Origin of the sequence: Burkholderia sp. JPY481, assembly GCF_038900515.1 — a bacterium.
GTDB lineage: Bacteria > Pseudomonadota > Gammaproteobacteria > Burkholderiales > Burkholderiaceae > Paraburkholderia > Paraburkholderia youngii.
The window spans coordinates 1-57,340 of the sequence record NZ_JAYMRT010000020.1; the positions used below are offsets into that span (position 1 = coordinate 1).

Here is a 57,340-nt window from a genome sequence, read left to right on the forward strand (position 1 = left end):
TGATGTTTACCGGACGGTCGAGGTTGTTCATGAAGATCCGCACGATTTCCCCGAAGCCGAGGGTCACGATCGCCAGGTAGTCGCCACGCAGACGCAGCGTCGGCGCGCCGAGCAGAATCCCGAACATCGCGGCCAGCGCCATCGCGATCGGCACGATGATCCAGATCGGCACGTTCAGACCGTGCGGCGCGAGCGCCGCGATCCACTCGAATTGCGTCGACAGGTGCGGCGAACTGAGCAGCGCGGCCGTGTAGGCACCGATCGCGTAGAACGCGATGTAGCCCAGGTCCAGCAGGCCGGCAAAACCCACCACCACGTTCAGGCCGAGCGCGAGCATCACGTACAGCATCGCGAAGTCGAGCACGCGGACCCAGTAGTTGCCGCCCGCCGCGCCGATGATCATCGGCGCCGCGATCACGAAGATCGTCGTCAGGATGCCGATGGTCAGCGTCTTCGTGCGGTTCTTTTCGGGAATGAGCGTCGTGGACGGCTCGATCGGTTGAATTGAGGTCATGATTGTTGACTCCTTGTGGCCCGGGATCAGGCGCGATCCGCGACACGTTCGCCGAGCAGACCCGACGGACGGAACACGAGCACGACGATCAGCACGATGAACGCGAACACGTCCTGGTAGTTACTACCGAACACGCCGCCCGTGAGGTTGCCGATATAGCCGGCGCCCAGCTGCTCGATCAGGCCAAGCAGCACGCCGCCGACCATCGCGCCGCCGAGATTGCCGATACCGCCGAGCACCGCCGCGGTAAAGGCCTTCAGGCCAGGGATGAAGCCCATGTAGAAGTGCGCGTTGCCGTATTCGGACGCGATCATCACGCCGGCGAGCGCAGCCAGCGCCGAGCCGATCATGAAGGTCGCCGAAATCACGAAGTTCGGGCTCACACCCATCAGGCTCGCGACGTTCGGATTCTCGGCGATCGCGCGCATCGCGCGGCCGAGCCTGGTCTTGTGCACGAGCAGCAGCAGGCCGCCCATCACGACGAACGCCACCACGATGATCACGATTTCGGTCATCGAGATCACGGCGCCGGGCGTCGTGTCGGTGGCCTTGATCACGTTGATCGGGTCGGTGGGCAACAGCTGCGGGAACGGCAGCGGATTGCGCGACCAGATCATCATCGCGAGCGTCTGCAGCAGAATCGACACACCGATCGCGGTGATCAGCGGCGCGAGACGCGGTGCGCGGCGCAACGGCCGGTAGGCCACGCGCTCGATCGTGTAGCCGACCACCGCGCAGACCGCCGCCGCGATGAGCAACGCGATGACCAGCGTCAGCACGTTGCCGAGGCCGGGAAAGTGGTTCTGCAGCACACCTATGGCGGAGAGCGCAACCATCGCGCCCACCATCAACACGTCGCCGTGAGCGAAGTTGATGATGCCCAGAATGCCGTAAACCATCGTATAGCCTAGTGCGATGATGGCGTAGACACTGCCAAGCACCAGTCCATTCAGGATCTGCTGGATGAAGATATCCATTTATTGCTCCTTAGCCCGTGCGACTGGATTCGCGTTTTTCATCTGCCGGTGGGCGGTGATGCACTACGAATCTCAACGGCACTGCGGGTACTGATGTAAAAGACCGGTAAGGGTTATCCGCTGCCGGCTTGCTCTGACGACCGTGATGCGGTCGCGAGCTCCCCTTGGGCGGATGCAAAAACGGCACCGTTGGATGGTGTCGGTGCCGTCAGGCCGAACTTCCCGTCATCACATCTTTACGACGTCGAGCACTGCTTTCTTGCCGTCCTTGAAGTCGTAAAGCGTAATGGCGCCCTCTTTCAAATCACCCTTGTCGTCGAACGCGATGTGGCCGATTACCCCGTTGTAATCGGTCGAAGGCATCGCAGCCAGCACCTTGGGCGCCTCGATCGAATTAGCGCGCTTCATTGCATCGACGATCACGTACACAGCGTCATACGTGAACGGCGCGTAAATCTGCACCGGCGTGTGGAAGCGGTCCTCGTACTTCTTTTCGAAGTCCGCTCCGTTGGTCATTTTCGAAAGCGCGAGTCCTGCTTCCGAACAGACCAGGTTTTGCACGGCGGTACCCGCCAGCTCACCTACCTTGTCGGTACACACACCGTCGCCGCCAAGGATTTTTGCCCTGATACCGAGCGCCGCCGCCTGCTTCGTAAACGGCCCGCCCGTCGCGTCCATGCCGCCGAACATAATCGCGTCCGGCTGAACACTCTTGATCTTCGTGAGAATGGCCCGGAAATCCGTGGCCCTGTCGTTCGTCGCCTCCCGCGCGACGATCTTCGCGCCGCTCGCCTCGGCGGTCTTCGCGAATTCGTCCGCGAGACCTTTGCCGTAGGCGGTCGCATCGTCCACGATCGCGATCCGTTTGGCGCCCAGCGCCTTCGTCGCGTAATTGGCGAGCGCGGGACCCTGTTGCGCGTCGGTCGCGACTACCCGATAAGTCGTCTTGAACCCCTGCTGCGTGTAGGCCGGATTCGTCGACGACGGCGAGATCTGCACGATGCTCGCGTCGCTGTAGATCTTCGACGCCGGAATCGAGACCCCGGAGTTCAGGTGCCCGATCACCGCGACCACGTGATCGTCGACCAGTTTCTGCGCGACGGCGGTACCCGTTTTCGGGTCCGCCGCATCGTCCTGCGCGTCGAGTTGCAGCTGGATCTTGCGACCGTCGATCGTCAGCCCCTGCGCATTGATTTCCTCGACCGCGAGGCGCGCCCCATTTTCGTTGTCCTTGCCCAGGTGCGCGATGCCGCCCGTCAACGGGGCCGCATGACCGATCTTTACGATAGTCGCTTCACTCGTGGCGGCGACCGCCGCGGACGAAGCCGCCGATGCGCCCGCACCCGCTTCGCCATCCTGTTTCTTGCCGCACGCGGTCAGCATCGCAACCGCGGCCGCGATGGACACGGCGTAAGCAATTTTGACTCGCATCAAGTAAGGTCTCCTGCGCCTTGCAAAATCCACTGTCCAGGACCTCAAGGCCTTGAGAACGCGCGCATTGTAACTCCAATTATGCGGGTGGCAATATTGTTGAACCGGTGGGGTTTTCCTGCATTGCAACCTGATGTTGAAAGCAAAATTCGCTAAAAAGAGCAACCCGGTTGCGATCCGTTTGCGTGCATCAGTTGCACCGCCGCCGAACCCGATGGCATCAAGTGTTGTGGCCAGTCGGCTTGAATGCCGGATGGGCCGGGGCTTGCGTCCGATACGTCCTTTTATCTCGCGTGCGTCAAGAGCACCAATTCAGTGCATGATTAATTCTTCTCAAGCTCCTTACTTATGTTAAAACGGGGACGCATCGCTCGAAAATCAATAAAAGACCCGATCACAATTCAAAATAGTTTGTGCGCGAGAGCACTGAAACGTCCGAATTCATTCGATCAGGCACCTATTTTCTCAGCGACCCCACAGAGTCGCGCCCAAAAAAAGCGCGCCCTCGGGCGCGCTTTCCTTTCAGCGATGCTAACGGATTGTCAGGCTGGCAGGCCGAGCCCGCGCGGCAGCGGAAACGCGATGTTTTCCTCGATGCCTTCGAGCGCGCGCACGTTGCGCACACCCAGCTCACGCAGACGCGCGATCACTGCCTGCGCCAGCACCTCCGGCGCCGACGCACCAGCGGTCACGCCGATGCGGCGCTTGCCCTCGACCCAGACAGGATCGATCTGATCGGGCGAATCGACCATATAGGCCGGCACACCGAGCTTCTCTGCAAGCTCGCGCAAGCGGTTCGAATTCGAGCTGTTTGGACTGCCGACGACGATCACGACGTCGCACTGCGGCGCCATGAACTTCACGGCGTCCTGGCGATTCTGCGTGGCGTAGCAGATGTCCTGCTTCTTGGGCTCACGGATGGACGGATACTTGGCCTTCAGCGCACCGATGATTTCGGCGGCGTCGTCGACCGACAGCGTGGTTTGGGTGACGAACGCGATCCGCTCGGGATCGGCGAGCTGCAACGCCTGCACATCCTCGATATCCTCGACCAGATGCATGCCCTCGGCCGCCTGACCCATCGTGCCTTCCACTTCCGGGTGGCCTTTGTGGCCGATCATCACGATGTCGAAACCGTCCTGGCGCATCTTCGCGACTTCGATATGCACCTTGGTCACGAGCGGACAGGTGGCGTCGTACACCCGCAGCCCGCGCGACTCCGCCTCCGAACGCACGGCCTTCGACACGCCGTGCGCGCTGAAGATCACCGTGTTGCCCGCCGGCACTTCCTCCAGGTTCTCGATGAAGATCGCTCCCTTCTTACGCAGGTCTTCGACCACATAGGCGTTATGGACGATTTCGTGACGCACGTAGATCGGTGAGCCATACAGCTTGATGGCCCGCTCGACGATCTCGATCGCCCGGTCGACGCCGGCGCAGAAACCGCGTGGCTGGGCCAGCAGGATCTCCGCTTCGGCAAGAGTCGTATCCGTGATGCTCATGTTTACAAAATCCCGATGATTTTCACTTCAAACGCCAGCGCCTGGCCGGCAAGCGGGTGATTGAAATCGAACAGGGCCGACGTTTCGCCGACTTCCTTCAGCACGCCGGCGTAGCGCCCGCCGCCCGGCGCGTTGAATTCGACCAGGTCACCCGGGGAAAAATCCTCGCCGATCATGCTGTTCTCCCGCAGCGTGGCGAGGGACACGCGCTGGATCAGATCCGGATTGCGCGGGCCGAACGCCTGACCCGGCGTTAGCTGAAAGGTCGAATGGTGGCCCACCTTCAAACCCAGCAAAATATCTTCCAGCGGCGGCGCCAATTGACCTGCACCGAGCAGCAACGTGGCCGGCTTGTCGTTGAACGTGTTGATCACTTCGGCGCCATCGGCAAGGGAAAGCCGGTAATGCAGCGTGACGTGTGAACCGGGTTTCACCTCGGAAATATCGATGATGCTCATGCAATGCTCGCTCAGTCGAAGCGCGCTGCACGCGTGCGCCGCGGGCGCAGTCGACGCGTGTGGCAGACCGTCGGGGTGCCGTGCGCAAAGCGTCTATTGTAAGCCACCTAGCGGGCGCCGGCTTGAGTCCGTCGCGCGCGTGGGCGGCACGGCCGTCCGGCGCGTTGCGCCGCTTGTGCGCCGTCAACCTTACGCGGAGGACTCTATATATATGGCTGATTTCGCCAGCACAATCGACGAAACACCTGCAGCAACGCTGCGACCGAAGGCGCGGGCACGCGCCACAGGCGGCGTGAAAGCCGCTTCCAACCGGTCGGCCAAGACTCCTTCGGAAGCCGCCGACTCGGCCGTCCGCAGCCGGCGGCAACTGTTCCGGGGCAAATGGCTCCGGCGCGACATGCCGCGCGAGCGACTGATCGACCAGGGCCCCGACGTGCTGTCGGACACCGAAATGATCGCGCTCGTGCTCGGCTCCGGCCTGCCCGGTCACGACGTGTTCAGCGTCGCGCGGGCGCTGCTCGATCGCTTCGGCTCACTGCGCGCGATGCTCGACGCGACTTATCAGGATTTCGACGGCATTCGCGGCATTGGCCCGGCAAAAAAGGCGCAATTGCTAGCGATCATGGAAATGGCGCGTCGCTCCCTCGTGGACAAGATGCGCAAGCGCCCGCTGATGAATTCGCCCGAAGCAGTCGAAAGTTATCTGCGCCTTCTGATCGGTGGACAGCCGCAGGAGGTGTTCGTGTCGCTGTTCCTCGACGCGCGGCATCGGCTGATCCGCTGCGAGGAAAGCGCGCGCGGCTCGCTCACGCGCATGGCCGTGTATCCACGCGAGATCGTGCGGCGGGCGCTCGCCGCGAACGCGGCCAGCCTGATCGTCGCGCACAATCATCCGTCCGGCGCCGTTGAGCCGAGTGCCAGCGACTGCCGCCTCACGCAGACACTGCGCGACGCGCTCGCGCTCGTCGATGTGCAGCTGATCGATCATCTGGTAATCGGCGCGGACAGCGTATACTCGTTCGCCCGCGCCGGCTGGCCGGGGCTCGCGCGTAAGCCCGCTGGAGCGCGGGAAGCGGAAGGGCCACCCCACAGTGCCGTGTCCCGCATCGCAAATAAGGTTTGATTTTGCGGCTTTTTTTCTGCTAGAATTCCGGTTTGCCTATTTCCAACCCCCTGTTCCGAAGCCATCAAGGCGTTCCGCAAAGGTCAGGCGGCTGTGGTAGCGAAGTGCCTCGATGCAAATTCGGCGCAAGTTCGTACACTCTCAGCGCGGCTCTTTTCGGGAAACTTTCACGGCGTTCGAACTCAGAATTAGCGTATTAGGAGTGCTCTCATGGCACGCGTATGCCAAGTAACTGGGAAAGCGCCGATGAGCGGCAACAACGTTTCCCACGCGAACAACAAGACCAAGCGCCGGTTCCTGCCGAACCTGCAAAGCCGCCGTATCTGGGTGGAAAGCGAAAACCGTTGGGTGCGTCTGCGTATTTCGAACGCTGGCCTGCGCCTGATCGACAAGAACGGTATCGACGCTGTGCTCGCAGACCTGCGCGCACGCGGTGAAGCCTAAGGAGTAAATCATGGCGAAAGGCGCACGCGACAAGATCAAGCTGGAATCGACCGCAGGCACGGGTCACTTCTACACGACCACGAAGAACAAACGCAACATGCCGGAAAAGATGCTGATCAAGAAATTTGATCCGGTCATCCGGAAGCACGTTGACTACAAGGAAACCAAGATCAAGTAATCTTGGCTCTCCAGCCTGACGAAGGCAAGAAACATGAAAAGCCTCGCATCCGTGCGAGGCTTTTTTGTTTTTGGGCGGTCTTCGCGATAGGGCAGCAATGCGCGCGCAAATCGCCCTATTCCGTTCAGCCAGCTTTCGCTAGTGCGTCGTGGCGCGTATCCTTTGTCGTTTTCGCGGCGTGCGGTTCGCGCGCAGTCATCGCAATATGAAAGACGGAGATGTGGGCAATGGAATTCGATGTGGCGATTGTCGGTAGCGGTCTGGCTGGATTGAGCGTCGCGCTCAATCTTGCGCAGACACGGCGCGTTGCTGTGATCGCCAAGCGATCGCTGACCGAAGGCGCGAGCGACTGGGCGCAAGGCGGCATCGCCGCGGTGCTGGATTCCGCGGATAGCGTCGAGAATCACGTGCGCGACACGCTGATTGCGGGTGGCGGTCTATGCGACGAGGCTGCGACGCGCTTCATTGTCGAACATGGGCGCGCCGCGATCGAATGGTTGATCGAGCAGGGCGTGCCATTCACGAAAGACGACGCCGCCGAGCTGGGCTTTCATCTGACGCGCGAAGGCGGCCATAGCCATCGCCGGATCATTCACGCGGCCGACGCGACCGGCCATGCGGTCGTCGCCACGCTCAGTGAGCAGGTGCGCCATCATCCGAACATCGTGCTGTTCGAAGATTATCACGCGATCGACCTGATCACGTCCGAACGTCTCGGCCTACCCGGCCGCCGCTGCCATGGTCTGTATGCGCTCGATCTGCAAAGCGGCCGCACCGTTACGATCGAAGCGCCGCATACGGTGCTCGCGACCGGCGGCGCGGGCAAGGTCTACCTCTACACGACCAACCCCGACACCGCGACCGGCGACGGCATCGCGATGGCATGGCGCGCCGGCTGTCGCGTGGCGAACATGGAATTCATCCAGTTCCACCCGACATGCCTGTTTCACCCGTACGCGAAGTCGTTCCTGATTTCGGAAGCAGTACGCGGTGAAGGCGGGATTCTGAAGCTGCCGGACGGCACTCGCTTCATGCCCAATCACGACGAGCGCGCGGAGCTTGCGCCGCGCGATATCGTCGCGCGGGCGATCGACTTCGAGATCAAGAAACGCGGCATCGACTGCGTGTACCTCGACATCAGTCACCAGCCGGCCGCGTTCCTGCACGAGCATTTCCCGACGATCCTGGCCCGTTGCCTCGAGTTCGGCATCGACATCACAAAACAGCCGATTCCGGTGGTACCGGCCGCGCATTACACGTGCGGCGGCGTCGTCACCGATCTGGCGGGGCGCACTGACCTCGCGGGTCTCTACGCGGTCGGCGAAACGTCCTGCACCGGCCTGCACGGCGCGAACCGGCTGGCCAGCAATTCGCTGCTCGAATGCCTCGTGGTTGGCCGCGCGGCCGCCGAGGCGATCGAAGCGGAAGGCTTCGCCGCCGCCGTGCACGCGCCGCTGCCGGCTTGGGACGAAAGCCGCGTGTCCGATCCGGACGAGGAAGTGGTGGTCGCGCACAACTGGGACGAACTGCGCCGGCTGATGTGGAACTACGTCGGCATCGTGCGCACCGACAAACGGCTCGAGCGCGCGAAGCACCGGCTCGCGCTGTTGCGTGACGAGATCCACGAGTACTACGCGAACTTCAAGGTGAGCCGCGATCTGCTGGAGCTGCGCAATCTGGTCGACGTGGCGTCGCTGATCGTGGACGGCGCGCGCTCGCGGCGCGAAAGCCGCGGCCTGCATTTCAGCCGCGACTGGCCTGCCACATTGCCCAAGGCGCTGCCGACGGTGCTCACGCCGAAATATGTCCGAAGGCCGAATGCCTGACGGCATCGCGCCGAAGCACACCCTGAAACGGCGCCGTAAATAACACGGCCATTGCCGGCAAACTCCGGCAATGCCTTGTTCGGTCGTCAGGAGCGTCGATCGATGCGCTAAAACGCGCGACGCTTAAACGATCCGCATCGAGTAGTCGGTCGCACGCACGTCCTTGGTCAGCGCGCCAATCGACACGCGATCCACGCCCGTCTCCGCGATCGTGCGCACGGTCTCGAAATTGACGCCGCCGGACACCTCGAGCACCGCGCGACCGGCCGTGATGCGAACCGCGTCGCGCATCATGTCGATTGAGAAGTTGTCGAGCAGGATCGACTGCGCGCGATGCGCGAGCGCGGTTTCCAGTTGTTCGAGCGTCTCGACTTCGATCTGGATGGGCACGCCCGCATTCAACGCGTGCGCCGCATCCATCGCCGCACCCACGCCGCCGGCCGCCGCAATGTGGTTTTCCTTGATCAGAATGCCGTCGTACAGCGCGAGCCGCTGATTGGCACCGCCGCCGACGCGCACCGCGTACTTCTGCGCGAGCCGCAATCCCGGCAGCGTCTTGCGCGTATCGAGAACGCGTGTGCTCGTATGGGCAATCGCGTCGACATAGCGGCGGGTCGCGCTTGCCACGCCCGACAGCAACTGCAGGAAATTCATCGCGTTACGCTCTGCGGTCAGCAGCGCGCGCACCGGCCCGCGCAGATCGCAGACCGTCGTATCGGCGCTCATGCGCTCGCCCTCGCGGTAACGCCATTGAACTTCGATGCGCGGATCGACCGCACGCATCACCGCGTCGAACCAAGGCACGCCGCACAGCACCGCCTCCTCGCGCACGATGATGCGCGCGTTGCGAACGTCATCGGCAGGCACGAGGCGGCCGGTCTGGTCGCCGCTACCGATATCTTCGGCGAGCGCATCGGCGACATTGCGCGCGAGCGCCGCGTCGAACGCCGCGCCGTACTGCGCGTGAATCTCCGCGAAAAGCGGCGATGTTGCGTCGGCCTCATCGCGCGCCACTGCCTGCTCAGGCGCCTTCTGCACCGCCGTCATTACGCTGCTCCCACGTTCGAATACAGTTGCGCGTCGCGCGCAAGATCGCCGCTCGCCTGCACGCGCTTCTTGTGACGGGCCGCGAAATCGAGCATACGGTCGATCGGCAGACGCGCCCGCTCGCCGATCGCGCGATCGACGAAGATCTCGTTATGGCCGCGCTCGAGCACATCGGCCAGATTCGCGAGGCCGTTCATCGCCATCCACGGGCAATGGGCGCAGCTCTTGCAGGTCGCGCTGTTGCCGGCCGTCGGCGCGGCGATCAGCGTCTTGCCGGGCGCGGCGAGTTGCATCTTGTGCAGGATGCCGAGGTCGGTCGCGACGATGAAGTGCGTCGCGTCGAGCTTCTGCGCAGCATCGATCAACTGCGTGGTCGAGCCAACCACGTCCGCCAGCGCGACCACGTTGGCCGGCGACTCCGGATGCACGAGCACCTTCGCGTGCGGATATTCGGCGCGCAGCAGATCGAGCTCGATGCCCTTGAATTCGTCGTGCACGAGGCACGAGCCCTGCCACATCAGCATGTCCGCGCCGGTCTTGCCCTGGATGTAGCTGCCCAGATGACGGTCCGGTGCCCAGATGATCTTCTCGCCTCGCGCATGCAGATCGGCGACGATTTCCAACCCGATCGACGACGTCACCATCCAGTCCGCGCGCGCCTTCACGGCCGCGCTAGTGTTCGCGTACACGACCACCGTGCGGTGCGGATGTGCGTCGCAGAACGCCGAGAACTCGTCGACCGGACAGCCGAGGTCGAGCGAACAGGTCGCGTCCAGATCCGGCATCAGAATGCGCTTATCTGGACTGAGAATTTTTGCGGTCTCACCCATGAAGCGCACGCCCGCGACCACCAGCGTCTGCGCTTCGTGATCGCGCCCGAAGCGCGCCATTTCCAGCGAATCGGCCACGCAACCGCCGGTTTCGTCTGCAAGCTCCTGCAATTCAGCGTCAACATAATAATGCGCGACCAGCACCGCTTTCTCGCGCTTGAGTAACTCGCGGATGCGCGCCTTCAGCGCCCGCTTCTCTTCCGCCGACGGCGTCTCGGGCACCTTCGCCCACGCCTGCCCGATCCCGCAGGTCGTGCCCTGCGCCTGAGGCCGATCGAATTCGACGGTCCTGATCGCCTGCTGCTCCATCATCTCCTCTGCCCTCACCTGGCCGCCGCGGCTTGCCACTCGCGCAACACGCGCAACGCATTTGCACGGCCCAAAAATGCAAAACCCCGCCAACGCGGGGTTTTGTGACGTCCTTAAATTTTAATAGATTTCAGGCATAGCGACGCAGTCGCATCGCGAAGTCTTGCAGCGCCTTGATCCCGCTCTGCTCGGCGCGATGGCACCAGTCCTGCAATTGCGCCAGCAATTGCTCGCGCGACGCGTTGGAGCGCTCCCACATCGCTGCCAGTTCGTTGCGCATGTCGATGTAGGTCTTCAGCTTCTGGCTGCTCGCAAAAATTTGCGGCAGCTGGAGCCTCTGCGGCTCATTGAGGCCCGCCTCTTCCTTGTGGAACCAGCTACGCGCACCGCGCATCACCTGATACTTCTCGCGTGCGCCGACTTCCTTCAGATGCGCGAGCTCCTGACGGTACGCGCGCTTGATCGCCTTCGCGTAACGCTCCATCACTTCGTAGCGGTTCGCGAGCACGGCCTGCAGCGTGTCCTGATCGAGCACGAGCTTGCCGGTGGTCAGCCGCGGCGTCGGCGCGATCTTCTTCACCTTGGCCAGACGAAATGCCTGCATGATGCGGATGTACATCCAGCCGATGTCGAACTCGTACCACTTGTTCGACAGCTTCGCCGACGTCGCGTACGTGTGGTGATTGTTATGCAGTTCCTCGCCACCGATGATGATGCCCCACGGGAAAATGTTGGTGCTCGCATCCGACGAATTGAAGTTGCGATAGCCCCAGAAGTGCGCGAGGCCGTTGACCACGCCTGCGGCCCAGAAAGGAATCCACACCATCTGCACGGCCCAGATGGTCAGACCGACGACGCCGAACAGCGCGACGTTGATCACCATCATCAGGCTCACGCCGAGAATCGGGTATTTCGTGTAGACGTTGCGCTCGATCCAGTCATTCGGCGTACCGTGACTGAACTTGCGCATCGTTTCTTCGTTTTTGGCTTCGGTGCGATAGAGTTCGGCGCCTTCGAGCAGCACCTTCCAGATGCCGCGCGTCTGCGGGCTGTGCGGATCCTCTTCGGTTTCGCACTTCGCGTGATGCTTACGGTGAATCGCGGCCCACTGGCCGGTCAGCATACCGGTGGTCATCCACAGCCAGAAACGGAAAAAATGGCTGGCGATCGGGTGCAGATCCAGCGCGCGATGCGCCTGGCAGCGATGCAGATAGACGGTCACGCCGATAATCGTGATGTGCGTCACGATCAGCGTGTACACGACGAGTTGCCACCACGAGAAATGCAGCAGTCCGTGGGCAAGGAAATCGAGCAAAGAATTCAACAAGGTAAGTTACCTGCAGAACGAGAGATACGAAGCACACGCGGCGCGTGTGTCATGAAAGTGAAAGCATACAGCGGGATAGGACGATATTCTACTGGAAGCGTTCCAAGTGTTTGTAACAAATAGGGATTTTTTGTGCGCTATCAAGCTGCTAGCGATTGTCTCGGAACTGGCGCATCACTTGCGAGGGCCAAAAGCTGGGCCTAACGACCGTCGTTGGTGGCCCCGTCGGCGGCCCTGAGCGCTGAATCGGTCGCGGCCTCGTGCGCGGGATCGGTCATTACTTCCGGGTGCGGCATTGCGCCGCCTGCCTGACCGACGATGCGCACCTCACGTTGCGCAAGCGGAATCCTGATGCCGTGCTCGGAAAAGAGGCGCCAGATGTTCCGGTTGACCGCCGAGAGCACGCCACGTGTGCCGCTCGCCGCGTCTTCGATCCAGAAGCCCAACTCGAGATTGACGCCGTCCGGGCCGAAACCGACCAGAAATGGCGTCGGCGCCGGCTCGCTCAACACCCGCGGCACGTCGGCGGCGGCCAGGGCGAGCAGCGTCATCGCCTGCTCGACGTCGGATGTGTAGGCGATCTGCACGGGCACCCTCGCGTGGCCGCGAGTCAGAAACGACGACTGGTTCTGTACGACGTCGGTGATCAGCTTCTCGTTCGGAATCAGCGTTTCGATACCGTCGAGTCCGCGCACGACCGTATAGCGCGTGCGGATCTGCGTGACGCGGCCCTGCAGGCCGCCCACGTTGATCGTGTCGCCGATCCGCAACGAGCGGTCGAGCAGGATGATGAAGCCCGACACGTAGTTGCTCGCGATCTTTTGCATGCCGAAGCCGAGCCCGACGCCGAGCGCGCCGCCGAACACGCCGAGCACCGTGATGTCGATGCCGACGATCGACAGGCTGATCAGGATCGCCGCGAGCACGAAGGCCGCGCGGCCGACGCGCGCGACCACCACCTTCAGGTTCGCGTCGAGCGTCTTGGAGCGCATCAGGCGATCTTCGAACGACGAGCCGAGCCACATCGCGACGATCATCGTGACGGCGACCCACAACAGCCCCGTGATCAGCGACAGCAGCGTCATATGCGCATTGCCGACGCGGAAGCTCACGCTGTCCATCCATGCGATCACGGCATTCTGAATGCCCAACAGCGTGAGCACCATGCCGACCCAAACGACCACCGACACGATTTTCTCGACCAGAAACAGCCACGGATGCTCGCCCCCTTCGCGGTTGAACACCCGCCGCGCGAAGAAGAACACGATGTAGATCAGCCCGATGCCGACGAGCGGCACCAGCGCCAGATCGAGCAGCGCGGTGTCCATGAACTGGCCGGCGATCGCCCGCGCGAGCCACACGAGCGCCGCGCCGATCAGCGGAAAAGCCGCTCGATCCAGACTTTCCATGCCGAAACGCAGGCTCTCGTAGCGCGGCGATTGCGACCGCTTGATCCGGCGACGCAGCGTCCGCGCGACCAGCCATGCGACGAGCAGCGTCCCGAGCAGGATCGCGACCTGCCACAGCATCACGGGCTGACCGAAGTCGCGCGCGATGTCGCTGAACATGTGGGGGAAAATCGTGTGCATGGATGTCGCCGAAATCGCCGACACGTGCGGATTCATCGGCCAATCCGCGCGCGCCGGCCTGCAGCCGGTTGCCTAGCTCTGGCGCTCGAGCACGGCGGCGAAGAAGCCGTCGGTCGCGTGGCGGTGCGGCCACAGCGACAGGTAGTCGCCCATCTCCAGCTCGATGCGCTGCTCGGCGAGCACGTCGCGCACGGGCACCAGCGCGAAATCAGTGTGGTCGGCGAGGAACTGCTGCACGACCGCCTCGTTTTCCGCGTCGAGAATCGAGCACGTGGCATAGACGAGCCGCCCGCCCTTCTTCACGAGACGCGCCGCGCTCGCCAGAATCGACGCCTGCTTCGGCGCCAGCTCGGCAATCGACTCCGGCGACTGGCGCCACTTCAGGTCCGGATTGCGGCGCAGCGTGCCGAGGCCGCTGCACGGCGCATCGACGAGCACGCGGTCGATCTTGCCAGCCAGACGCTTGATCTTCGCGTCGTGTTCGCTGTCGATCAGCACCGGGTTCACGTTCGACAGACCGCTCCTCGCGAGACGCGGCTTCAGCTTCGCGAGACGCCGCTCGGAGATGTCGAACGCGTAGAGCCGGCCGGTCGAGCGCATCGCCGCGCCGAGCGCCAGCGTCTTGCCGCCCGCGCCGGCGCAGAAATCGACGATCATCTCGCCGCGCCGCGGCGCGACCAGCGAGCACAGCAGTTGGCTGCCCTCGTCCTGCACTTCGAGCCAGCCCTGCTGGAACGCGTCGAGCTTCGTCAACGCCGGCTTGCCGACCACGCGCACGCCGAGCGGCGCGAACGGCGTCGCGCCTGCCTCGATGCCGGCCTTCGCCAGCGCGCCCAGCACGTCGTCGCGGCTCGCCTTGATCGGGTTCGCGCGCAGATCCAGCGGCGCGGGATAGTTCAGCGCGGCGGCCAGCTGCGCGAGCTCAGGGCCCTCGAAACGCGTGCTCAAAGCCTGGCAGATCCAGTCGGGCAGATTCAGGCGAATCCGCAGCGGCAGGCTTTCCGGGTCGATCTTCGACACGTGTTCGAGCCACGTCGCCTCGGCCTCGGTGACGAACGGCTTGAGCGCCGAGCGTCCGACCGTTTGCATCAGGCCCAGCAGGGCCATGCGGCGCGCCGGGCTGCCGGTGCCGCTTTCGGCCAGATGCGCGAACTCCATCCGGCGGCGCAGCACCGCGAACACCGCCTCGGCGATCACACCGCGCTCGGCGTGGCCGAGCTTCGGATGCGCGCGGAAGAAGCGGCTCGTGGTGGCGTCAGCGGGGCCGTTCAGCCGCAGTACTTCGGCCAACAGCGTTTCAGTTTGTCCAATCAGGAAACCATGCAATCTCATGCGCCCTCTCCGGCGGTGTGACCGGCAAAGAGCCATTGCGGCTCCGACGGCGTAAGCGTGACGCGCGAGCCGTCCAGAGCGAGACGCCCTTCGACGAACCAGCGCACCGCGCGTGGATAAATGATGTGCTCGGTGGCGAGCACGCGTGCGGCGAGCGTCTGTGCGGTATCGCCCGCCTCGACAGGCACGGCCGATTGCACGACGATCGGCCCGTGATCCAGCTTTGATGTGACAAAATGCACCGACGCGCCGTGGAACCGCACGCCGGCGTCGAGCGCCTGCTGGTGAGTCTGCAGGCCCGGAAAGCTCGGCAGCAGCGACGGATGCACGTTCAGCATGCGCCCGGCGTAATGGTCGACGAAGCGCTCGGTCAGCACCCGCATGAAGCCCGCGAGCACGACGAGGTCCGGCGCGATAGCGTCGATCTGCTCGGCGAGCGCCGCGTCGAAGCTGTCGCGATCCGGAAACTGGCGGTGGTCGACCACCGCCGTGGTGATGCCATGCGACGCCGCGAATGCGAGCCCCGCGGCATCGGGACGGTTGGCAATCACGGCGGCGACCCGCGCCGGCCAGCCTTCGCTCGCGCAAGCGCGCACGATGGCTTCCATGTTGCTACCCCGCCCGGAAATCAGGATGACGAGTTTTTTCATGCGCGGATTTTATCATTCGGCAATCGCCCGACCGCGACCGCGCAGCCGTCTATTGCGCCAAGCGTTTATAATCGATTGTTTTGCGGCACCCTACCCGCGTCCCTATTGCAATCGCAGCAATCCGCTATCGTGAGAGTCTTCCGCGGTCTTCCCAATGCCGAGAGCCGCGCGCCGTGCGCGCTGACCATCGGCAACTTCGACGGTGTCCACCGCGGCCACCAGGCTCTGCTCGCGCACGTGCGCGCGGCCGCCAACGCGCGTGGCCTGCCCGTCTGCGTGATGACCTTCGAGCCGCACCCGCGCGAGTTCTTCAACCCGGCCGGCGCGCCGCCGCGCATCGCGATGCTGCGCGACAAGCTCGAGGCGCTGCGCACCAACGGAGTCGACCGGGTCGTCGTCGAGCACTTCAATCACACGTTCGCGAGCCAGTCGCCCGATGCATTCGTCGAGCGGATCATCGTCAACGGCTTGCACGCGCGCTGGATCATGATCGGCGACGACTTCCGCTACGGCGCGAAGCGCGCCGGCGATTTCGCGTCGCTGCGGGAGGCCGGCAAGCATTACGGCTTCGAGGTCGAACAGATGGCGACGGTCGCCGATCCGTCGGGCGCGCGCATCTCGAGCTCGGGCGTGCGCGCGGCGCTGGTCGCGGGCGACCTCGACTCGGCGCGCGCCGCGCTCGGCCGCGACTATCTGATCAGCGGCCACGTCACCCATGGCATGAAGCTCGGCCGCGATCTCGGCTTTCCGACGCTCAATCTGCCGATCGCGCACAAGCGTCCGGCTCTGGCCGGCATCTTCGTCGTACAGGTGCACGGCATCGCCGAGCACCCGCTGCCGGGCGTCGCGAGCCTTGGCCTGCGCCCCACCGTCGACGATTCCGGCCGCGTGCTGCTCGAAGTGCACCTGCTCGATTGGCACGGCGATGCGTATGGCAAACTCGTGCGCGTCGAATTTCTGAAGAAGCTGCGCGACGAGGAGAAGTTCGTCGACCTCGAAACGCTGACCGCCGCGATCGCGCGCGACGTCGCCAATGCGCGTGCATGGTTCGCCGCGGTGGGCGCCGGCACGCCGGGCAGCCGTTCCACCGGTTTCGCCACTTCGGCCACCGACCGAATTAGATAACCGCCGCGGTTCGGGCCGGCGCGCCGCGCCGCACGAACCGTCGCCGCGCGCATCGAAGGGCATCCGGGCTTCACGCGGGGCCGCCTGCCGGGCGCGCCCCGCTCCTCGCGCAGCGCGCAATCCGCGCGCCGCTACGCATAGAAACGAATTCACCGCCACCCACATCATGAGCAACAAGAAAGCCGATTCGAAACCGCAGTCCCGCTACCCGGTCAACCTGCTCGACACGCCGTTTCCGATGCGCGGCGACCTGCCCAGGCGCGAGCCGCAATGGGTCAAGGACTGGCAGGAACGCAAGGTGTACGACAAGATCCGCGCCGCCTCCAAGGGCCGCACGAAGTTCATCCTGCACGATGGCCCGCCGTATGCGAACGGCGACATCCACCTCGGCCACGCGGTGAACAAGATCCTGAAGGACATGATCGTCAAGGCGCGCAATCTGGCGGGCTTCGACGCGGTCTACGTGCCGGGCTGGGACTGCCACGGCATGCCGATCGAAATCCAGATCGAAAAGCAGTTCGGCAAGTCGCTGCCGGCGGCCGAAGTGATGCAGAAGGCGCGCGCCTACGCGACCGAGCAGATCGAAAAGCAGAAGGCCGGCTTCCGCCGCCTCGGCGTGCTCGGCGACTGGGACAATCCGTACAAGACGATGAACTTCGCGAACGAAGCCGGCGAAATCCGCGCGCTCGCGAAAATCATGGAAAAGGGCTACGTGTTCCGCGGCCTGAAGCCGGTCAACTGGTGTTTCGACTGCGGCTCGGCGCTCGCTGAAGCGGAAGTCGAGTACAAGGACAAGACCGATCCGACCATCGACGTGCTGTTCAGCTTCGCCGAACCGGAGAAGACCGCGCAGGCGTTCGGCCTCGCCGCGCTGCCGCGCAACGAAGGCGGCATCGTGATCTGGACCACCACGCCGTGGACCATTCCCGCCAACCAGGCGCTGAACCTGCACCCGGAAATCGTCTACGCGCTCGTCGACACGCCGCGCGGCCTGCTGATCCTCGCCGAGGAACGCGTCGAGGACTGCCTGAAGCTGTACGGCCTCGAAGGAAAGGTCATCGCGACGACGCCGGGCGAAAAGCTCGTGAACCTGCGCTTCAATCACCCGCTCGCGTCCGCGCACCCGGGCTACAAGCGCACCGCACCGGTCTATCTGGGCGACTACGTGACGACCGAAACCGGCACCGGCATCGTGCACTCGTCGCCCGCGTATGGCGTGGAAGACTTCGTGTCGTGCAAGTCGCACGGCATGGCCGACTCGGACATCATCAATCCGGTGATGGGCGACGGCCGCTACATCGAATCGCTCGCGCTGTTCGGCGGCCTGTCGATCTGGGCGGCGAATCCGCAGATCGTCGAGGCGCTGCAAGGCGCCGGCGCGCTGCTGCGAACCGAAAAGTACACGCACAGCTACATGCACTGCTGGCGCCACAAGACGCCGATCATCTACCGCGCCACATCGCAGTGGTTCGCCGGCATGGACGTGAAGCCGAACGACGGCGACAAGACGCTGCGCGAGACCGCGCTCGAAGGCATCGAGAACACGGCGTTCTATCCGTCGTGGGGCAAGCAGCGCCTCTTCAGCATGATCGCGAACCGCCCGGACTGGACGCTGTCGCGCCAGCGCCAGTGGGGCGTGCCGATGGCGTTCTTCGTGCACAAGGAAACCGGCGAGCTGCATCCGCGCACGCTGGAGTTGCTCGAACAGGTCGCGCAGCGCGTCGAAAAGGAAGGCATCGAGGCATGGCAGACGCTCGATCCGCGCGAGCTGATCGGTGACGACGCGAACCTGTACGAAAAGAACCGCGACACCCTCGACGTGTGGTTCGACTCGGGCACCACACACTGGCATGTGCTGCGCGGCTCGCACAAGGACGAGCTGCAGTTCCCGGCCGACCTGTACCTCGAAGGCTCGGACCAGCATCGCGGCTGGTTCCATTCGTCGCTGCTGACCGCCTCGATGCTCGACGGCCGCCCGCCCTACAACGCGCTGCTCACCCACGGCTTCACCGTCGACGGCGAAGGCCGCAAGATGAGCAAGTCGCTCGGCAACGGCATCGATCCGCATGAAGTGGCGAACCGCCTCGGCGCGGAAATCATCCGCCTGTGGATCGCGTCGACCGATTACTCGGGCGAGCTCGCGATCTCCGAAGAAATCCTGAAGCGCGTGACGGAAGGCTATCGCCGTATCCGCAATACGCTGCGCTTCCTGCTCGCGAACCTGTCGGACTTCGACTTCGCGCAGCACGCGCGTCCGGTCGAAGACTGGCTGGAAATCGACCGTTACGCGGTGGCGCTGTCGGCGAATCTGCAAAACGACATCCTCGCGCACTACGAGAAGTACGAGTTCCACCCGGTCGTCGCCAAGCTGCAAACGTTCTGCTCGGAAGACCTGGGCGGCTTCTACCTCGACGTGCTGAAGGACCGCCTGTACACGACGGCGCCGGATTCGGTCGCGCGCCGCTCGGCGCAGACCGCGCTCTATCACATCGCTCACGGCCTGCTGCGCGTGATGGCGCCGTTCCTGTCATTCACCGCGGAAGAAGCGTGGAAGTTGTTCCAGCCGAACAGCGAAACGATCTTCACCGAGACCTACCACGCGTTCCCGGCCGTGCCGGACGCGGGCGCGCTGCTCGACAAGTGGACGCTGCTGCGCGCAGTCCGCGGCGACGTGACGAAGGCGCTCGAAGAGGCTCGGGTCGCGAACCTGATCGGCTCGTCGCTGCAGGCGGAAGTCGAAATCCGCGCGAGCGGCGCGCGTTACGACGCGCTCGCGAGTCTCGGCGACGACCTGAAGTTCGTGCTGATCACGTCGGCGGCGAGCGTCGTCAAGGTCGATAGCGAAGCGGACGAAGGTGTCGAAGTGATCGCCTCGAAGTACCTGAAGTGCGAACGCTGCTGGCACTATCGCGCGGACGTCGGCGCGAACCCCGAGCATCCGTCGCTGTGCGGCCGCTGCTTCAGCAATCTGTTCGGCAGTGGCGAAACGAGGAGCGCGGCATAATGGCGAGAACCATGTCGAAAACGTCCACCGCAAGCGGCTCGCTCGCACCCTGGCTCGGCATCGCGCTGATCGTCATCCTGTTCGACCAGCTGACGAAAATCGCGGTGCGCAAAGTGTTCGCCTACGGTGTGCCGCACGAGGTTACGCCGTTCTTCAACCTGATTCTCGTGTTCAACCGCGGTGCCGCATTCAGCTTCCTCGCGATGGCGGGCGGCTGGCAGCGCTGGGCGTTCACCGCGCTCGGCGTGATCGCGGCGCTCGTGATCTGCTACCTGCTCAAGCGGCATAGCGGGCAGAAAATGTTCTGCACGGCGCTCGCGCTGATTCTCGGCGGCGCGCTCGGCAATGTGATCGACCGGCTCGCGTACGGCCACGTGATCGACTTCCTCGACTTCCACGTGGGCGGCTGGCACTGGCCGGCGTTCAATCTCGCCGACAGCGCGATCACGATCGGCGCGATCCTGCTCGTGATCGACGAGCTGCGGCGGGTACGCGGCACACGCTAACGTCGCCGACGTGAGGCACGGCCGCGGTTGCGAGAGCCGCGCCTCACGTCCGGTTTGAAACGCGCGGCGACGGAGACGGGCAACGCCCTCGCGCCGCCTCGCGATCACGCTTTGTCGGAGGCTTTCGTTGGCAACCGCTGAACTCGCAGGCAAACACCTCGTCCTCGGCATGACGGGCGGCATCGCCTGCTACAAGATCGCCGAACTGACGCGTCTGCTGACCAAGGCAGGCGCGACCGTGCAGGTCGTCATGACCGATGCGGCCACCCAGTTCATCACCCCCATCACGATGCAGGCGCTGTCGGGCCGGCCGGTCTACACGAGCCAGTGGGACGCTCGCGTGCCGAACAACATGGCGCACATCGACCTGTCGCGCGAAGCCGATGCGATCGTGATCGCGCCAGCATCGACCGACTTCCTTGCCAAGCTCGCGCACGGCATGGCCGACGATCTGCTGTCGACGCTGTGCATTGCGCGCGACTGCCCGCTGCTCGTCGTGCCGGCGATGAACCGGCAGATGTGGCAGAACCCGGCCACGCAACGCAACGCCGCGCAATTGCGCGCGGACGGCGTCGAAGTGCTAGGCCCCGATTCGGGCCCGCAGGCCTGTGGCGAGATCGGCGATGGCCGCATGCTCGAAGCGGCCGCGACCTACGAGGCGATCGCGTCGTTCTACGCGCCGAAGATCCTGTCCGGCCGGCGCGTGCTGCTGACCGCCGGGCCGACCTTCGAGCCGCTCGACCCGGTGCGCGGCATCACCAATCGTTCGAGCGGCAAGATGGGCTTCGCGCTCGCGCGCGCCGCGCAGCAGGCCGGCGCCGACGTGCATCTGGTGGCTGGTCCGGTCGCGCTGGAAACGCCGTGGGGCGTATTGCGCGAGGACGTGCAGACCGCTCAGCAGATGCACGACGCGGTGATGCGCGCGGTCGCGCAGGCGGACATCTTCATCGGCGTTGCGGCGGTGGCCGACTGGCGCGTCGACCACGTCAGCGATCGGAAGATCAAGAAGACCGCCGAGCGCACGCTGCCGAACTTTTCATTCGTCGAAAATCCGGACATCCTCGCCGCGGTCGCCCGGCTGCCGAAGCCGCCGTTCGCGGTCGGCTTCGCTGCCGAAAGCGACAATCTCGAAGTCCACGGCGAGGAGAAGCGCGCGCGCAAGAACGTGCCGCTGCTGATCGGCAATCTGGGGCCGCAAACGTTCGGGCTCGACGACAATGAAGTGATTCTGTTCGAAGCAGGCCGCGCGACGAAGCTGCCACGCGCCGACAAGCAGACGCTGGCGCGCGCGCTGATCGCGGAAATCGCGAAGCGTGTGCCGCCCGGCATCAGTCCGGTTGGCTGAACGAGCAAGCGACGGTGGGCCCGTCTGGCCCTACCGCCTTTGCCTGGCTAGCCGACCGGAATCACCTGGAGCACTACTGCCATGACGCTACTCTCCGTGCTCGATCAAACACCGGTGATCGCCGGCCATTCGGTGGCGGACGCGATCGCCGCGACCGTGGAACTCGCGCAGCTCGCCGACGATCTCGGCTACACGCGCTACTGGTGCGCCGAGCATCACGGCCTGCGCGGCGTGTCGAATCCCTGCCCTGAAGTGATGCTGGCGCGCCTCGGCAGCGTGACCAAACGCATTCGCATCGGCTCGGGCGGCATCATGCTGCCGTACTACAGCCCGTTCAAGGTCGCCGAGCAGTTCATGATGCTCGAGGCGCTGTTTCCGAACCGCGTCGATCTCGGCGTCGGACGCGCGCCGGGCGGCGACATGCGCACCGCGCAGGCGGTCGCCGCCGGCGCTTACAATCGCGGCGAGCTTTTTCCGCAGCAGGTCGCCGAGCTGCTCGGCCTCATGCACGGCGCGCTGCCCGACGATCATCTCGCGCAGGGTGTGCTGCTGCAGCCGCAGATCGAGACGCGCCCGCAGCTGTGGATGCTCGGCTCGAGCGAATTCGGCGGTCTGCTCGCGGCGCAGCTCGGCATCCGCTTCTCGTTCGCGCATTTCATCAACGCGCATTTCGGCAAGCAGGTCGCGCTGGCGTATCGCGAGCGCTTCCAGGCTGGCAACGAGGCATCGAAACCGTATCTGGCGGCCGCGGTCTTCGTGATCTGCGCGGACACCGAGCAGGAAGCCGCGGACCTCGAAAAAGCCGTCGATCTGCGTCGCGTGCAGATGGCGTATGGTCTGAACGAACCGATTCCGTCGATCGAGCAAGGCATCGCACAGGAATATGGCGAGCGCGAACAGCTCGTAATCGACCGCGAAAAGCCGCGCAGCATCATCGGCACGCCTGAGCGCGTGACCGAGCGGCTCACGGATTTGCAGCAGCAGTTCCAGGCCGATGAACTGATGGTGCTGACCGTCGCGGGCAGTTATCGCGCCCGCTTGCGCTCCTACGAACTGCTCGCCGAGGCGTTCCAGCTCGGCTCGAACCAGGCGGCTTGATCACAGAGGTTTTGCCAGAGTCCGCCGCGCGCCCCTCCACCACACCCACCCCCACTATCGAACCTGAATGAAACTCGACCTGAAGATTCTCGATCAGCGCATGCGCGAACAACTCCCCGCTTACGCAACGACCGGTAGCGCCGGCCTCGATCTGCGCGCTTGCCTCGACGAACCGCTGACGCTGAAGCCCGGCGAAACCGCGCTGGTACCGACCGGACTCGCGATCCACGTCGGCGACCCCGGTTATGCGGCGCTGATTCTGCCGCGCTCGGGTCTCGGCCATAAGCATGGGATCGTGCTCGGCAATCTGGTCGGCCTGATCGATTCCGACTACCAAGGCCAACTGATGATCTCGACGTGGAATCGCGGCGAAACGACGTTCGTGCTGAATCCGATGGAACGCCTCGCGCAACTGGTGATCGTGCCGGTCGTGCAGGCCAGGTTCAACATCGTCGAGGACTTCGAGGAAAGCGTGCGCGGCGCGGGCGGGTTTGGCAGCACCGGCAAGCATTGATCGATTGCCGCGACGCGGCGGCCGCGGCGTTCAGCGCACGCCGCCGCGAGCAGAAAGTCAGAGCATAAAAAAACGGCGCGGGATAAAACCCGCGCCGTTCTGTTTTTTTGTGTCAGGCCAGTTCGACTCGCCGCCGGCCTGACTGACATCACTCGACTTCCACCGCCTCCGGATTCGGATTACGCGGCGCCGGATGCTCGTCGAAGGTCAACTGCACCTTGTCCTCGGCATCGACGTCGACCGTCACACGGCCGCCGTTCATCAGCTTGCCGAACAGCAGCTCATCGGCGAGCGCGCGACGGATCGTGTCCTGGATCAGGCGCTGCATTGGCCGCGCGCCCATCAACGGATCGAAACCGTGCTTCGCCAGATGCTTGCGCAGCGCATCGGTGAACAGCGCATCGACCTTCTTCTCGTGCAGCTGATCTTCCAGCTGCATCAGGAACTTGTCGACCACGCGCATGATGATTTCCTCATCGAGCGCACGGAAGCTGATCGTCGCGTCCAGACGGTTGCGGAACTCCGGCGTGAACATGCGCTTGATGTCGACCATCTCGTCGCCCGCCTCGCGGCGGTTCGTGAAGCCGATCACCGACTTGCCCATCGCCTCGGCGCCCGCGTTCGTCGTCATGATGATGATGACGTTGCGGAAGTCCGCCTTGCGGCCGTTGTTGTCCGTCAGCGTGCCGTGGTCCATCACCTGCAGCAGCACGTTGAAGATGTCCGGATGCGCCTTCTCGATTTCGTCGAGCAGCAGCACGCAGTGCGGCTTCTTCGTGATCGCCTCGGTCAGCAGGCCACCCTGGTCGAAACCGACGTAGCCCGGCGGCGCGCCGATCAGCCGGCTCACCGCGTGACGCTCCATGTACTCCGACATGTCGAAGCGGATCAGCTCGATGCCGAGCGTGAACGCGAGCTGCTTCGCGACCTCGGTCTTGCCGACGCCGGTCGGACCGGAGAACAGGAACGCGCCGATCGGCTTGTCGAGCTTGCCCAAGCCCGCGCGCGCCATCTTGATCGCAGCCGACAGCGCGTCGATCGCCGGGTCCTGGCCGAACACGACGCTCTTCAGGTCGCGGTCGAGCGTCTGCAGCTTGCTGCGATCGTCTTGCGACACGCTTTGCGCCGGCACGCGCGCGATCTTCGAGATGATTTCCTCGATCTCGTTCTTGCCGATGGTCTTCTTCTGCTTCGACTTCGGCAGAATGCGTTGCGCCGCGCCCGCTTCGTCGATCACGTCGATCGCCTTGTCCGGCAAATGACGATCGGTGATGAAGCGCGCCGACAGCTCAGCCGCCGCCGACAGCGCACCCGACGAATACTTGACGCCGTGGTGCTCCTCGAAACGCGACTTCAGCCCGCGCAGGATCGCCACCGTCTGCTCGACGGTCGGCTCGGTCACGTCGACCTTCTGGAAACGACGCGACAGCGCCGCGTCCTTTTCGAAGATGCCGCGATATTCAGTGAAGGTGGTCGCGCCGATGCACTTCAGCGTGCCCGACGAGAGCGCCGGCTTCAGCAGGTTCGACGCATCCAGCGTGCCGCCCGACGCGGCGCCCGCGCCGATCAGCGTATGGATTTCGTCGATGAACAGAATGGCGTGAGGACGCTCCTTCAGTTCCTTCAGCACCGTCTTCAGACGCTGCTCGAAGTCGCCGCGATACTTGGTGCCAGCGAGCAACGCGCCCATGTCGAGCGAATACACCTGGGCATCCGCGAGGATGTCCGGCACTTCGCCGCGCGTGATGCGCCATGCGAGCCCTTCGGCGATCGCGGTCTTGCCGACACCGGCCTCGCCGACCAGCAGCGGATTGTTCTTGCGCCGGCGGCACAGCACCTGGACCACACGCTCGACTTCCGACTCGCGTCCGATCAGCGGATCGATGCGGCCGTCCTTCGCCATCTGGTTCAGGTTCTGCGTGAACTGGGCGAGCGGCGTTTCCTTCTGCGCGGCGGCTTCGTCGGACTCGGCATTCGCGTCGCTCGCTTTCGCGGCGTCGGAGCTGCTCGTCTTGGCGATACCGTGCGAGATGAAATTGACCACGTCCAGACGCGTGACGCCCTGCTGCTGCAGGTAGTACACCGCATGCGAATCCTTCTCGCCGAAGATCGCGACCAGCACGTTCGCGCCGGTCACTTCCTTCTTGCCGTTCGAGGTGGACTGCACATGCATGATCGCGCGCTGGATCACACGCTGGAAACCGAGCGTGGGCTGCGTGTCGACGTCGTCCGTGCCCGGCACGGTCGGCGTGTTGTCATGAATGAAGTTGCGCAGGTTCTGGCGCAGATCCTCGATATTGGCCGCGCACGCACGCAGTACCTCTGCCGCCGTCGGGTTATCCAACAGCGCGAGCAAAAGATGTTCGACCGTTATGAACTCGTGCCTTGCCTGGCGCGCTTCCATGAACGCCATATGCAGGCTGACTTCCAGTTCCTGGGCAATCATGCTTCCTCCATCACACACTGCAGCGGATGCCCGGCCTGCCGTGCGTGGGTAACGACTTGCTCGACTTTGGTCGACGCGATGTCCCGCGTATAGACCCCACAAACTCCCCTGCCCTCGCGATGCACCTTCAACATGACCTGCGTTGCGGTTTCACGATCCTTATTGAAATATTCCTGCACGATCATCACGACAAATTCCATCGGCGTGAAGTCGTCATTCAGCAGCACCACCTTGTACATGGACGGCGGCTTGAGTTTCTGCTCCTGCCGCTCCAGTACGGTGCCGTCCTGCTTGTCCGGGATAATCGCCATACACCCATTCTAAACAACTAGGACAGGCCCGCAATCCTGTCAAAACCCGGCCGCCTGGCCGATGAGCCCGTTCGCTGCCGCCCGGCGGTCACGACGCTGTCATGATTGGCCGGCCTGTCGCGTTTTCGACGGGCCGATTGCGGTGCCGGCCCCCATCCTGTCATGCACGGTGCGTGCTGCACCGCGGTCGGATCGAGTATCGCACAACCTGCCGGTACTGGCTTCGAGCGCTCGCCGCGCTGGGCGTCGGCGCCGCGGGCACAGTCAGCATGTGAGTCGATTATGCGACTTTTCAAGCCACGCCGCTTGCGCCACCGCACATACGGAAGCGGTAAAAACCCTGGAAAGCGGCCTGTTTGCAACGCGACAACGACGTCTCAAAATTTTCTTGACACTCGAATAAAGAGCCCCAACAATCAAGCTGGCACTTTTTTCACTAAGCCATAATTTCGAAAAAATGCCGATGGTGAGCTTGTGAGGAGGGGACGACTGCCTCGCGCAGTCGTGGCTTTTCGAGGGCTCGTGGTAGTGACATGAGTTACAGGGGAAGTTGGAAATGGCAACTGGTACGGTCAAATGGTTTAACGACGCCAAAGGTTTCGGATTCATCACGCCTGATGAGGGTGGTGAGGATCTGTTTGCACACTTCTCGGCCATCCAGATGAATGGGTTCAAAACCCTGAAGGAAGGTCAGAAGGTCACCTTCGAGGTTGTGCAAGGCCCGAAAGGCAAACAGGCATCGAACATTCAGACTCCTGCCTGAGGCGGCACTGCGGCGGTTCGTTACCCGTCCTTTCTGAAACCCGGCTTCTCGCCGGGTTTCTTTTTTGCGGCGGCTTTCTGTTGCAGCGGATTTTCCCGCATGGAAATCGCGTGAAACTTCCGGGTAAAAAAATACCCCGGCCGTTTGCTGGCGCCGAGGTTTTTATGCAAACCGGATAATCCCGGCGCATCAATTACATATTTTCGATCATCACTTGCCCAAATGCGGAGCACGACACCTGGGTCGCGCCTTCCATCAGACGGGCAAAATCGTAAGTCACGCGCTTTTGCAGGATCGATTTTTCCATCGAGCTGATTATCAGATCCGCCGCTTCGAACCAGCCCAGGTGGCGCAACATCATTTCCGCTGACAGAATTTCCGAGCCGGGATTCACGTAGTCCTTGCCTGCGTATTTCGGCGCCGTGCCGTGAGTCGCCTCGAACATCGCAACCGAATCCGACATATTCGCGCCCGGCGCGATACCGATGCCGCCCACCTGCGCGGCCAGCGCGTCGGAGATGTAGTCGCCGTTCAGGTTCAGCGTGGCGATCACGTCGTATTCGGCCGGGCGCAGCAGGATCTGCTGCAGGAACGCGTCGGCGATCACGTCCTTCACGACGACGTCGCCGCCGGTCTTCGGATTCCTGACCTTCATCCACGGACCGCCGTCGATCAGTTCCGCGTTGAACTCTTTCTGCGCAAGCGCGTAGCCGTAGTCGCGAAACGCGCCTTCGGTGTACTTCATGATGTTGCCCTTGTGCACCAGCGTCACCGAGCGGCGTTCATTGTCGATCGCATACTGGATCGCCTTGCGCACCAGACGCTCGGTCCCTTCGCGCGACACCGGCTTGATGCCGATGCCCGACGAATCCGGAAAGCGGATCTTCTTCACGCCCATTTCTTCGCGCAGGAACCTGATGATCTTCTTCGCCTGCTCGGACTCGGCCGGCCATTCGATGCCCGCGTAAATGTCTTCCGAGTTCTCGCGGAAGATCACCATGTTGGTCTTCTCGGGCTCACGCACCGGCGACGGCACGCCCTTGAAATACTGCACCGGACGCAGGCACACGTAGAGGTCCAGTTCCTGGCGCAACGCAACGTTCAGCGAGCGGATGCCGCCGCCGACCGGCGTGGTGAGCGGCCCCTTGATCGATACGACGTATTCCTTGACCGCCTGCAGCGTTTCGTCCGGCAGCCATACGTCCGGGCCGTACACCCGGGTCGCCTTCTCGCCCGCGTAGATTTCCATCCAGTGGATTTTCTTCTTGCCGCTGTACGCCTTCTCGACCGCCGCATCCACGACCTTGAGCATGACTGGCGTGATGTCCAGACCGGTGCCGTCGCCTTCGATGTACGGAATGATCGGCTCGTCGGAAACGTTGAGCGAGAAGTCGGCGTTGACGGTGATCTTATCGCCACCTGCCGGAACCTTGATGTGCTGATACGGCATGATCGGACTCCAGTGAAAGCCGTGCAAAAGCTGATGGGAGACTGCGAAAGAGATGCCCTCGCCGCGCAATGCCGAACCACCGCGAGCGGCCAGGCCGCTATTCTAGCCCACGCTCCAGGCACGACGCGGCCGCCCCCGGCGCCGGGTTTTCCAATATGGACGGACCACCGAACGCGCCACGCTCCTCTAAAAGATACAAGAATCTGCATCCCGATTTATGCATTATCATCCCGCCGTATCGCTCTGCCGTATTTGCTCTGCCGTCTCGCTCTCCATGCGCCTTCTCGCCCTCAACAAGCCGTTCGGCACCATCTGTCAATTTTCGCCACATGAGACGCGCGCGTCGCTTGCAGACTGGGTCAAAGTACCCGGTGTCTATCCGGCTGGCCGCCTCGACTCGGATAGCGAAGGCCTGCTGCTGCTCACCGACGACGGCGCGCTACAGGCGCGCATCGCTGAGCCGCGTCACAAGCTCGTCAAACGCTATTGGGCGCAAGTCGAAGGCGCGGTCGACGACGCCGCGTTGAAGCAGCTCGCACGCGGCGTCGATCTCGGCGACTACGTGACACGCCCATGTCAGGCGCGGTACGTCGAACCGTCTGGCCCGCTATGGACGCGCACGCCACCGATCCGCTATCGCGCTGCGATCCCGACCACGTGGATCGAACTGTTGATCACAGAAGGCAAGAACCGCCAGGTGCGTCGCATGACGGCCGCGGTCGGTTTTCCGACGCTGCGTCTCGTGCGCGTCGGCATCGGTGCGCTTGACATTTTTTCACTCGGACTACAGCCCGGTGAGAGCATCGAGTTGCGAGCGAACGCGCCATGGGATGGCGTCGTCTGAACGTGAATCAGCCTGCACGTGATCACTGCAAACACGTTTCACGGTCGTGACATTCAACGCTAACTCGTTGTAGCAGCACGCGAAACAATGCGTGAAACGCAAGCCCGAAGTGCGTGAAACAAATGAGCTCGCGCGAGCCTGAGCGATGCAGTTCGATCGCGTGCGATGAGGTTAAAAATTTCCGCGCAATTCGCGTCAACCGCCGTACAAGCCCACGCGTTATTCGACGCAGATGCCGCCGAAGCTATCCGGCATTCAGCCTTAAAGACCTTTGCATAAGCCGTTTTTGCGCGGCGAGTACGAAAGTCCGAACGCTAGCAGACGCGTCGAAAAATTTTGTTCGATGCGGCTGTCAACCGAAAGGTGGATGGCACGTTTACCGACATGACTCTACATTTGCCGGGTCATTTGGTTAATTAACTCAAGCTGAGGATTCACAAAATGAACAAACTGATCGCCGCTCTGGTCGCTGGCCTCTTCGCAACGGCAGCATTCGCACAAGCATCGGCACCGGAAGCAGCTCCGGCAGCTCCGGCAGCAGCTTCGTCGGCAAAGAAGACCACCAAGCACGCTCACAAGAAGTCGCACAAGAAGGCAGCAGCTGCTGCTGCAGCTTCGGCAGCTTCGGAGTAAGTTGCTTGTAAAAACGCAGTAAAGAACTAGCTTCATTGCCGTTCTTACGGCGTTGTAAGGCAGATCACCGCAAGGCGATCTGCCTTTTTGTTTTTGACGCGCTCGCGTAACATGCGCGAGTCGATTTCAGCAAGGAGTCTTGTCGTGCGATTTTCCATCCGCTCGTCGGTTGCGCGTTTCGCCGTTGCCGTTGCACTGCCGCTCGCGGCGCTGTCGTTCGCCGCTACCACGGCTCCCGCCCTGGCGCAGCAGATACCGCCGGGCGCCAAGCAGCCGAGCGAGTTTCCGCGGGTCAAGCTGACCGCCGGCATGTTCGTGATCGACGCGGCCGTCGCCGCCAACGACGCGGATCGCGAACAGGGCTTGATGTATCGCACGAAGCTCGGGCCGAACGAAGGCATGCTGTTCGTGTTCAACGAGAACGCGGGCCACTGCTTCTGGATGAAGAACACGCTGATTCCGCTGTCGATCGCGTTCATGCGCGCCGACGGCACGATCACCGATATCGACGAGATGAAGGCCGAGACCACCAACAACCACTGCCCGACGCACAACGGCGTGTTCGCGCTGGAAATGCCCAAGGGCTGGTTCACGGCCAAGGGCATCAAGCCGGGCATGCAGATCCAGGGCTTGCCGCCGGTGCCGGGTATCACGCAGTAAAGCCGTCACCGCCGGGCTGCGCCCCTGCGCGGCCCGCAGACGGCCACCCGAGCGTCCCCGTAAGTTGCCACTAGCCAGCCCGACCGTCCGCCTCGCTTTCCAGAAAAACCCGGCGCCTCAACCCGAGGCGCCGGGTTTTTTTCCGCCCGCGCAGCCCCGCGTGGCCGCCCTTCGCGCCGGCTGGCAGGATTCATGCAAAAGACCAATCGACGCGCTATCCTTGTAATCTCGATTTGGTAACGCCACATAAAGCACTAAAGCACCACCCAGACTCCCCGGACGGCTTACGCGGTCGCCCGGCATGCGTTTCAGGCGCGCCATTACAAGGAGATTCACGTGCCCCGCAAGACTCCCATCGAGCGCTACCGGAATATCGGCATCAGCGCTCACATCGATGCCGGCAAAACCACCACCACCGAACGGATCCTGTTCTACACCGGCGTGACCCACAAGATCGGCGAGGTTCACGACGGTGCGGCGACGATGGACTGGATGGAACAGGAGCAGGAGCGCGGCATCACGATCACGTCGGCGGCCACGACCGCGTTCTGGAAAGGCATGGCCGGCAACTACCCCGAGCATCGGATCAACATCATCGACACCCCCGGGCACGTCGACTTCACGATCGAAGTCGAGCGCTCGATGCGCGTGCTCGACGGCGCGTGCATGGTGTACGACTCGGTCGGCGGCGTGCAGCCACAATCGGAAACCGTGTGGCGCCAGGCGAACAAGTACAAGGTGCCGCGCATTGCGTTCGTCAACAAGATGGATCGCGTCGGCGCGGACTTCTTCCGCGTGCAGCGGCAGATCGGCGAACGCCTGAAGGGCGTCGCCGTGCCGATCCAGATTCCGATCGGCGCGGAAGAGCACTTCCAGGGTGTGGTCGACCTCGTCAAGATGAAGGCGATCTACTGGGACGACGCGAGCCAGGGCATCAAGTTCGAATATCGCGACATTCCGGCCGAACTCGCCGCAACGGCGAAGGAATGGCACGACAAGATGGTCGAGGCCGCGGCCGAGGCGAACGAGACACTGCTCGAAAAGTACCTGGGCGGTGAGCATCATCTGACCGAAGAAGAAATCAAGCAGGGTATTCGCGCACGCACGATCGCCAATGAGATCGTGCCGATGCTGTGCGGCAGCGCATTCAAGAACAAGGGCGTGCAGGCGATGCTCGACGCGGTGATCGACTATCTGCCGTCGCCGGTCGACGTGCCCGCGATCACCGGCCACGACGAGCACGACAAGGAGATCGAGCGCCATCCGAACGACGACGATCCGTTCTCGGCGCTCGCCTTCAAGATCATGACCGACCCGTTCGTCGGCCAGTTGATTTTCTTCCGCGTGTACTCGGGCGTCGTCAATTCGGGCGACACGGTCTACAACGCGGCCAAGGAAAAGAAGGAGCGCCTCGGCCGCATCCTGCAGATGCACGCGAACGAGCGCAAGGAAATCAAGGAGGTCTACGCGGGCGACATCGCCGCGGCCGTCGGCCTGAAGGAAGCGACCACCGGCGACACGCTGTGCGATCCGAATCATGTGATCATCCTCGAAAAGATGATCTTCCCGGACCCGGTGATCTCGCAGGCCGTCGAGCCGAAGACCAAGGCCGACCAGGAGAAGATGGGCATCGCGCTGAATCGTCTCGCGCAGGAGGACCCGTCGTTCCGCGTGCAGACCGACGAGGAATCCGGACAGACGATCATCTCCGGCATGGGCGAACTGCATCTGGAAATTCTGGTCGACCGGATGAAGCGCGAGTTCGGCGTCGAAGCAACTGTCGGCAAGCCGCAAGTCGCCTATCGCGAGACGGTGCGCAACAAGGTCGAGGACGTCGAAGGCAAGTTCGTCAAGCAGTCGGGCGGCCGCGGCCAGTACGGTCACGCGGTGATCGCGCTCGAACCTTCCGAACAGGGCAAGGGCTACGAGTTCGTCGACGCGATCAAGGGCGGCGTGATTCCGCGCGAATTCATCCCGGCCGTCGACAAGGGCATCCAGGAAACGCTGAAAGCCGGCGTGCTGGCGGGCTATCCGGTCGTCGACGTGAAGGTCACGCTGACCTTCGGTTCGTACCACGACGTCGACTCGAACGAAAACGCGTTCCGCATGGCTGGCTCGATGGCGTTCAAGGAGGCGATGCGCAAGGCGAAGCCCGTGCTGCTCGAACCGATGATGGCCGTCGAGGTGGAAACACCCGAGGACTTCATGGGCAACGTGATGGGCGACCTGTCGAGCCGGCGCGGCATGGTGCAAGGCATGGAAGACATCGCGGGCGGCGGCGGCAAGCTGGTGCGTGCGGAGGTGCCGCTCGCCGAGATGTTCGGCTACTCGACGTCGCTGCGCTCGGCCACTCAGGGCCGCGCGACTTATACGATGGAGTTCAAGCACTACGCCGAAACACCGAGCAACGTCGCCGAGGCCGTGATCAACGCGAAGAAGCAATGACGCTGACGCGGCGCCGCTGAGCGTCATCAGTCGAAGCCCGCTCCCTGTGAGCGGGCTTTTTTTTCGTGGCGCCGTTGGCATCGTCATGCCACACAGCCGTTTTTTGAACGTGCCAGAATGTCGAACAGGTACGCGGCACCCAAGCCGAGGAGGACGCACGATGAGCCAGGATCACGAACATCCGCATTACCGGGCCGAGCACGAAGCCGCCGAAACCGGCGGACAGATCGACTGGCGCGAGCACGGCGTGAAGGTCATCCGCGGCGATCAGCTCGACACCAACACCGCGCAAACGCCGGGCATGAACCGCGCGGCTGCGATCAACGCGGCGCGCGTCGGCGCGCAGAAGATCTGGGCCGGCACCGTAACGATCCATCCGAACGCGAAGACCGGCGCGCATCATCACGGCGCGCTCGAAAGCGTGATCTACGTGGTGCGCGGCCAGGCGCGCATGCGCTGGGGCGAGCATCTGGAATTCACCGCCGAGGCCGGTCCCGGCGACTTCATCTTCGTGCCGCCCTACGTGCCGCATCAGGAGATCAACGCGAGCACCGACGAGCCGCTCGAATGCGTGCTCGTACGCAGCGACAACGAAGCGGTCGTCGTCAATCTGAACATCGACGCGGTCGAGCAGCCCGAAACGGTCTACTGGGTCGATCCGATCCACAAGCATCCGCACGATCACTGAGTCGCTCATGCCTCATCATTCACCTGCCGACTGACCCGCCCGCGCCACATGACGCCTACCGCTTCGCTGCGCCGTCGCCTCGCCACGCTCTACGCGGTGCTGATCGTCGCCAACCTCGGCGCATGGCTGTGGGCGCTGATCGCGTTTCGCCACTACCCGCTGCTGCTCGGCACCGCGCTGCTTGCGTATGGCTTCGGTCTGCGTCATGCGGTCGACGCCGACCACATCGCGGCGATCGACGCGGTCACGCGCAAGCTGATGCAAACGGGCAAGCGGCCCCTCGGCATCGGGCTCGCGTTTTCGCTCGGACACTCGACGATCGTGATCGCGGCGACGATCGGCATCGCGTGGACCACGCATTCGCTGCATGGGCGCTTCGAGAGCTTCAAGGAACTCGGCGGCACGCTCGGCACGCTGGTTTCCGCGACATTCCTGCTGGTGCTCGCGGCGGTCAATCTCGTGATCCTGCGCGATGTGTGGCGCCGCTACCGGCACGCGCAACACGATGGCGCAGCGGCCACCGCGTCAACCGATTCGCTCGCCCCAGCCGGGCTGCTGTCGCGTGCGTTGCGGCCGCTGTTCCGGCTGGTCACCCAAAGCTGGCACATGTACCCGGTCGGCGTGCTGTTCGGGCTCGGCTTCGATACCGCGACCGAGATCGGCCTGCTCGCGATCGCTGCGTCGCAGGCGAGCACCGGTCTGCCGCTCTACTCGATCCTCGTGTTCCCCGCGCTCTTCACGGCCGGCATGACGCTCGTCGATTCAACCGACAACGTGCTGATGGTGCACGCGTACGGCTGGGCGATGGATGACCCGAAGCGCAAGCTGTACTACAACGCGAGCATCACGTTCGTGTCGGCGGTGGTCGCGATCGTGATCGGCGGCATCGAGGCGTTGGGACTACTGTCGGACCGCTTCGGCTGGAGCGGCGGCGTGTTGGATGCGATCGCCCGCATCAACGATCATTTCGGCGCGCTCGGCTATGCGATCGTCGCGGCCTTCATGGCGTGCTGGATCGGCTCGGTGCTGTTTCATCGCTGGAGACGGCCCGTTGCCGCCGAAGCGGCAGGTCAGCAGGTTTTTCCAGTGTCCCGCCATTCCCTCCGTAATCGCGACCACCTCTCGCGCGCACGTGTCCGGTAAACGTTGTGACGACGACACACCGCTCCTCATTTATCGGCGGACCGGCTAACGCTGCACGCCAGAGCCGCGAGCAATCGCTTACACTGAAACCGCTCTGCGCAGCGTTGCGCCTTCGCGACCGCGGCCCCGTCACCTCGCGCCGCCCATCGGGAAGCGCGCTGCCTTCCGCGCTGTCGCGCCGCTCGCGCGACGCTTCGGAACCAGCAACAGAACGGACTGGACACGCCATCGATGAAAACGCCAGCGGACCGATTTCTCGCCCCTGATGCATTGAACGAAGCCCGCCTCGCCGCCGACGCCTACGGCAACCACGCCCTCGACGAGTTCCTCGCCGGCCGGATCACGCGCCGCGAACTGCTGCGTTACGCGAGCGTGATCGGTCTTTCACTCGCGGGCGGCGGCTTGCTCGGCGCGCCGCGAGCGAGGGCGCAAGGTGCGCCGGCCCCGACGAACCAGACCATTCGCGTCGCGCATCTGACGCCGGCGGGCGCCGTCGATCCGCTAACCGTCACCGACGCCGCGAGTCTCGCGCTGCTAAACCAGACCGGCGAATTCCTGATCGACGACGACGGCGAGAAGCTGATGCTCAAATCCGCGCTCGCGCTGTCGTGGAAGCCGAACGACAAGGGCGACGTGTGGACCTTCAAGCTGCGCCCCAACGTCAAATTCCACGACGGCCAGAGCTTCGGCGCGAAAGACGTGGTCGCCACCTTCGACCGTCTCGCCGATCCCGCGAGCGGCTCGGCCGCGTTGTCGGTATTGAAGGGCGTGCTGTCCAAAGGCGGTGCGAAGGTCGTCGACGAACACACGGTCGAATTTCATCTCGACGCGCCGATCGGCAATTTCCCCTACTACGTATCCTCGGATAATTACAACGCGGTGATCCTGCCCGCGAATTTCGCGGGCAACTACGAAAAGAGCTTCATCGGCACCGGCCCGTTCAAACTCGAAAAGTATCAGCCGAAGATCGGCGCGTCGTTCGTGCGCAATCCCGACTACTGGGGCGACAAAGCGTTACCGCAACGCGTACAGTTTTCGTTCTATGCGGACGAACAGGCGCAACTGCTCGCGCTGCAAGGCCACCAGGCCGACGTGATGGGCACCTTCACCGTGCAGGGCGGCGCGGCCATCCTGAACAATCCGGACTACAAGGCAGTGGGCGTGAAGTCGAGCGCGCATCGGCAGATTCACATGCGCAACGACAGCCCGCTCTTCAAGGACAAACGGGTGCGCCAGGCGCTCGCGTTGTCGCTCGATCGCGACGTGCTCGTGCGCGGTCTCTTCAAGGGTCGCGCGCAACTCGGCAACGACAGCCCGTTCGCGCCGGTGTTTCCGTCGTCGGATGCAGGCGTGCCGCAACGCAAGATCGACGTCGCGAAGGCGAAGCAGTTGCTCGCGCAAGCCGGCGTGCCGAACGGTTTCGATGTCACGCTGACCACCGAAAAATACATGGAGATTCCAGACCTCGCGGTCGTCGTGCAGAACGCCGCGAAGGCGATCGGCGTGCGCATCAATCTGAAGGTCGAGAGCCAGTCGCTGTACTACGGCGCGGGCACGCCGGGCAAATCCGACTGGCTCGACGCGCCGCTCGGCATCACCGACTACGGTCATCGCGGCGTGCCGAACGTGTTCCTCAACGCGACGCTGACGAGCAACGGCACGTGGAATGCTGCGCACTTCAAGAATCCGCAATACGATCAACTGGTCGCGCAGTTCGTCTCGGCGATCGACCTCGCCACGCAGAAGAAACTCTCCGGACAGATCCAGACGCTGCTGCTCGACGAAACGCCGTTGATCATCCCGTTCTTCTACGATCAGCTGATCGCGATGCGCAAGGGCGTGAACGGCGTGCGCTTCACCGCGCTCGCGCAGCTGTATTTCGATCGCGCGACGCTGAGCGCGTAGGTACCGCGCTGCTCAACGCACCTCCGCACGAGAACTCACGATGTCGGCTCCGGCGCCCGCTCCCGCCTCGAACCCATCGCGTTTGCCGCGCGCGACGAACGGCAACGCAGGCCGCGTCGCGCGTTTTCTGGCGACGCGCGTGGGTCTGTCGCTGATCACGCTGTGGCTGCTGTCGCTGATCGTGTTCGCGGGCGGCCAGTTGCTGCCCGGCGATATCGGCCGCGCGGTGCTCGGGCCGCTCGCCGATGCGCGCGCGGTCGCCGCGCTCAACCATCAGCTCGGCGCCGACCGGCCGCTGCTCACGCAATACATCGACTGGATCACGCACTTCGTGCGCGGCAACATGGGGCTGTCGTACGCGTATCGCGAACCGGTCGGGCCGTTCATCGCCGATGCGCTCGGACATTCGGCGAAGCTCGGCCTCTTCGCATTCATCGTCGTCGTGCCGCTCGGCATTGCGGGCGGCGTGTGGTCGGCGATGCATGCGGGACGCTGGCTCGATCGCACGATCAGCATTGCCGGTTTGTCGGCGACCGTGGTGCCGGAGTTCGTGTCGTCGATCGTGCTGATCCTCGTGTTCGGCGTGTGGCTGCGCTGGCTGCCGATCGAAGCTTCGTTCCCGCCCGATGCAAGCGTGCTCGAACAGCTGCGGCATCTGGTGCTGCCGGTGCTGCCGCTCGTCTTCGTATTCTTCGGCTATATCGCGCGGATGGCGCGCGCGGGCACCGTCGAAGCGCTCGACGCCGACTACACGCGCACCGCGATCCTCAAGGGCCTGCCGCGCCACGTCGTGATCTGGCGGCACGTGCTGCGCAACGCGCTGCTGCCGACGATCACCGTGGCCGCCACCCAGCTCGGCTACATGATCGGCGGACTCGTGGTGGTCGAGACGCTGTTCCACTACCAGGGCATCGGCTCGCTGATCTACAACGCCGCCAAGGCGAAGGACTTTCCGATGCTCGAAGCGGGCGTGCTGACGATCGGCGTCGTCTATACGCTCGCGAATCTGGTCGCCGATGCGCTGCATGTGCTGCTCAATCCGCGGCTGCGGGTGAGGACCGCAGAATGAATACGAGCGTGCCGCCGGCTTCTTCAACGCCACCGGGCGTACCCGCGCCGGGCGCACCGGGCTCCGCGCCACGCGCGCCCGCCGAGCCACGCTTCCCGCGCCTCCTGCTGCTTCTGCGTTCGCCGACCTTCCTCGTGGGCGCGCTGATCGTCGCGTGGTGGATCGTCTGCGCGATCGCCGGGCCCCGATTCGTGCATCTCGATCCGTACGCGTCCGATCCGCTCAATTCGCTCACGCCGCCCGATCGCACGCACTGGTTCGGCACCGATCAGCTCGGCCGCGACGTGTTCTCACGCGTGATCGTCGGCGCGCGCGACATCCTGACCATCGCGCCGCTCGCGACGCTGCTCGGCACCGCGGCGGGCACCGCGCTCGGCCTGCTGGTCGGCTACTTCGACGGGTGGGTCGACGACGTGATCGGCCGCGTGATCGATGCGGTGCTCGCGCTGCCGCTCGTGATCATCGCGCTGCTCGCGCTCGCGGCGGTCGGCGCGTCGAACCTCACGGTGATTCTCGTGATCGGCCTCACGTTCACGCCGATCACCGCGCGCACCGTGCGCGCCGCCGTATTCGCCGAGCGCCATCTCGACTACGTGGCCGCCGCGCAGCTGCGCGGCGAACGCGCCCCGTACATCATGTTCGTGGAGATCCTGCCGAACGTGCTGCCGCCGATCGTCGTCGAAGCAACGGTGCGGCTCGGCTATGCGATCTTCGCGGTCGCGACGCTGTCGTTTCTCGGCTTCGGCATCCAGCCGCCGTCGGCCGACTGGGGGCTCGCGCTGTCCGAGTCGTACACGCTGATGGCGGGCGGCGCGTGGTGGACCGTCGTGTTCGCGGCGGGCGCGATCGCGTCGCTGGTGGTCGGCGTCAATCTGATCGCCGACAGCGTGCAGGGAGTGCTCGACCGATGAACGGCGCGCCGCCCTCCTCGTTCGCCGCGTTCGACGTGTCGAAGAGCGATCGCACCGATGCGCTGACCGTGGTCGGCCTGACGGTCACCTACCGGATTCGCGGACGCGATCGCGAAGTGCTGCAAGACGTGTCGTTTCGCGTGCGGCGCGGCGAGGCGTATGGACTCGTCGGCGAATCGGGCTGCGGCAAGTCGACCGTCGCGATGGCGACGCTGCGCTATCTGCCGCGCAACGGCAAGGTGAAGGCCGGCAAGATCGCGATCGCCGGCGCGGACGTGCAGAAGCTCGGCGCCGATGCGCTGCGCAGCATGCGGGCGACGACCGTCTCGATGGTCTATCAGGACCCGGGCCGCGCGCTGAACCCATCGCTGACGATTGCCCGCCAGATTTCCGAAGCATTCGAGGCGGCCGGCGTCGCACGCGACGAAGCGTTGCATCGCACGCTCGAGATGTTGCAGCGCGTGCGTATCGCGGCGCCCGAGCGCGTGATGGACAGCTATCCGCATCAATTGTCGGGCGGCATGCAGCAACGCGTCGTGATCGCGATGGCGCTCGCGTCGAACCCCGCGCTGCTGATTCTCGACGAACCGACCACCGGCCTCGACGCGACCGTTGAAGCGGAAGTGCTCGACCTCGTCGCGCAGTTACGCGAGGAGCTCGGCACCGCGGTGCTGTTCATCAGCCACAACCTCGCGGTGATCGGCCGCATGTGCGAACGTGTCGGCGTGCTGTACGCGGGCAAGCTGGTCGAGGAAGGCGCGACCCAGGACGTGTTCGCGCGGCCGCGTCATCCGTACACGGTCGGGCTGCTGCGCTGCCTGCCTAGCGCCGGACGCAGCAAGGACCGCGAGCGGCTCGATACGATCGCGGGCGGCCTGCCGTTGCCGGGCTCGGTCACGCAGGGCTGTATCTACGCGGAGCGCTGCCGTCTCGCCGACGAGCGCTGCCGGCGCGACGCGCCGCCGCCCTATCGGCTCGGCGCCGCGCATGGCGATCAGATGGCGCGCTGCCACTATCACGAGCGCGCGATCGAATTGCCGCGGGCGGCATCGAGCGAGGCGCCGGTGGTGGCCGCATCATCCAACGCGGCAGCGCGCGCGTCCTCCGCGCCGGTCTTGCGCGCTCGCAACCTGTCGAAAACATTCCACGTATCCGGCGCGCCGCTGCGCGCGGTCGATGACGTGTCGCTCGAACTCGCGAGCGGCGAGACGCTCGGCCTCGTCGGCGAATCGGGTAGCGGCAAGACGACGCTCGCGCGGCTGATGCTCGGCCTGCTCGCACCCGATGCCGGCGGCGTGCTCGAACTCGACGGCGCACCGCTCGCCGCGCGCGTCACGCGACGCAGCGACGAGCAGCTGAAGTCGCTGCAGATCGTATTCCAGAATCCGGACTCGGCGCTCAATCGCGCGCATTCGGTCAAGCGGCTGATCGGTCGTGCGCTCGCGCGCTTCACCGCGCTGCGCGGACGCCAGATCAACGAAAGGCTCGGCACGCTGACGGACGCCGTGCGGCTGCCCGAGCGCTATCTCGACGCACGTTCGCGCCAGCTATCGGGTGGACTCAAGCAGCGCGTCGCGATTGCGCGCGCGTTTGCCGGCGAACCACGCGTCGTCGTGTGCGATGAGCCGACTTCATCGCTCGACGTGTCGGTGCAGGCCGCGATCCTGAATCTGCTCGCCGATCTGCAGCGCGAGCGCGGCGTCAGCTACGTGTTCATCTCGCACGATCTGCACGTGGTGCGCTATGTGTCGGATCGCATCGCGGTGCTCTATCTCGGCCGGCTGCTCGAAATCGGCCCGGCGGCGGCCGTGTTCGATGGGCCGCAGCATCCGTATACCGAGGCGCTGTTGTCCGCCGTGCCGACGCTGCCGGGCGACGGTGCAACCGGCGAAGTGCATCAACGTACGCGCATCCATCTGACGGGCGAGTTGCCCGGGCCCGGCGCGATGCCGTCGGGCTGCGTCTTTCACACGCGCTGTCCGCGCAAGCTCGGCGCGATCTGCGAGCAGCAGGACCCGCCGTTCCTCGAAGCCGGCGGCGCCGCTGACTCGCCTTCCGCCCACCGGATTCGCTGCCATATTCCGGTCGCCACTCTGCGCGAGCTGCAATGCGAGCCGCGCGACGACAACGCGGGCAACACGACGAACGGCGCCGCTTCCGACGACGCGTCGGAAAACGCCAGCTAGCGTCAATTCGAACCTCATCGACGTCGCGTGACGCGGCGTCATCCAGCACAGCGCCCCCTTAACGAATCCCGCGTCGGAAACACGCTTTTGCGTCCGCGCGTTTCATCGTCGCAACGTTTTCGGGCGTTTTTCCGGCGTGCGCATCGCACATCCCGAGATCGCCCGCGTCGCTTCAAGGCTCGGCGATGCGTGGCATGGATATCGCTAAATCTGCGGCCAGAGATTCGAAGCCAACCCGCGCGCGCAACGCCGCGCACATCCGCACGACGAGCGTCACCACGCGATGACGCGACCTCAAGCGATCAGCACGGCAGCGACGCGCGGGCAACTTCGGCACGACGGACTCGGGGTTCGACAAGACCCGCGTGCAGACAGGTCGGCCGCCGCTGTGGCAGCTGGAGACGCGCGATGAAAATCAGAAAATCAGATCGGCATTGCTGCGCAATGATGCGCCGCGCAGCGGTGCTCGCGGGGGTGGCGGTGCTGGCGGGCGAGGCCGCGTACGGGGCGTCGACGGACGTGATCCCTCGCTCGATGGTGATGGCCGACGCGTCGCCGGCGCAAACCGGAGATTCAGCGCCGCTGCTGCTCGCGCAGAACGACGACGCGGCGACCGCCGCCACGGCCGCCGACGATGCCGCCCCGGTGTTCGCGCCGGTAGGCTGCGGCGGGCTTGGCGGTCCGGGCTGCGGCCGGCTCGGCGGCGGCAGTGGCAACGGCAGCGGTAGTGGCGGCGCGGCGGGTTCGAGCAATAGCGGGGCTGGCGCAAACGGTAACAGCGGCGCCGGGGCGGCGGGTTCAGGGAGCGGAAGTGGGAGTGGCGGTGCGGGCACGGGCGGTAAGGGAAATAGCGGCGGCGGAAGTAATGGTGGTAGCAGTAGTGGTGGCTGAAATGGTGGGGGTGGCAGTGGAGGCGGTGGAAGCGGTGGAGGCGCAAGCGGCGGTGGCGGTGGCGGTGGAAGTGGAAGTGGATGCGGAAGCAGCGGCGGCAGCGGGAGCGGCAGCTGCGGTTGCGGAGGCTCAAGCGGTGGCCCGAGGGGTGGTTTCGGCGGCGCGCATGGTGGAGGCTTTGGCGGAGGCTTTGGCGGAGGCTTTGGCGGAGGCTTCGGCGGCGGTCACGGAGCCAAGGGTGGCGGCAGCGGCGGCAGTGGCAACGGTGGCGGGAACGGGCACTAGGCGTCGCCCGTTGCCCTGGGTAGGGAGCCCGCGCCCTACCCGCCGACGACATGTCCCGGCATACTGTCCGCTATCCGCTGGCAACGGCGGTGGCGTCCCGATCCCCCGGTCGGGCGTCACCGCCGCAGGCCGGCCGGAGCGGCCCGCCCGCCTTCGGCGCGCGCTGACGGAATCGCCTGGAGCGCGCGCGAGCCGCGCCTCGCATCGTCGCGCGAACCGCACCGCGAGCGGCGGGAACACAACCTCCACTGCGTGTGAGTGTTATGGAACCAATCCGAGACGACCGCCTCATATCAAATTCATCGTTCGATATGAGGGCCCACAACATGCATAGAAGTGTCCCCCCCTCCGCGACCCGCACGGCAGCCGCCGTGCTGATGGCTAGCGCCCTGGGCCTCGCATCGCTCGCCAATGCGCAAACACCCGCGCAGCCAATGGCGCAAACCTTGTCGCAAGCGGCGCCACCGGTCGATCCGAGCTTCTCCGCCTACTCGCTCGTACAGAGTTGCAAACAGCGCCACGACAACGTCGCGCAAGGGCAATGCGTCGGCGCGATCCGCGGCATCATCCACGGTTATCAGTACGGCGTGCTGTTCCTCGCGCAACGCACCACCTTCCCCGTCAACGAAACCCAGCGCGTGTCGCTATGCCTGCGCGACGTGCCGGTGTCGTCGATCGTCGACGACTTCCTCGCCGATGCCGCCCAGGTACCAGACGACGCGCTGCAGCACACCCCCGCCGAAGTCGCCGTGCTCGGCTCCGTGCATCAGCACCACCCCTGCACCTGAGCGCGCGCGGCGTCAGCGGCGCCCACAGCGCTTCAAGCCTCGCGCGCCGCCGCTCCGCAACGGACGGCGGCCGCGCCAGCGCTTACAAAATCTCCAGCGCACGCTTGCCGCGCGGCGGCTTGAAATACGCGTCGAGCGCGGCGAGTTCGTCCGCTTCCAGCACCAGTTGCGACGCGCGATGGTTGTCGCGCACATGCTCGACCCGCGCCGCCTTCGGAATCGCGCACACATTGGGCTTGCCCAGCACCCACGCGAGCGCCACCTGAAACACGGAGACGCCGCGCGCGTCGGCGATGTCGTCGAGCGGCGAGCGTTTCGGCAGCCGCGCATGATCGACCGGGCTGTACGCCATCGCCGGCATGTCGCGCGCGCCGAGCCATGGCAGCAGATCGAACTCCGGCCCGCGCCGCGCCACGTTGTACAGAATCTGGTTGGTCGCGCACGCGTCGCCGCCTGGCGTCGCGACGAGTTCTTCCATGTCGTCGGTATCGAAGTTGCTCACGCCCCAGTGACGGATCTTGCCCGCGCGCCGCAGCGCCTCGAAGCCATCGACGGTGTCCGCGAGCGGCACCGAGCCACGCCAGTGCAGCAGATACAGATCGAGCCGGTCCGTCTTCAGACGCTTCAGGCTTTGCTCGCACGCGGCGATCGCGCCGCGTCGGCTAGCGTTGTGCGGATACACCTTGCTGACCAGAAACACCTTGTCGCGCAAACCGGCGAGCGCTTCGCCGAGCAGCGACTCGGTCGCGCCGTCGCCGTACATTTCGGCGGTGTCGATCAGCGTCATGCCGAGTTCGATGCCGCAGCGCAGCGCATCGATTTCCGCCGCGCGCCGTGCCCGCTGCTCGCCCATCTCCCACGTGCCCTGCCCCAGCGCCGGAATGCGCTCGCCGTCCGGCAAGCTCACGCTTGCGATCTCGCTCGTCATGCTGACTCCTTCGAAAGTGGCTCGACCGGGATGCGATGCAATTGCGCGAGACCTCACCGCGCAACGCATGCTACGAAAAACCTGGAGACGAGTTTAGCGGCTCCGCGGCCTCACGACGGCGCGCCAGGCAAAAGCCCGCTATAACGGGGCGCGCCGATGTTTTAAAATTGCCGCTTGCCCATCTTGCGTGAGCCCCATGACCTCTGCCTCGGAAGACCGCTGGCGCGACCTGCGCCCGGACCCGGAAAACGACACGCCGCTCTATCTGCAACTTGCCCGCAAGCTCGGCAGCGCGATCCACGAAAACCGCTGGAACGCCGGTGAAGCGCTCCCCTCGGAGCGGGTGCTGTCGGAGGCGCTCGGCGTATCGCGCATCACGTCGCGCAAGGCGATCGCTCTGCTCGTCGAGCAGGGTTTGATCCGCCGCACCCAAGGCGCGGGCAGCTTCATCACGCCGCGCTATGAAGATCCGTTGTCGCGCCTGTCGAGCTTCAGCGAAATGCTGCGGCGGCGCGGCTTCACGCCGAGTTCGAAGTGGCTGTCGCGCGAAATCTCGCCGGCCAATCGCGATGAAGTGATCCAGTTGGGGCTGTCGCCGGCCGCCGCGGTCACGCGGCTGCGACGACTGAGACTCGCCGACGGCATCGTGATGGCGGTCGAGAATTCCACATTCCCGGCCGCTGTGATTCCCGATCCGCAGGCAATCGGCGACTCGCTGTACACGTATCTGGAGAATCGCGGACTGACGATCGTGCGCGCGTTGCAGCACTTTCGCGCGGTGAACGCGAGCGACGAGATCGCGCAGCAGATGAGCATCGCGCCGAACGAGGCGTTGTTGTTGATCACGCGCGTGGGCTATACCGCGGATCAGCGCGCGATCGAGTTGACGGATACGTACTGCCGCAACGATTACTACGACTTCGTGGCGGAGTTGAGGAAGTAGGCTGCGACTCGGTGAATGGTCGGACGGCCGGGCGCGCCGCGGTTCAAGCTCCACCGCGGCGCACGCTACCCTGTTAAGTCCACCGGGCTTCGTGCGCGCCGATGCGCGCCGGCGGCAGCGCATAAAACGCCGGCGTCTGTTCCAGTTCTTCGGCGGGCTGAACGCCGAGCACACACCCAAACTCCGATTGCACGCTCGCGACGCAATCGCGCACATGGTCGAGCGACATTTCCGGCGCCTGCTGTCCATCGGCCAGCAACCCGAACGACTGCAGCCAGCGCCCGGTCTGCGCAAGCGACACCTTCACATGCCAGCTGCCGCCCTCGCGTGCCCGCCGCGCGAGCGCGACCATCGCGCCGAACGCGGCCAGATAGCCGGTCGCGTGATCGAGCGCCTGACACGGCAGATGCCGCGGCTCGGCCGAACCCGCCGCCGCACGCTCCGTCCACGCGATGCCGCTCGCCGACTGCACCAGACTGTCGAAGCCGCGTCGCTGCGCCCACGGCCCCGTGTACCCGTACGCGCAAACCGACACATAGACGATGCCAGGCCGCAGCCGCGCCAGCTCGTCCGGCCCGAAGCCGCGTGCCGCGAGCGCGCCCGGACGATAGGCTTGCAGGAACACGTCGGCATCGCGCGCGAGTCCGCGCAACGTGTCGCAGCCAGCGGCGTCGCGCAGATCGACGAGCGCCGAACGCTTGCCGCGTCCGTTGTCGATCACGAGCGGCGCGATGTTCGGCAGATGCGGCCCGTTGATCGTCATCACGTCCGCGCCATGATGCGCGAGCGCGCGACCGGCCACCGGTCCCGCGATGATCCGCGACAGATCCAGCACCCGCACGCACGCGAGCGGACGGTCGATGCCGGGCGCGGCGTCGGCATCGGCATGGCGCGGCGGCTCGGCCGGCGCGTCGCCGATGCGCTCGATCTCGAACAGCGGCAAGCGCGCGATCGCTTTGGCCTGCTCGAGCGCAGCCCATTCGTCTGGCGTGCGAATCAAGGCGGCGCATAGGCCCGCGTCGGCGAGCGTTTGATCGAGCGTCGCGCCCTCCCAGCCGCGAATCGCGGCCGCCACCGATTCCCGGCCGTTGTCACAGCCGAGCACGTCGAGCACGCCCTTCAAGTGATGCGCAAAATTCGTGTGCAGCTGGATCCAGCGGCCGTCGCCCGTTTCGTAGAAGCCTGTGACCGGATCGCGCAGCGCGGGCGGTGGCCCATCGTCGATCCGCAGATAGCGTTCGCTGCGAAATGCCGCCAGCGCGCGACGCATCTGCACCGACACCCGTTGCCTGCGTCCGCTGCGCAGGCGCCAGTATTCGGCGGCCGCGAGGCCTGTCGCCGCGATGGTCGACGACGCGAGGCTGCCGACGTGATAGACCGACGGCAAGCCGGGGTCCGCGCCGGCGAGCGACACGGCGTGCAGCGCGACCGGATCGCAGCCGGCGAGGGTCCAGATGTGCTTGAGGGCGAGTTCGGGTGTCATGGGATCGGGCGCGTTGACCGCGGACAGGAAGCAGGTGCACCGAGTCTAAATTTACGCCTTGCTGCAATCAATCTTGATTATGATGATCAATATATATTGATTTCTTCGGTTTTCACGTGCTTTCATGTCAGCCCCGATCTACCTGACCGCCGCCGAAGCGGCCGCGACGCTCGGCGTCAGCCTGCCGACCTTGTACGCGTACGTGAGCCGCGGCATGCTCGGCTCGTCGCCCGATGCGCAAGGCAGACATCGCCTCTACGATGCCGCCGAGGTGCGCCGCCTCGCGCGTCGCAAGGCGGACGGCAAGCGCGCCGGCAAGGTCGCGCAGAAGGTGCTCGACTGGGGCGTGCCGGTGCTCGAATCGTCGATCACGCTGGTCGCGGACGGTCGGCTGCTGTATCGCGGGCACGATGCGATCGAGCTCGCACGCAGTGCGTCACTCGAAGACGTCGCGGCGCTGCTGTGGCAATGCAGCGCGCGGCGCATCGCCGATGCGCCCGCCGTGCCGCTCGCCCCCGCGCAATGGGCGGCGTGGCTCAAGCTGTGGAGTGACAGCACGCCGCTCGATCGCGCGCTCGTGCTGCTGCCGGCCGCCGCCGCGCAGATGCCGCGCGTGTGGGCGCTTGGCCGCGACGCGCAGCTCGACACCGCGTGCGCCGTGATGCGGCTGCTGGCCGCCGCGATGCTGCCGGCGGGAACGTCGAACGAACCGCTGCATCGGCAGATCGCGACGGCCTGGCGGGTGCGCAGCCGGCAACAAAGCGGGCTGCTGCGCGCGGCGCTGGTCGCGTGCGCGGATCACGAGCTGAACGCGTCGACGTTCACGGTGCGCTGCATTACATCGACGGGCACGCATTTGTTCGGCGCGGTCGCGGGCGGCCTCGCGGCGCTCTCCGGGCCGCGTCACGGCGGCGAAACCGTGCGCATTGCCGCGCTGCTCGATGAAGCGTCGCGCTCGCCCGATCTGGACCGCTATCTGGCGAACCGGCTCGCGCGGCACGAGCACGGCGCGCAAGGTCCGGTGCTGTCGGGCTTCGGTCGTCCGCTCTATCCGGACGGCGATCCGCGCGCGCGGTTGTTGCTGACGATGCTCGCCGACTGCGCGCCGGCCCGCTCGCCGCTCAACGAGGTGCTGCAGCTTGCGCGAGCGGTGCGCGACACGACCGGCGCGGAGCCGACGGTGGATTTCGCGCTTGCGGCGATCGAGCGCGTGCTCGGCTTGCCGACCGGCGCCGCATTCACGCTGTTTGCGCTCGGGCGGGTGGTCGGCTGGATCGCACACGCGATGGAGCAGACGCGCGATGGCCGGTTGATCCGGCCGCGAGCGCGGTATATCGGGGAGTATGAGGCGGGAGGGGCTGCTTAGGGGCTGCTTAGGAGCTGCTTACGGGCTACGTCCGGCCTGCAAAGCGGCGGCTCGCCGGTTGCCCCGCATCAGACTACGCTCGGCCGACGCGCCAGCCAAGCCGGTATCGGCCAGCCGAGTAGCAGCGTCGGCAGCTTGCGCTGCGAGCCGCTCGCCAGCGCGAAACGCGCCCCTTCCCGCCCCGCGCTGATCCATGCCACCGATCCACGCGCCAACTCGATTGACTGCCCTGCCGCCAGCCAGTGATCTGCATGCTCGCCCTCGACGGTCAGCCAGATGTTGCCGCTGATCATCTTGAAAATCGACGGACGCGTAACCCGCCAGGCCGTGACGGGCTCGCCATGTTCCAGTTCGAAAACTCGCACTTCTCGCATCGCCGTTCTCCTCGAAGAACTATCTGTTGTACCGATTATTGGCGTGCGATGATCGGAAACCCATGCACAGTTCCGAACACTTTCATCGGAACTGTTCAGTCAAAAAACCGAACAGTTGGCATGGCTCGCGCGACGCAGGTTAAAAGCTCGTGGGCTCGCCAGCCGGCGACAGAAGGCAAGCGTATGAAACTCGAAATCCAGCTCGATCGGGACAACGGCGTCCCGCTTACCGAGCAGATCGTCACGGGCGTTTCGGCGTGGATCCGTTCGCGCAATGCGCATCCCGGCTCGAAGCTGCCGTCGATTCGCCAGTTCGCCGCCGACTTCGGCGTAAGCCGCTTTCCGGTGATCGAGGCATACGACCGGCTGGTGTCGCTCGGCTATGTCGACTCGCGCCACGGCTCCGGCTTTTACGTCGCCGATCGCCAGCCGACGGACATGCGCTGTCAGGGCACGTCGGACCCGCGCCGCGCCGATGTCGAATCGGACCATTTGCTCGAACAATTCAACTTTCCGGGCGAGACGCTGAAGCTCAGCACCGGTTTTATTCCCGAAAGCTGGCGCGACATCGACGGCATTGCGCAGGCGATCCGCCATGTGTCGCGAACCGATCCGGCGAGCATGGTCGAGTACGCGACGCCGCTCGGCAATCCCGTCTTGCGCGAGCAGTTGCGCGGCCGCATTGGGCAGTTGGGCATCCAGGCGGACGCGTCGCAGATTCTGATCACCAATGGCGCGAGCCAGGCGTTCGATCTGCTGGTGCGCTACATGCTGAAGCCTGGCGACACGATCTTTGTCGAGGACCCCGGTTACTACAACCTGTACGGCCTGTTGCGACTGCACGGCATGAAGCTGATCGGCATTCCGCGCACCGGCAGCGGTCCCGACCTCGACGTGATGCAGGCGCAACTGAAGCTGCACCGGCCTAGACTGCTGCTCATCAACACCGTGTTCCACAATCCGACCGGCACCACGGTCGCACCGCAGGTCGCGTTCCGTTTGCTGCAAATGGCGCGTGAGCATGGCTTCCATATCGTCGAAGACGACATCTACGCGGATTTTCAGACCGACCTCACCGATCGCCTCGCGACACTCGACCAACTCGAACAGGTGATCTACATCGGCGGATTGTCGAAGACGCTGTCGTCGTCGCTACGGATCGGCTGCGTGGTTGCGAATCACGCGATCATCAAGGATCTGGTCGATATCAAGATGCTGACGAGCATCGGCGGCTCGCGGTTTGCCGAAGCGGTGGCGGTGTCGATGCTGGAACGCGGCGCGTATCGCAAGTATCTGGAGCGACTGCGCCGCCAGATGCGCGGCGCGCTCGGCTCGACCGTCCAGACACTCGAAGATGCCGGCTGGGAGATTTTCGAAGAACCGGCGGGCGGCAAGTTCGTGTGGGCGCGCGTGCCTCATGTCGCGGACGCCGAGCGACTCGTTGAATGCGGTGTGCCGCTCGGTGTGACGGTGCTGCCTGGACAACACTTCAGGCCGAACCGGGAGCCGAGCCCGTGGATCAGGATTCATGTAGCGTTTGGCAACGATCCACGGGCGCAGGCGTTTTTTCATGCGGCGGCGCAGTTGCCGGCTGATGCGTGAACATCGCGCACAACGCCGCCGCGACGCAGCGCTGGCACCTGCGCAAGACTGCGCCGCTCGCTGCGCCGGGACCCGCTTTTCCCTAAAATAGCGAGTCCCAGCCCGACCGAGCGCGCCCAGCCGCTTCATATGTCCACGACGCCGACTCCGCCCGCCCTCGCTCCCGACATCCCCTCTGGCCCTTCGCCCCGCGCACTGACGGTGATGCTGTGGCTGGTCGCCACCGGCTTTTTCATGCAGACGCTCGATTCGACGATCGTCAACACCGCGCTCCCCGCGATGGCGACGAGCCTCGGCGAGCTGCCGCTGCGCATGCAATCGGTGGTGATCGCCTACTCGCTGACGATGGCGGTGATGATCCCCGTATCTGGCTGGCTCGCCGACAAACTCGGCACGCGGCGCGTGTTCTTCAGTGCGATCCTCGTGTTCGCGGTGGGCTCGCTGCTGTGCGCGAACGCGCACACGCTGAACCAACTGGTGCTCTTCCGCATTCTGCAAGGCGTGGGCGGCGCGATGCTGCTGCCGGTTGGGCGGCTCGCGGTGCTGCGTACCTTTCCGGCGGAGCGCTATCTGCCGGCGTTGTCGTTCGTGGCGATCCCGGGCCTGATCGGACCGTTGATCGGCCCGACGCTCGGCGGCTGGCTCGTCAAAATCGCGTCGTGGCACTGGATCTTTCTGATCAACGTGCCGGTGGGCATCGTGGGCTGCATTGCCACGTTTATCTTCATGCCGGATAGCCGCAATGAACACACGGGCAAATTCGACCTCGGCGGCTACCTGCTGCTGGTGGTGGGCATGGTGGCAATTTCGTTCGCGCTCGACGGCCGCACCGAATTCGGCATCCAACATGCGACGGTGCTGGTGCTGCTGATTCTGAGCATGGCGTGCTTCGTTGCCTATGGTCTGCACGCGGTGCGCGAGCCGGCGCCGATTTTTCCGCTCGATCTGTTCAAAATCCACACGTTTAGCGTCGGACTGCTCGGCAATCTGTTCGCGCGGATCGGCAGCGGCTCGATGCCCTACCTGATTCCTTTGCTGTTGCAGGTGAGCCTCGGCTATAGCGCATTCGAAGCCGGGCTGATGATGCTGCCCGTGGCAGCCGCGGGTATGGCAACGAAGCGTCTCGTGACGACGCTGATTCTGAGGTACAGCTACCGGCGCGTGCTGATGGCGAACACGATTCTGGTCGGCCTGATGATGGCGAGTTTCGCGCTCACGAGCACGAATCAGCCGCTGTGGCTGCGGCTCGTGCAACTGGCGATCTTCGGCGGCGTAAACTCGATGCAGTTCACCGCGATGAACACGTTGACGCTGAAGGACCTCGGCACCGGCGGCGCGAGCAGCGGCAATAGCCTGTTTTCGCTCGTGCAGATGCTTTCGATGAGTCTCGGCGTGACCGTGGCCGGTGCGTTGCTGACGACCTTTACCGGCATCATGCAGCGCGTGACTGCCGCAAATTCGCTGCCCGCGTTTCATGCGACGTTCCTGTGTGTCGGCATCATTACCGCATGTTCGTCGTGGATCTTTGCGCAGCTGTCGCCGGAGATCCGCACGCCGGCGAAAAAGACCGATCCGTCGGAGCGCACCTGAAATCCGCGCGGGCCGGGACGACGCATCCTCGCGCGCTTGCAAACGGATTTCCTGGCACCGCTCCGCGCGGCCCCGCACGCCGCATCCCTGAACAGCGTCACCGACCCGCAACAGGGCGCGTCCCGCACCAGTGAAGTGCGTGTCATCGCCTTAGTACCGGAGCGGGCGCACGATGTTTGGCTCGGAGCATTGCTGGTGGGCGCTCGAGCTTTGTCGGTACACGCGCATAGTTCTTGCTCGACTATCCTGTAAACTCTTAGTCTGCGCGTGCAAACTCCTGCCGAGCCCTGCAAGCGCCGCCATTTCCACACGACCGACATGATGAGCATGATCGAACTCGATCCTCCCGGCTTCCAGCCACCACGCCCGATGGCCGGCGACGAAGGCTCGCGCCGTACCGTTCTGTATGGCGGCTACACCGTTTTCAGCGTGTTTCAACCGGTCTTCTCGGTATCGCACCGGCGCGCGATCGGGTATCACGCGTCGCTGCGCGTGCACGACGAGCATGAGCAGCAAGTGCCGTCGCACGAAGTCTTTACGCAGGCCGCGCGACGCGGCGACCTGCTGGAACTCGGGCGGCTAGCCGAATCGCTGCACCTCGGCAACTTCAACGCGTTCGACAGCCACGACGAATGGCTCTTCCTCAGCCTGCATCCGGCCGCACTGATGGACACCAGCTACGGCGACGCGCTGCTTGCCAGCCTGAAGACGCTCGGCCTGCCGCCGCAACGCGTGGTGCTCGAAGTATCCGAACAGGCCGGCGGCGAAACCACGCGCTTCGCCGAAATCGTCGATTCGCTGCGCAAGTCCGGTTTTCTGATCGCGCTCGACGGCTTTGGCGCCAAGCATTCGAACATCGACCGCGTGTGGAATCTGCGGCCGGACATCGTGACGCTCGACCGCTGCATCCTCGCGCAAGCGAGTGAACACTCGCACATCGAGCGTGTCTTGCCGGGCCTCGTCTCTCTGTTGCACGAGTCCGGGCAACTGGTACTGATGGGCGGTCTGAGCACCGAGCGTGACGCGCTGATCGCGCTCGAATGCAACGTAGATTTCGTCCAGGGCGCATTTTTCGCAGGCCCGAGCGTCGAACCCGTCAAGCCACAAGTTGCCGCTGGCCTGATGGATTCGCTCTCCGCCTCGCTGCGCGAACGCGTTGCCGCTCGAGAGAAAGCGCAATCCGCGCGGCTCGCACCGTATGTCACCGCGCTCGAGGCCGCCGCAGCTCAGCTGATTGCCGGGGAATCGATCGCGCAGGCGACCGCACCTTTGCTCGCGCTCGGAGAAACGGCACGCTGCTTTGTCCTGGACGGTTCGGGCCGGCAGATCGGCGACAACGTGCTGCCACCGGGCCGCACATCGCAACGTGCAAAGCGCTTCAGCCCGCTGCTGCACTCCGAAGGCGCCAGTTGGGAGCGCCGCCCGTACTTCATTCAGGCGATGCGTCAACCGGGGCGGGTTCATCTAACGCCGCCGTATCTGTCGATCAACGAAGCGCATCTGTGCGTCACGGCCTCGATTGCCGCGCATAACTCGCATGGTACGCAGGTGCTATGCGTCGACATCAACTGGGAAGTCGCGGCTCACCGCAACTGACACGCCCCGAGGGCCCTTGATGCGGGCAAGCAGTTCCCTGACCGCGTCACGGCCCAGCATTCGGTTGGCCGCCCGCAAATGCGCGGCGCTGGTCACGATGCGCAGCGAGACGATTCTCGCCGAAAGGTCCGTTGCGCCATCCGTCACCACGTCGATTAGCCCGACGATGTCGCCGTCGCAGAACAGTGCGATACACACCGCGCCCGCCATCGACACCACCTCGGTATAGCTCGCCTGTTGCGCGAGCGATGTAACCACAGCGATCCACTTCTGACCTGAACCGGGTTCGGGGGCGCCCTGCGCTTCGGCTCCAGGTGTCGGCCCTTGTGCGCGAAGGGCCAGGTTGGCCGTGGGGATTGGAGTGGGTATAGCGTACAGAGGTACGTCGCTGATCAGTTGCGGCGCGTCGTTGAAAAGCTGCAGCAAGCCCGCCCGGTCTTGCGCTTCGAGCGCCGCGCGCAATCGCTCGACGATGCGCCCGTGCACCGCTGGATCGGGCCGCTTCAATGGCGCGCCCGCCCGTTTCAGACGCTCCTTGGCGCGATGAACCATTTGCCGGCAAGCGGCCGGTGTGCGCTCGAGAATCGACGCGATTTCGGCATAACCGCATTCGAACGCTTCATGCAGGACGAACGCCGCGCGTTCGTCTGGCTTGAGATGTTCGAGCAGCAACATCACGCCATATGACATATCGGCCGCGCGCAATGCCAACTCCTCCGCCGACGGTGCGACCTCGTCGAGCCACGGCTCCGGCAACCAGCCGCTAGCCTGCGACGCGCGCTCGCGCTGCGCGTGCCGCAGACGGTCGATCGCCGCGCGCGTGGTGAGCGTGGTAAGCCACGCGACCGGCGTTTGCACCGCCTGCGTATCGGCAAGATGCCATTTGAGCCAGACGTCCTGCACCACGTCTTCGGCCTCCGCACGACTGCCAAGCATCCGATATGCGAGCGCCAGCAGACGGGCGCGCGCGGCCTCGAAACTGGATGCCTTGTCGATTCCCTGTTCCGTCATGCGTAGACCTCCCGATGTTGCGTCGTGAAAAAGCGGCTGTACACCAGTGGCATGGCTCAGGCGCGCGTCGTGTTCGGTATTCCTGAGCTTGACGCGTGGGCAACGGTTGATGTGACAGCTCGGCGCAAAAAAATTTCTGTCACAACGCCGGTCGCTGCTTCGTCAAATGAGCAACAACCCGCGCATGTCACGCGGCTTCTGATCCGAGGCGGGCTGCGCATCCCCGAATGCCCGTGCTATCCATCCTGAACGAGGAATCCATGCCTTCCAGTTACCCGTCTGTCTCCGCCCTGGGCCTCGTGCCCACGGTGATCGAACAATCCGGCCGGGGCGAGCGCGCCTATGACATCTACTCCCGCCTGCTGCGCGAGCGCATCGTGTTTCTTGTCGGGCCCGTGAACGAGCAGTCAGCCAGTCTGATCGTCGCACAATTGCTGTTTCTCGAATCGGAGAACCCCGACAAGGATATTTCTTTTTACATCAACTCGCCCGGCGGCTCGGTGTATGACGGCCTCGCGATTTACGACACCATGCAGTTCATCAAGCCGGAGGTCTCGACCTTGTGCACGGGCTTTGCCGCGAGCATGGGCACCTTTCTGCTCACCGCGGGTCAACGCGGCAAACGGTATGCGCTACCGAATGCTCGCATCATGATTCACCAGCCGTCCGGCGGTGGTCAGGGCACCGCGGCGGACATCGAAATCCAGGCAAAGGAGGTGCTGTATGTGCGAGCGCGTCTGAATGCGATGATGGCCGAACGCACCGGACGCAGCATCGAAGATATCGCGCGCGATACCGACCGCGACAACTTCATGTCGGCGCTCGAAGCGAGGGAATACGGATTGATCGACGACGTGCTGGAAGCTCGCGCGACGTGGAACAACGCAGGTCGTCGCGACACTCTGTAACGGCACTGACATGGAGCCGCTCGCTGGGCGGCCGGACAAACCGCTTGCTGCAAATTCCCATCCAACTATCGGTGCGAGCGCACCACAAAAGCTGCTCACCTTCGCTGGAATCGCTATCATGTCGCGATTCGTCGACTTCGACGACCGCTTCAATGGAGATACACATGGCGTCATCCAACGAAAACGTCAGCATGGCGCTGTTCTGCGACTTCGAGAACGTCGCGCTTGGCGTGCGCGACGCGAAATACGACAAGTTCGATATCAAGCTTGTACTCGAGCGCCTGCTGCTGAAGGGCAGCATCGTCGTCAAGAAGGCGTATTGCGACTGGGATCGCTACAAGAGTTTCAAAGGGGCCATGCACGAGGCCAATTTCGAGTTGATCGAAATTCCGCACGTGCGCCAATCGGGCAAGAATTCCGCCGACATTCGGCTCGTCGTCGATGCGCTCGATCTCTGTTATACGAAATCGCACGTCAATACGTTCGTCATCATCAGTGGTGATTCCGATTTTTCGCCGCTCGTGTCGAAACTGCGCGAGAACGCCAAACAGGTCATCGGCGTCGGTGTGCAGCAGTCCACGTCGGATTTGCTGATTGCGAACTGCGACGAGTTCTTCTTTTACGACGATCTCGTACGCGAAAGTCAGCGCGCAGTCGCGAGGCGCGAATCGTCGCGCCAGCAGCAGAGCGCGCAGCAGGCAGCCAAACGTGCGGCTGATGAAGAGAAAGCCCCGCCGAAGGAAGATCTGGAGAAGCGTCGCAGCAAGGCTGTTGAAATTGCGGTGCAGACGTTCGACGCACTCGCTTCCGAACGTGGCGACAGCGGCAAGATCTGGGCGTCCGTGCTGAAGAACGCGATCAAACGGCGCAAACCGGATTTCAACGAAACGTATTACGGGTTTCGCGCTTTCGGCAATCTGCTGGAAGAAGCTCAGGCGCGCGGGCTACTCGAATTCGGCCGCGATGAAAAGTCAGGCGCGTACGTTTATCGAAGCACGGCCGTGAACGTCGCGAGTGAAGCGGCCAGTGAAAATATCGGCGAAACCGCGGCGGAGTCTGCTGAAACGGGGTCGGCTGAGTCGGCGTCGGCCGAACAGGCGGCCGAACATTCGTATCAAGCGCAGGCCGCGCAAGCGGCCGCGTCCGAGTCGGGCGGTAAGCATAAGTCGCGTCGTAAGGAGCGCGGCAACCGCAAGGCGGCCCGCGGTCAGGAGGCTGTGCACGGCAAGCGGGGGCACCACGAAACGGCTGATGAAGAACCTGCGGCTGGCGCTCCGGCTCTCACCGAACAGGCGGAGCCCGCCGAGTCTGCCCCGCGGCAGGAGCCGCGTGAACGCGCGCCGCTCCAAGACGAGTTCGTCACTGAACCGATAGGTGAAAACAGCGAAGCTCGCGCTGTAACAGCGGCAGCGGATACAGCCGCCGAACAAGTCGTCTTCGGTCAAGAAATCGAGCAAAGCCCCGACAGCGACCACCCCGCACAGCGTGAAAGCGTCAAAAAGCGCGCTTCGCGCAAAACGGCCGCGAAGAAAGTGAAAAAAAGTACACCGCGCACGATCGAGGAAGTCCCTGAGATCGCGGCGCCGGCCGAGGCCGCTGCTCCGGCAGTCAACTCGGAAGAAGGACCTGAGGCCACCAGGAAGGTCACCCGTAAAACGGCGTCTCGCAGCCGTCGTCCGCGCAAAGCGGCGTCGACGGACAGCACGGAGTAAACAGCGGCACGGATTCGACGGTCGTCGCTACAAGCTACCGGCCGACAATGCAAGACAAGCAAGCCGGCCGGTCCCCCACTATCACCGTTCAGTAGGCCGGATAAGGCGCATACATGACGGGCGGAGGCGGTGCGTAGTAGTAAGGACGGGGCGCAACATACACCGGCTGCGTCGAATAGTAAGGCTGCGGCTGAGCGATCGTCTCGCCCTTCGAGGTCATGCACTGGGCGTAGGCGGTGTCATAGCGTGCCTGCAAGCCGGCCGCCGAGTACTGGGCGCCGTTCGCGCCGTTCGCGCCGCCGATCAGCAGACCGCTGCCCGCCCCGATCGCCGCACCCGCGCCGGCGTTGCCCGCCGCGGCGCCGAGCAGCGCGCCAACCGCCGCGCCGCCGAGCGTGCCGAGTGCCGCGCTGTTCACGCTGTTCGTGGTGGCTGCCTGCGCAGCGCCGGACGGATTCGTCGTTTGATTCGCGTAGTCGCGGCACTCGTAGTCGTTCTGCTGGAACTGGCTGAGCGGCTCGCCGCTGCGCGGCATCGCGGCTATGCTCGGGCCGCTCGGGGGCGCCACTGCGCAACCGCCTAACGCGAGCGCGATGACTGCGGCGGGAATCGCCAGGCTGATCGTTTTATTGCTGGAAATCATGGTGGTGCACTTCAGAGGATTGGAATTCAAACGTTAGGCTAATCGCGAAATTCCGTGGTTACGGCTTAGTTACAGAAAGTTTTTGCACGGCCGCCGAGCCTCGCCCCGGCTGCGCATCGTCGCGGCGTTGGGTAGGTTATATCGACAGGGACCGCCGCCCACACTAGTGTCAAACGGTCCCCGCCGCCCAAGCCAATCGACCGCGCGGAGGCCGCCTCAATCAACCGGTTCATTCTCGCCGCCGCAGCGGCTCGCATTGCCTGCGGCGCGCCCGCCCCCGCCAGCCCGGCGAAGTCGACGGGCGGCCGTCGAGGTCCACTTAGCGCCCCGCGAAACCGCGGTTACCAACTGTGACAAACTTCTTTCAGAAGCGATCCCTACCGTTCCAATCCGCCGCAGAAAAAGAAAAAGCCCTCGCGATGGAGGGCCTTCGTCTCTAGCTACCATCTTCAATCGCGACCGCAAGGATCACGACATCAGACGACGAGCTGCAACCGGAAATCTCAAGCGAAGTTCTTCGCTGCGAAGTCCCAGTTGACGATGTTCCAGTACGCTTCGACGAACTTCGGACGCGCATTGCGATAGTCGATGTAGTAAGCGTGCTCCCAAACGTCGATCGTCAACAGCGCCTTGGCGT

The 57,340-nt window shown here is 64.3% G+C and carries 51 protein-coding genes (1 of these 51 cut by a window edge); 31 read left to right on the plus strand and 20 right to left on the minus strand.

Annotation, left to right across the window (positions count from 1 at the left end; all coding sequences use genetic code 11):
- The 5 genes from VSR82_RS32245 to VSR82_RS32265 all read right to left on the minus strand — a co-directional run.
- Positions 1-514: ABC transporter permease subunit (locus tag VSR82_RS32245; protein WP_498858387.1), on the minus strand; the 514-nt coding region annotated here is incomplete at its 3' end.
- 26 nt (positions 515-540) lie between these two features.
- On the minus strand, positions 541-1,491 hold the full coding sequence (locus VSR82_RS32250) for a branched-chain amino acid ABC transporter permease (protein WP_368584793.1): 951 nt from the start codon (positions 1,489-1,491) through the stop codon (positions 541-543).
- Positions 1,492-1,719: 228 nt separating this feature from the next.
- On the minus strand, positions 1,720-2,922 hold the full coding sequence (locus VSR82_RS32255; RefSeq protein WP_429458174.1) for a branched-chain amino acid ABC transporter substrate-binding protein: 1,203 nt from the start codon (positions 2,920-2,922) through the stop codon (positions 1,720-1,722).
- 542 nt (positions 2,923-3,464) lie between these two features.
- Positions 3,465-4,424, minus strand: coding sequence for a 4-hydroxy-3-methylbut-2-enyl diphosphate reductase (gene ispH / locus VSR82_RS32260; protein WP_018437873.1), 960 nt, complete (start codon positions 4,422-4,424; stop codon positions 3,465-3,467).
- 2 nt (positions 4,425-4,426) lie between these two features.
- Positions 4,427-4,882, minus strand: coding sequence for an FKBP-type peptidyl-prolyl cis-trans isomerase (locus tag VSR82_RS32265; protein ID WP_429458171.1), 456 nt, complete (start codon positions 4,880-4,882; stop codon positions 4,427-4,429).
- Positions 4,883-5,093: 211 nt separating this feature from the next.
- Here VSR82_RS32265 and radC point away from each other — a divergent pair, with 211 nt between their 5' ends.
- The 4 genes from radC (at position 5,094) to nadB (ending at position 8,453) form a co-directional block, all read left to right on the plus strand.
- Positions 5,094-6,005, plus strand: coding sequence for a RadC family protein (radC, locus tag VSR82_RS32270; protein ID WP_429458169.1), 912 nt, complete (start codon positions 5,094-5,096; stop codon positions 6,003-6,005).
- A 210-nt stretch (positions 6,006-6,215) separates the two neighbouring features.
- A complete protein-coding gene (gene rpmB, locus VSR82_RS32275) occupies positions 6,216-6,449 on the plus strand; it encodes a 50S ribosomal protein L28 (RefSeq protein ID WP_006050117.1) in 234 nt (77 codons plus the stop codon).
- Positions 6,450-6,459: 10 nt separating this feature from the next.
- Positions 6,460-6,627 carry a 50S ribosomal protein L33 gene (rpmG, locus tag VSR82_RS32280; protein WP_008919555.1) on the plus strand — a complete coding sequence of 56 codons (168 nt, stop codon included), beginning with the start codon at positions 6,460-6,462 and terminating at the stop codon, positions 6,625-6,627.
- A 227-nt stretch (positions 6,628-6,854) separates the two neighbouring features.
- A complete protein-coding gene (gene nadB / locus VSR82_RS32285) occupies positions 6,855-8,453 on the plus strand; it encodes an L-aspartate oxidase (RefSeq protein ID WP_429458167.1) in 1,599 nt (532 codons plus the stop codon).
- Between the two features lie 123 nt (positions 8,454-8,576).
- Here the strand turns inward: nadB and nadC are convergent, their stop codons facing one another.
- From nadC to purN, 6 genes are all read right to left on the minus strand, one after another.
- A complete protein-coding gene (gene nadC / locus VSR82_RS32290; RefSeq protein WP_429458165.1) occupies positions 8,577-9,500 on the minus strand; it encodes a carboxylating nicotinate-nucleotide diphosphorylase in 924 nt (307 codons plus the stop codon).
- Positions 9,500-10,639, minus strand: coding sequence for a quinolinate synthase NadA (gene nadA, locus VSR82_RS32295; protein ID WP_429461836.1), 1,140 nt, complete (start codon positions 10,637-10,639; stop codon positions 9,500-9,502). The genes nadC and nadA overlap by 1 nt, the downstream gene beginning before the upstream one ends.
- Before the next feature lie 130 nt (positions 10,640-10,769).
- Positions 10,770-11,966, minus strand: coding sequence for a DesA family fatty acid desaturase (locus VSR82_RS32300; RefSeq protein ID WP_176105247.1), 1,197 nt, complete (start codon positions 11,964-11,966; stop codon positions 10,770-10,772).
- Positions 11,967-12,166: 200 nt separating this feature from the next.
- The gene (locus VSR82_RS32305; RefSeq protein WP_429458161.1) at positions 12,167-13,555 is read right to left on the minus strand and encodes a mechanosensitive ion channel family protein; all 1,389 of its coding nucleotides are present in this window, start codon (positions 13,553-13,555) and stop codon (positions 12,167-12,169) included.
- A 72-nt stretch (positions 13,556-13,627) separates the two neighbouring features.
- Complete coding sequence (locus VSR82_RS32310) at positions 13,628-14,887, minus strand: RsmB/NOP family class I SAM-dependent RNA methyltransferase (protein ID WP_368584786.1); 1,260 nt, start codon at positions 14,885-14,887, stop codon at positions 13,628-13,630.
- A complete protein-coding gene (purN, locus tag VSR82_RS32315) occupies positions 14,884-15,537 on the minus strand; it encodes a phosphoribosylglycinamide formyltransferase (protein ID WP_429458158.1) in 654 nt (217 codons plus the stop codon). Before purN ends, VSR82_RS32310 begins: the two co-directional genes overlap by 4 nt.
- A 129-nt stretch (positions 15,538-15,666) precedes the next feature.
- Between purN and VSR82_RS32320 the strand changes: the two genes are divergently transcribed.
- The 6 genes from VSR82_RS32320 to dut all read left to right on the plus strand — a co-directional run bounded on the left by VSR82_RS32320 (position 15,667) and on the right by dut (position 23,129).
- Complete coding sequence (locus VSR82_RS32320) at positions 15,667-16,662, plus strand: bifunctional riboflavin kinase/FAD synthetase (protein WP_176105244.1); 996 nt, start codon at positions 15,667-15,669, stop codon at positions 16,660-16,662.
- Between the two features lie 166 nt (positions 16,663-16,828).
- Entirely contained in the window at positions 16,829-19,666 is a 2,838-nt protein-coding gene (gene ileS, locus VSR82_RS32325; protein ID WP_498858388.1) for an isoleucine--tRNA ligase, read from the plus strand.
- On the plus strand, positions 19,666-20,172 hold the full coding sequence (lspA, locus tag VSR82_RS32330) for a signal peptidase II (RefSeq protein WP_368584783.1): 507 nt from the start codon (positions 19,666-19,668) through the stop codon (positions 20,170-20,172). Before ileS ends, lspA begins: the two co-directional genes overlap by 1 nt.
- Positions 20,173-20,299: 127 nt before the next feature.
- Positions 20,300-21,517 carry a bifunctional phosphopantothenoylcysteine decarboxylase/phosphopantothenate--cysteine ligase CoaBC gene (gene coaBC, locus VSR82_RS32335; protein ID WP_498858389.1) on the plus strand — a complete coding sequence of 406 codons (1,218 nt, stop codon included), beginning with the start codon at positions 20,300-20,302 and terminating at the stop codon, positions 21,515-21,517.
- Positions 21,518-21,598: 81 nt separating this feature from the next.
- A complete protein-coding gene (locus VSR82_RS32340; protein WP_429458153.1) occupies positions 21,599-22,615 on the plus strand; it encodes an LLM class flavin-dependent oxidoreductase in 1,017 nt (338 codons plus the stop codon).
- Between the two features lie 67 nt (positions 22,616-22,682).
- Entirely contained in the window at positions 22,683-23,129 is a 447-nt protein-coding gene (dut, locus tag VSR82_RS32345; protein ID WP_013090304.1) for a dUTP diphosphatase, read from the plus strand.
- A gap of 148 nt (positions 23,130-23,277) precedes the next feature.
- On the opposite strand, the gene clpA is transcribed toward dut, so the two are convergent.
- On the minus strand, positions 23,278-25,575 hold the full coding sequence (clpA, locus tag VSR82_RS32350) for an ATP-dependent Clp protease ATP-binding subunit ClpA (RefSeq protein ID WP_368584780.1): 2,298 nt from the start codon (positions 25,573-25,575) through the stop codon (positions 23,278-23,280).
- A complete protein-coding gene (gene clpS, locus VSR82_RS32355; protein ID WP_008919570.1) occupies positions 25,572-25,886 on the minus strand; it encodes an ATP-dependent Clp protease adapter ClpS in 315 nt (104 codons plus the stop codon). Before clpS ends, clpA begins: the two co-directional genes overlap by 4 nt.
- 556 nt (positions 25,887-26,442) lie before the next feature.
- On the opposite strand from clpS, the gene cspD reads away from it, so the two are divergent.
- Positions 26,443-26,649, plus strand: a complete 207-nt coding sequence (gene cspD / locus VSR82_RS32360) for a cold shock domain-containing protein CspD (RefSeq protein ID WP_176105238.1) — start codon at positions 26,443-26,445, stop codon at positions 26,647-26,649.
- Positions 26,650-26,842: 193 nt separating this feature from the next.
- Here the strand turns inward: cspD and icd are convergent, their stop codons facing one another.
- Positions 26,843-28,099 (minus strand): NADP-dependent isocitrate dehydrogenase, encoded by a 1,257-nt coding sequence (icd, locus tag VSR82_RS32365; RefSeq protein ID WP_429458150.1) that lies wholly within the window; start codon positions 28,097-28,099, stop codon positions 26,843-26,845.
- Between the two features lie 274 nt (positions 28,100-28,373).
- Between icd and VSR82_RS32370 the strand changes: the two genes are divergently transcribed.
- From VSR82_RS32370 to VSR82_RS32425, 12 genes are all read left to right on the plus strand, one after another.
- Complete coding sequence (locus VSR82_RS32370; protein WP_429458148.1) at positions 28,374-28,943, plus strand: pseudouridine synthase; 570 nt, start codon at positions 28,374-28,376, stop codon at positions 28,941-28,943.
- Positions 28,944-29,384: 441 nt separating this feature from the next.
- Positions 29,385-29,576 carry a hypothetical protein gene (locus tag VSR82_RS32375; RefSeq protein WP_083788686.1) on the plus strand — a complete coding sequence of 64 codons (192 nt, stop codon included), beginning with the start codon at positions 29,385-29,387 and terminating at the stop codon, positions 29,574-29,576.
- A 144-nt stretch (positions 29,577-29,720) separates the two neighbouring features.
- A complete protein-coding gene (locus tag VSR82_RS32380; protein WP_368584777.1) occupies positions 29,721-30,236 on the plus strand; it encodes a DUF192 domain-containing protein in 516 nt (171 codons plus the stop codon).
- Positions 30,237-30,572: 336 nt separating this feature from the next.
- Complete coding sequence (fusA, locus tag VSR82_RS32385; protein WP_368584776.1) at positions 30,573-32,681, plus strand: elongation factor G; 2,109 nt, start codon at positions 30,573-30,575, stop codon at positions 32,679-32,681.
- Between the two features lie 160 nt (positions 32,682-32,841).
- Positions 32,842-33,369: a cupin domain-containing protein gene (locus tag VSR82_RS32390; RefSeq protein ID WP_368584775.1), complete on the plus strand. Its 528-nt coding sequence runs from the start codon at positions 32,842-32,844 to the stop codon at positions 33,367-33,369.
- Positions 33,370-33,417: 48 nt separating this feature from the next.
- Positions 33,418-34,512: a HoxN/HupN/NixA family nickel/cobalt transporter gene (locus VSR82_RS32395; RefSeq protein WP_498858390.1), complete on the plus strand. Its 1,095-nt coding sequence runs from the start codon at positions 33,418-33,420 to the stop codon at positions 34,510-34,512.
- A gap of 231 nt (positions 34,513-34,743) precedes the next feature.
- Positions 34,744-36,417 carry an ABC transporter substrate-binding protein gene (locus VSR82_RS32400; protein ID WP_429458141.1) on the plus strand — a complete coding sequence of 558 codons (1,674 nt, stop codon included), beginning with the start codon at positions 34,744-34,746 and terminating at the stop codon, positions 36,415-36,417.
- Positions 36,418-36,457: 40 nt separating this feature from the next.
- A complete protein-coding gene (locus VSR82_RS32405) occupies positions 36,458-37,486 on the plus strand; it encodes an ABC transporter permease (protein WP_368584772.1) in 1,029 nt (342 codons plus the stop codon).
- Positions 37,483-38,397 carry an ABC transporter permease gene (locus VSR82_RS32410; RefSeq protein WP_429458138.1) on the plus strand — a complete coding sequence of 305 codons (915 nt, stop codon included), beginning with the start codon at positions 37,483-37,485 and terminating at the stop codon, positions 38,395-38,397. Before VSR82_RS32405 ends, VSR82_RS32410 begins: the two co-directional genes overlap by 4 nt.
- Positions 38,394-40,583 (plus strand): ABC transporter ATP-binding protein, encoded by a 2,190-nt coding sequence (locus VSR82_RS32415; protein WP_429458136.1) that lies wholly within the window; start codon positions 38,394-38,396, stop codon positions 40,581-40,583. The genes VSR82_RS32410 and VSR82_RS32415 overlap by 4 nt, the downstream gene beginning before the upstream one ends.
- A gap of 408 nt (positions 40,584-40,991) precedes the next feature.
- Positions 40,992-41,474: a hypothetical protein gene (locus VSR82_RS32420; protein WP_429458134.1), complete on the plus strand. Its 483-nt coding sequence runs from the start codon at positions 40,992-40,994 to the stop codon at positions 41,472-41,474.
- Between the two features lie 611 nt (positions 41,475-42,085).
- Positions 42,086-42,547, plus strand: a complete 462-nt coding sequence (locus VSR82_RS32425; RefSeq protein WP_368584768.1) for a Rap1a/Tai family immunity protein — start codon at positions 42,086-42,088, stop codon at positions 42,545-42,547.
- 82 nt (positions 42,548-42,629) lie between these two features.
- On the opposite strand, the gene VSR82_RS32430 is transcribed toward VSR82_RS32425, so the two are convergent.
- Positions 42,630-43,475 carry an aldo/keto reductase gene (locus VSR82_RS32430; protein WP_429458132.1) on the minus strand — a complete coding sequence of 282 codons (846 nt, stop codon included), beginning with the start codon at positions 43,473-43,475 and terminating at the stop codon, positions 42,630-42,632.
- A gap of 196 nt (positions 43,476-43,671) precedes the next feature.
- Between VSR82_RS32430 and VSR82_RS32435 the strand changes: the two genes are divergently transcribed.
- Positions 43,672-44,418: a GntR family transcriptional regulator gene (locus tag VSR82_RS32435; protein ID WP_013090333.1), complete on the plus strand. Its 747-nt coding sequence runs from the start codon at positions 43,672-43,674 to the stop codon at positions 44,416-44,418.
- A 73-nt stretch (positions 44,419-44,491) separates the two neighbouring features.
- Here the strand turns inward: VSR82_RS32435 and VSR82_RS32440 are convergent, their stop codons facing one another.
- Positions 44,492-45,901: a CoA transferase gene (locus VSR82_RS32440; protein ID WP_429458130.1), complete on the minus strand. Its 1,410-nt coding sequence runs from the start codon at positions 45,899-45,901 to the stop codon at positions 44,492-44,494.
- 124 nt (positions 45,902-46,025) lie between these two features.
- Here VSR82_RS32440 and VSR82_RS32445 point away from each other — a divergent pair, with 124 nt between their 5' ends.
- Complete coding sequence (locus VSR82_RS32445) at positions 46,026-47,267, plus strand: citrate synthase (protein ID WP_498858391.1); 1,242 nt, start codon at positions 46,026-46,028, stop codon at positions 47,265-47,267.
- 68 nt (positions 47,268-47,335) lie between these two features.
- Here the strand turns inward: VSR82_RS32445 and VSR82_RS32450 are convergent, their stop codons facing one another.
- Positions 47,336-47,641, minus strand: a complete 306-nt coding sequence (locus tag VSR82_RS32450; protein ID WP_429458126.1) for a DUF2917 domain-containing protein — start codon at positions 47,639-47,641, stop codon at positions 47,336-47,338.
- A 183-nt stretch (positions 47,642-47,824) separates the two neighbouring features.
- On the opposite strand from VSR82_RS32450, the gene VSR82_RS32455 reads away from it, so the two are divergent.
- The 3 genes from VSR82_RS32455 (at position 47,825) to VSR82_RS32465 (ending at position 52,429) form a co-directional block, all read left to right on the plus strand.
- Positions 47,825-49,243, plus strand: a complete 1,419-nt coding sequence (locus VSR82_RS32455; RefSeq protein WP_429458124.1) for an aminotransferase-like domain-containing protein — start codon at positions 47,825-47,827, stop codon at positions 49,241-49,243.
- Between the two features lie 129 nt (positions 49,244-49,372).
- Positions 49,373-50,833, plus strand: a complete 1,461-nt coding sequence (gene mdtD / locus VSR82_RS32460) for a multidrug transporter subunit MdtD (RefSeq protein WP_410842483.1) — start codon at positions 49,373-49,375, stop codon at positions 50,831-50,833.
- A gap of 321 nt (positions 50,834-51,154) precedes the next feature.
- On the plus strand, positions 51,155-52,429 hold the full coding sequence (locus tag VSR82_RS32465; RefSeq protein ID WP_368584797.1) for an EAL domain-containing protein: 1,275 nt from the start codon (positions 51,155-51,157) through the stop codon (positions 52,427-52,429).
- Here VSR82_RS32465 and VSR82_RS32470 read toward each other — a convergent pair.
- Complete coding sequence (locus VSR82_RS32470; RefSeq protein ID WP_429458121.1) at positions 52,385-53,440, minus strand: sigma-70 family RNA polymerase sigma factor; 1,056 nt, start codon at positions 53,438-53,440, stop codon at positions 52,385-52,387. The genes VSR82_RS32465 and VSR82_RS32470 overlap by 45 nt on opposite strands.
- 24 nt (positions 53,441-53,464) lie before the next feature.
- On the opposite strand from VSR82_RS32470, the gene VSR82_RS32475 reads away from it, so the two are divergent.
- The 3 genes from VSR82_RS32475 to VSR82_RS32485 all read left to right on the plus strand — a co-directional run bounded on the left by VSR82_RS32475 (position 53,465) and on the right by VSR82_RS32485 (position 56,060).
- Positions 53,465-53,689 (plus strand): hypothetical protein, encoded by a 225-nt coding sequence (locus VSR82_RS32475; protein WP_429458119.1) that lies wholly within the window; start codon positions 53,465-53,467, stop codon positions 53,687-53,689.
- An 11-nt stretch (positions 53,690-53,700) separates the two neighbouring features.
- Positions 53,701-54,348 (plus strand): ATP-dependent Clp endopeptidase proteolytic subunit ClpP, encoded by a 648-nt coding sequence (gene clpP / locus VSR82_RS32480; protein WP_176105216.1) that lies wholly within the window; start codon positions 53,701-53,703, stop codon positions 54,346-54,348.
- Positions 54,349-54,512: 164 nt separating this feature from the next.
- Positions 54,513-56,060, plus strand: coding sequence for an NYN domain-containing protein (locus tag VSR82_RS32485; RefSeq protein ID WP_429458117.1), 1,548 nt, complete (start codon positions 54,513-54,515; stop codon positions 56,058-56,060).
- A gap of 88 nt (positions 56,061-56,148) precedes the next feature.
- Here the strand turns inward: VSR82_RS32485 and VSR82_RS32490 are convergent, their stop codons facing one another.
- Both VSR82_RS32490 and sodB read right to left on the minus strand, forming a co-directional pair.
- Complete coding sequence (locus VSR82_RS32490) at positions 56,149-56,703, minus strand: glycine zipper family protein (protein WP_368584761.1); 555 nt, start codon at positions 56,701-56,703, stop codon at positions 56,149-56,151.
- A gap of 503 nt (positions 56,704-57,206) precedes the next feature.
- Positions 57,207-57,340: the 3' portion of a superoxide dismutase [Fe] gene (gene sodB, locus VSR82_RS32495; RefSeq protein ID WP_013090345.1), read on the minus strand. It continues 445 nt past the right edge of the window; the window shows 134 of its 579 coding nt (coding positions 446-579); the start codon falls outside the window, past its right edge; its stop codon occupies positions 57,207-57,209.

Bases quoted from the DNA above. Each gene is read 5' to 3' on its own strand.
- VSR82_RS32425 (WP_368584768.1), top strand. From the start codon at position 42,086: ATGCATAGAAGTGTCCCCCCCTCCGCGACCCGCACGGCAGCCGCCGTG.
- VSR82_RS32465 (WP_368584797.1), top strand. From the start codon at position 51,155: ATGAGCATGATCGAACTCGATCCTCCCGGCTTCCAGCCACCACGCCCG.
- VSR82_RS32250 (WP_368584793.1), bottom strand. From the start codon at position 1,491: ATGGATATCTTCATCCAGCAGATCCTGAATGGACTGGTGCTTGGCAGT.
- nadB (WP_429458167.1), top strand. From the start codon at position 6,855: ATGGAATTCGATGTGGCGATTGTCGGTAGCGGTCTGGCTGGATTGAGC.
- VSR82_RS32485 (WP_429458117.1), top strand. From the start codon at position 54,513: ATGGCGTCATCCAACGAAAACGTCAGCATGGCGCTGTTCTGCGACTTC.
- VSR82_RS32490 (WP_368584761.1), bottom strand. From the start codon at position 56,703: ATGATTTCCAGCAATAAAACGATCAGCCTGGCGATTCCCGCCGCAGTC.
- rpmB (WP_006050117.1), top strand. From the start codon at position 6,216: ATGGCACGCGTATGCCAAGTAACTGGGAAAGCGCCGATGAGCGGCAAC.
- VSR82_RS32400 (WP_429458141.1), top strand. From the start codon at position 34,744: ATGAAAACGCCAGCGGACCGATTTCTCGCCCCTGATGCATTGAACGAA.
- VSR82_RS32420 (WP_429458134.1), top strand. From the start codon at position 40,992: ATGAAAATCAGAAAATCAGATCGGCATTGCTGCGCAATGATGCGCCGC.
- VSR82_RS32395 (WP_498858390.1), top strand. From the start codon at position 33,418: ATGACGCCTACCGCTTCGCTGCGCCGTCGCCTCGCCACGCTCTACGCG.
- nadC (WP_429458165.1), bottom strand. From the start codon at position 9,500: ATGACGGCGGTGCAGAAGGCGCCTGAGCAGGCAGTGGCGCGCGATGAG.
- VSR82_RS32410 (WP_429458138.1), top strand. From the start codon at position 37,483: ATGAATACGAGCGTGCCGCCGGCTTCTTCAACGCCACCGGGCGTACCC.
- clpA (WP_368584780.1), bottom strand. From the start codon at position 25,575: ATGATTGCCCAGGAACTGGAAGTCAGCCTGCATATGGCGTTCATGGAA.
- VSR82_RS32455 (WP_429458124.1), top strand. From the start codon at position 47,825: ATGAAACTCGAAATCCAGCTCGATCGGGACAACGGCGTCCCGCTTACC.
- VSR82_RS32440 (WP_429458130.1), bottom strand. From the start codon at position 45,901: ATGACACCCGAACTCGCCCTCAAGCACATCTGGACCCTCGCCGGCTGC.
- VSR82_RS32435 (WP_013090333.1), top strand. From the start codon at position 43,672: ATGACCTCTGCCTCGGAAGACCGCTGGCGCGACCTGCGCCCGGACCCG.
- purN (WP_429458158.1), bottom strand. From the start codon at position 15,537: ATGAAAAAACTCGTCATCCTGATTTCCGGGCGGGGTAGCAACATGGAA.
- VSR82_RS32430 (WP_429458132.1), bottom strand. From the start codon at position 43,475: ATGACGAGCGAGATCGCAAGCGTGAGCTTGCCGGACGGCGAGCGCATT.
- radC (WP_429458169.1), top strand. From the start codon at position 5,094: ATGGCTGATTTCGCCAGCACAATCGACGAAACACCTGCAGCAACGCTG.
- ispH (WP_018437873.1), bottom strand. From the start codon at position 4,424: ATGAGCATCACGGATACGACTCTTGCCGAAGCGGAGATCCTGCTGGCC.
- mdtD (WP_410842483.1), top strand. From the start codon at position 49,373: ATGTCCACGACGCCGACTCCGCCCGCCCTCGCTCCCGACATCCCCTCT.
- VSR82_RS32255 (WP_429458174.1), bottom strand. From the start codon at position 2,922: ATGCGAGTCAAAATTGCTTACGCCGTGTCCATCGCGGCCGCGGTTGCG.
- VSR82_RS32405 (WP_368584772.1), top strand. From the start codon at position 36,458: ATGTCGGCTCCGGCGCCCGCTCCCGCCTCGAACCCATCGCGTTTGCCG.
- nadA (WP_429461836.1), bottom strand. From the start codon at position 10,639: ATGGAGCAGCAGGCGATCAGGACCGTCGAATTCGATCGGCCTCAGGCG.
- VSR82_RS32370 (WP_429458148.1), top strand. From the start codon at position 28,374: ATGCGCCTTCTCGCCCTCAACAAGCCGTTCGGCACCATCTGTCAATTT.
- VSR82_RS32415 (WP_429458136.1), top strand. From the start codon at position 38,394: ATGAACGGCGCGCCGCCCTCCTCGTTCGCCGCGTTCGACGTGTCGAAG.
- ileS (WP_498858388.1), top strand. From the start codon at position 16,829: ATGAGCAACAAGAAAGCCGATTCGAAACCGCAGTCCCGCTACCCGGTC.
- clpP (WP_176105216.1), top strand. From the start codon at position 53,701: ATGCCTTCCAGTTACCCGTCTGTCTCCGCCCTGGGCCTCGTGCCCACG.
- VSR82_RS32310 (WP_368584786.1), bottom strand. From the start codon at position 14,887: ATGAGATTGCATGGTTTCCTGATTGGACAAACTGAAACGCTGTTGGCC.
- VSR82_RS32445 (WP_498858391.1), top strand. From the start codon at position 46,026: ATGTCAGCCCCGATCTACCTGACCGCCGCCGAAGCGGCCGCGACGCTC.
- cspD (WP_176105238.1), top strand. From the start codon at position 26,443: ATGGCAACTGGTACGGTCAAATGGTTTAACGACGCCAAAGGTTTCGGA.
- VSR82_RS32265 (WP_429458171.1), bottom strand. From the start codon at position 4,882: ATGAGCATCATCGATATTTCCGAGGTGAAACCCGGTTCACACGTCACG.
- rpmG (WP_008919555.1), top strand. From the start codon at position 6,460: ATGGCGAAAGGCGCACGCGACAAGATCAAGCTGGAATCGACCGCAGGC.
- VSR82_RS32470 (WP_429458121.1), bottom strand. From the start codon at position 53,440: ATGACGGAACAGGGAATCGACAAGGCATCCAGTTTCGAGGCCGCGCGC.
- lspA (WP_368584783.1), top strand. From the start codon at position 19,666: ATGGCGAGAACCATGTCGAAAACGTCCACCGCAAGCGGCTCGCTCGCA.
- dut (WP_013090304.1), top strand. From the start codon at position 22,683: ATGAAACTCGACCTGAAGATTCTCGATCAGCGCATGCGCGAACAACTC.
- clpS (WP_008919570.1), bottom strand. From the start codon at position 25,886: ATGGCGATTATCCCGGACAAGCAGGACGGCACCGTACTGGAGCGGCAG.
- icd (WP_429458150.1), bottom strand. From the start codon at position 28,099: ATGCCGTATCAGCACATCAAGGTTCCGGCAGGTGGCGATAAGATCACC.
- VSR82_RS32390 (WP_368584775.1), top strand. From the start codon at position 32,842: ATGAGCCAGGATCACGAACATCCGCATTACCGGGCCGAGCACGAAGCC.
- VSR82_RS32305 (WP_429458161.1), bottom strand. From the start codon at position 13,555: ATGCACACGATTTTCCCCCACATGTTCAGCGACATCGCGCGCGACTTC.
- VSR82_RS32340 (WP_429458153.1), top strand. From the start codon at position 21,599: ATGACGCTACTCTCCGTGCTCGATCAAACACCGGTGATCGCCGGCCAT.
- VSR82_RS32375 (WP_083788686.1), top strand. From the start codon at position 29,385: ATGAACAAACTGATCGCCGCTCTGGTCGCTGGCCTCTTCGCAACGGCA.
- VSR82_RS32450 (WP_429458126.1), bottom strand. From the start codon at position 47,641: ATGCGAGAAGTGCGAGTTTTCGAACTGGAACATGGCGAGCCCGTCACG.